55 protein-coding genes, 1 tRNA gene, 1 other RNA gene and 2 riboswitches (2 of these 59 only partly in view) are annotated in these 55,260 nt (G+C 73.7%); of the genes, 22 read left to right on the forward strand and 35 right to left on the reverse strand.

The features are described 5' to 3' along the window. Both PU704_RS01645 and PU704_RS01650 read right to left on the reverse strand, forming a co-directional pair. On the reverse strand, positions 1-433 hold the 5' portion of the coding sequence (locus PU704_RS01645; protein ID WP_277549859.1) for a CoA-binding protein. The gene continues 62 nt to the left of window position 1, outside the view; 433 of the gene's 495 nt are visible here — the first part of the coding sequence; the start codon lies at positions 431-433; its stop codon lies off the left edge, out of view. Then, positions 430-1,773, reverse strand: coding sequence for an O-acetylhomoserine aminocarboxypropyltransferase/cysteine synthase family protein (locus tag PU704_RS01650; RefSeq protein WP_277549860.1), 1,344 nt, complete (start codon positions 1,771-1,773; stop codon positions 430-432). Before PU704_RS01650 ends, PU704_RS01645 begins: the two co-directional genes overlap by 4 nt. 310 nt (positions 1,774-2,083) lie before the next feature. Here PU704_RS01650 and PU704_RS01655 point away from each other — a divergent pair, with 310 nt between their 5' ends. After that, the gene (locus PU704_RS01655) at positions 2,084-3,151 is read left to right on the forward strand and encodes a tartrate dehydrogenase (RefSeq protein ID WP_277549861.1); all 1,068 of its coding nucleotides are present in this window, start codon (positions 2,084-2,086) and stop codon (positions 3,149-3,151) included. Between the two features lie 109 nt (positions 3,152-3,260). Here PU704_RS01655 and PU704_RS01660 read toward each other — a convergent pair whose 3' ends face one another. From PU704_RS01660 to PU704_RS01690, 7 genes are all read right to left on the reverse strand, one after another. Continuing rightward, positions 3,261-4,880, reverse strand: a complete 1,620-nt coding sequence (locus PU704_RS01660; RefSeq protein WP_277549862.1) for an SLC13 family permease — start codon at positions 4,878-4,880, stop codon at positions 3,261-3,263. An 81-nt stretch (positions 4,881-4,961) separates the two neighbouring features. Further along, on the reverse strand, positions 4,962-5,675 hold the full coding sequence (locus PU704_RS01665) for a 2Fe-2S iron-sulfur cluster-binding protein (protein ID WP_047802816.1): 714 nt from the start codon (positions 5,673-5,675) through the stop codon (positions 4,962-4,964). A gap of 41 nt (positions 5,676-5,716) precedes the next feature. Next, positions 5,717-6,502: a succinate dehydrogenase cytochrome b subunit gene (locus PU704_RS01670; RefSeq protein WP_380112850.1), complete on the reverse strand. Its 786-nt coding sequence runs from the start codon at positions 6,500-6,502 to the stop codon at positions 5,717-5,719. Positions 6,503-6,586: 84 nt separating this feature from the next. Then, on the reverse strand, positions 6,587-8,713 hold the full coding sequence (locus PU704_RS01675) for an AMP-binding protein (RefSeq protein WP_277549865.1): 2,127 nt from the start codon (positions 8,711-8,713) through the stop codon (positions 6,587-6,589). Positions 8,714-8,780: 67 nt separating this feature from the next. Further along, positions 8,781-9,668 (reverse strand): ABC transporter permease, encoded by an 888-nt coding sequence (locus PU704_RS01680; protein WP_277549866.1) that lies wholly within the window; start codon positions 9,666-9,668, stop codon positions 8,781-8,783. Continuing rightward, positions 9,665-10,705 carry an aliphatic sulfonate ABC transporter substrate-binding protein gene (locus PU704_RS01685; RefSeq protein ID WP_277549867.1) on the reverse strand — a complete coding sequence of 347 codons (1,041 nt, stop codon included), beginning with the start codon at positions 10,703-10,705 and terminating at the stop codon, positions 9,665-9,667. Before PU704_RS01685 ends, PU704_RS01680 begins: the two co-directional genes overlap by 4 nt. 86 nt (positions 10,706-10,791) lie before the next feature. Beyond that, a complete protein-coding gene (locus tag PU704_RS01690) occupies positions 10,792-11,634 on the reverse strand; it encodes an ABC transporter ATP-binding protein (RefSeq protein WP_277549868.1) in 843 nt (280 codons plus the stop codon). A 5-nt stretch (positions 11,635-11,639) separates the two neighbouring features. Beyond that, positions 11,640-11,743, reverse strand: a riboswitch (SAM riboswitch). A 104-nt stretch (positions 11,744-11,847) separates the two neighbouring features. Here PU704_RS01690 and PU704_RS01695 point away from each other — a divergent pair. The 4 genes from PU704_RS01695 (at position 11,848) to PU704_RS01710 (ending at position 15,483) form a co-directional block, all read left to right on the forward strand. Beyond that, the gene (locus PU704_RS01695) at positions 11,848-12,528 is read left to right on the forward strand and encodes a maleylpyruvate isomerase N-terminal domain-containing protein (protein ID WP_277549869.1); all 681 of its coding nucleotides are present in this window, start codon (positions 11,848-11,850) and stop codon (positions 12,526-12,528) included. A 159-nt stretch (positions 12,529-12,687) separates the two neighbouring features. Further along, entirely contained in the window at positions 12,688-13,152 is a 465-nt protein-coding gene (locus tag PU704_RS01700) for a CoA-binding protein (RefSeq protein ID WP_277549871.1), read from the forward strand. Positions 13,153-13,236: 84 nt separating this feature from the next. Beyond that, positions 13,237-13,351, forward strand: a riboswitch (SAM riboswitch). A 76-nt stretch (positions 13,352-13,427) separates the two neighbouring features. Next, entirely contained in the window at positions 13,428-14,846 is a 1,419-nt protein-coding gene (locus tag PU704_RS01705; protein ID WP_277549872.1) for an LLM class flavin-dependent oxidoreductase, read from the forward strand. Between the two features lie 151 nt (positions 14,847-14,997). Continuing rightward, positions 14,998-15,483 (forward strand): DUF4383 domain-containing protein, encoded by a 486-nt coding sequence (locus PU704_RS01710; protein WP_277549873.1) that lies wholly within the window; start codon positions 14,998-15,000, stop codon positions 15,481-15,483. 103 nt (positions 15,484-15,586) lie between these two features. Here the strand turns inward: PU704_RS01710 and PU704_RS01715 are convergent, their stop codons facing one another. Further along, positions 15,587-16,717 carry a baeRF2 domain-containing protein gene (locus PU704_RS01715; RefSeq protein ID WP_277549874.1) on the reverse strand — a complete coding sequence of 377 codons (1,131 nt, stop codon included), beginning with the start codon at positions 16,715-16,717 and terminating at the stop codon, positions 15,587-15,589. Between the two features lie 160 nt (positions 16,718-16,877). Here PU704_RS01715 and PU704_RS01720 point away from each other — a divergent pair, with 160 nt between their 5' ends. Further along, on the forward strand, positions 16,878-17,108 hold the full coding sequence (locus PU704_RS01720; protein WP_277549875.1) for a hypothetical protein: 231 nt from the start codon (positions 16,878-16,880) through the stop codon (positions 17,106-17,108). Positions 17,109-17,184: 76 nt separating this feature from the next. Here the strand turns inward: PU704_RS01720 and PU704_RS01725 are convergent, their stop codons facing one another. Beyond that, positions 17,185-17,931, reverse strand: coding sequence for an SDR family NAD(P)-dependent oxidoreductase (locus tag PU704_RS01725; RefSeq protein ID WP_047802807.1), 747 nt, complete (start codon positions 17,929-17,931; stop codon positions 17,185-17,187). Between the two features lie 204 nt (positions 17,932-18,135). On the opposite strand from PU704_RS01725, the gene PU704_RS01730 reads away from it, so the two are divergent. From PU704_RS01730 to PU704_RS01745, 4 genes are all read left to right on the forward strand, one after another. Continuing rightward, positions 18,136-18,954 (forward strand): DUF4397 domain-containing protein, encoded by an 819-nt coding sequence (locus tag PU704_RS01730; RefSeq protein WP_277549876.1) that lies wholly within the window; start codon positions 18,136-18,138, stop codon positions 18,952-18,954. Further along, on the forward strand, positions 18,954-19,817 hold the full coding sequence (locus PU704_RS01735) for a class F sortase (protein ID WP_277549877.1): 864 nt from the start codon (positions 18,954-18,956) through the stop codon (positions 19,815-19,817). Before PU704_RS01730 ends, PU704_RS01735 begins: the two co-directional genes overlap by 1 nt. Positions 19,818-19,944: 127 nt before the next feature. Continuing rightward, positions 19,945-20,508 carry an RNA polymerase sigma factor gene (locus tag PU704_RS01740; RefSeq protein WP_047801733.1) on the forward strand — a complete coding sequence of 188 codons (564 nt, stop codon included), beginning with the start codon at positions 19,945-19,947 and terminating at the stop codon, positions 20,506-20,508. Further along, positions 20,492-21,292, forward strand: a complete 801-nt coding sequence (locus PU704_RS01745) for an anti-sigma factor (protein ID WP_277549878.1) — start codon at positions 20,492-20,494, stop codon at positions 21,290-21,292. The genes PU704_RS01740 and PU704_RS01745 overlap by 17 nt, the downstream gene beginning before the upstream one ends. 19 nt (positions 21,293-21,311) lie before the next feature. On the opposite strand, the gene cls is transcribed toward PU704_RS01745, so the two are convergent. The 5 genes from cls to purS form a co-directional block, all read right to left on the reverse strand. Further along, positions 21,312-22,805 (reverse strand): cardiolipin synthase, encoded by a 1,494-nt coding sequence (gene cls / locus PU704_RS01750; protein WP_277549879.1) that lies wholly within the window; start codon positions 22,803-22,805, stop codon positions 21,312-21,314. Between the two features lie 37 nt (positions 22,806-22,842). Next, positions 22,843-23,361 (reverse strand): GNAT family N-acetyltransferase, encoded by a 519-nt coding sequence (locus PU704_RS01755; RefSeq protein WP_277549880.1) that lies wholly within the window; start codon positions 23,359-23,361, stop codon positions 22,843-22,845. A gap of 92 nt (positions 23,362-23,453) precedes the next feature. Beyond that, on the reverse strand, positions 23,454-25,751 hold the full coding sequence (gene purL / locus PU704_RS01760) for a phosphoribosylformylglycinamidine synthase subunit PurL (protein WP_277549881.1): 2,298 nt from the start codon (positions 25,749-25,751) through the stop codon (positions 23,454-23,456). A gap of 17 nt (positions 25,752-25,768) precedes the next feature. After that, positions 25,769-26,557, reverse strand: coding sequence for a phosphoribosylformylglycinamidine synthase subunit PurQ (gene purQ, locus PU704_RS01765; protein WP_277549882.1), 789 nt, complete (start codon positions 26,555-26,557; stop codon positions 25,769-25,771). Positions 26,558-26,559: 2 nt separating this feature from the next. Then, entirely contained in the window at positions 26,560-26,817 is a 258-nt protein-coding gene (gene purS / locus PU704_RS01770; protein ID WP_047801729.1) for a phosphoribosylformylglycinamidine synthase subunit PurS, read from the reverse strand. Between the two features lie 185 nt (positions 26,818-27,002). Here purS and PU704_RS01775 point away from each other — a divergent pair, with 185 nt between their 5' ends. The 3 genes from PU704_RS01775 to PU704_RS01785 all read left to right on the forward strand — a co-directional run bounded on the left by PU704_RS01775 (position 27,003) and on the right by PU704_RS01785 (position 30,256). Continuing rightward, entirely contained in the window at positions 27,003-27,521 is a 519-nt protein-coding gene (locus PU704_RS01775) for a hypothetical protein (RefSeq protein ID WP_277549884.1), read from the forward strand. 81 nt (positions 27,522-27,602) lie between these two features. Beyond that, positions 27,603-28,442 (forward strand): SDR family oxidoreductase, encoded by an 840-nt coding sequence (locus PU704_RS01780; protein WP_047801730.1) that lies wholly within the window; start codon positions 27,603-27,605, stop codon positions 28,440-28,442. Positions 28,443-28,462: 20 nt separating this feature from the next. Further along, positions 28,463-30,256 carry a glycoside hydrolase family 15 protein gene (locus PU704_RS01785; protein ID WP_277549885.1) on the forward strand — a complete coding sequence of 598 codons (1,794 nt, stop codon included), beginning with the start codon at positions 28,463-28,465 and terminating at the stop codon, positions 30,254-30,256. 60 nt (positions 30,257-30,316) lie between these two features. Here PU704_RS01785 and PU704_RS01790 read toward each other — a convergent pair whose 3' ends face one another. Continuing rightward, a complete protein-coding gene (locus tag PU704_RS01790) occupies positions 30,317-30,739 on the reverse strand; it encodes a CBS domain-containing protein (RefSeq protein ID WP_277549886.1) in 423 nt (140 codons plus the stop codon). Positions 30,740-30,887: 148 nt separating this feature from the next. Here PU704_RS01790 and PU704_RS20030 point away from each other — a divergent pair, with 148 nt between their 5' ends. Then, positions 30,888-31,481, forward strand: a complete 594-nt coding sequence (locus PU704_RS20030) for a helix-turn-helix domain-containing protein (RefSeq protein ID WP_380112858.1) — start codon at positions 30,888-30,890, stop codon at positions 31,479-31,481. A 7-nt stretch (positions 31,482-31,488) separates the two neighbouring features. On the opposite strand, the gene PU704_RS01805 is transcribed toward PU704_RS20030, so the two are convergent. The 6 genes from PU704_RS01805 to ffs form a co-directional block, all read right to left on the reverse strand. Further along, positions 31,489-31,851, reverse strand: a complete 363-nt coding sequence (locus PU704_RS01805; RefSeq protein ID WP_277549887.1) for a Rieske 2Fe-2S domain-containing protein — start codon at positions 31,849-31,851, stop codon at positions 31,489-31,491. Next, on the reverse strand, positions 31,848-32,816 hold the full coding sequence (locus tag PU704_RS01810) for a 3-methyladenine DNA glycosylase (RefSeq protein WP_380112860.1): 969 nt from the start codon (positions 32,814-32,816) through the stop codon (positions 31,848-31,850). The genes PU704_RS01805 and PU704_RS01810 overlap by 4 nt, the downstream gene beginning before the upstream one ends. A gap of 5 nt (positions 32,817-32,821) precedes the next feature. Beyond that, positions 32,822-34,108 carry an aspartate kinase gene (locus PU704_RS01815; RefSeq protein WP_047803725.1) on the reverse strand — a complete coding sequence of 429 codons (1,287 nt, stop codon included), beginning with the start codon at positions 34,106-34,108 and terminating at the stop codon, positions 32,822-32,824. A 96-nt stretch (positions 34,109-34,204) separates the two neighbouring features. Next, positions 34,205-34,801 (reverse strand): recombination mediator RecR, encoded by a 597-nt coding sequence (gene recR / locus PU704_RS01820; RefSeq protein ID WP_047803726.1) that lies wholly within the window; start codon positions 34,799-34,801, stop codon positions 34,205-34,207. A 103-nt stretch (positions 34,802-34,904) separates the two neighbouring features. After that, complete coding sequence (locus PU704_RS01825) at positions 34,905-38,186, reverse strand: DNA polymerase III subunit gamma and tau (protein ID WP_277549889.1); 3,282 nt, start codon at positions 38,184-38,186, stop codon at positions 34,905-34,907. A 76-nt stretch (positions 38,187-38,262) separates the two neighbouring features. After that, positions 38,263-38,359, reverse strand: an RNA gene (gene ffs / locus PU704_RS01830) — signal recognition particle sRNA small type. 132 nt (positions 38,360-38,491) lie between these two features. On the opposite strand from ffs, the gene PU704_RS01835 reads away from it, so the two are divergent. After that, positions 38,492-38,576: transfer RNA gene (locus PU704_RS01835), tRNA-Ser, on the forward strand. Positions 38,577-38,775: 199 nt separating this feature from the next. On the opposite strand, the gene PU704_RS01840 is transcribed toward PU704_RS01835, so the two are convergent. After that, positions 38,776-39,471 (reverse strand): hypothetical protein, encoded by a 696-nt coding sequence (locus tag PU704_RS01840; RefSeq protein WP_277549890.1) that lies wholly within the window; start codon positions 39,469-39,471, stop codon positions 38,776-38,778. A gap of 256 nt (positions 39,472-39,727) precedes the next feature. Between PU704_RS01840 and PU704_RS01845 the strand changes: the two genes are divergently transcribed. Continuing rightward, the gene (locus PU704_RS01845; RefSeq protein ID WP_277549891.1) at positions 39,728-40,078 is read left to right on the forward strand and encodes a type II toxin-antitoxin system VapB family antitoxin; all 351 of its coding nucleotides are present in this window, start codon (positions 39,728-39,730) and stop codon (positions 40,076-40,078) included. Here PU704_RS01845 and PU704_RS01850 read toward each other — a convergent pair. Together PU704_RS01850 and PU704_RS01855 are read right to left on the reverse strand one after the other, a co-directional pair. Continuing rightward, a complete protein-coding gene (locus tag PU704_RS01850) occupies positions 40,062-40,730 on the reverse strand; it encodes a TetR/AcrR family transcriptional regulator (protein ID WP_075872542.1) in 669 nt (222 codons plus the stop codon). The two genes, PU704_RS01845 and PU704_RS01850, sit on opposite strands and share 17 nt — an antisense overlap. Positions 40,731-40,998: 268 nt before the next feature. Next, positions 40,999-41,853, reverse strand: coding sequence for a hydroxymethylpyrimidine/phosphomethylpyrimidine kinase (locus PU704_RS01855; protein WP_075872543.1), 855 nt, complete (start codon positions 41,851-41,853; stop codon positions 40,999-41,001). 240 nt (positions 41,854-42,093) lie between these two features. Between PU704_RS01855 and PU704_RS01860 the strand changes: the two genes are divergently transcribed. Further along, on the forward strand, positions 42,094-42,807 hold the full coding sequence (locus PU704_RS01860; protein WP_277549892.1) for a queuosine precursor transporter: 714 nt from the start codon (positions 42,094-42,096) through the stop codon (positions 42,805-42,807). 49 nt (positions 42,808-42,856) lie between these two features. On the opposite strand, the gene PU704_RS01865 is transcribed toward PU704_RS01860, so the two are convergent. Then, positions 42,857-43,675, reverse strand: a complete 819-nt coding sequence (locus PU704_RS01865; protein WP_277549893.1) for an MBL fold metallo-hydrolase — start codon at positions 43,673-43,675, stop codon at positions 42,857-42,859. Between the two features lie 175 nt (positions 43,676-43,850). After that, positions 43,851-44,324 (reverse strand): SRPBCC family protein, encoded by a 474-nt coding sequence (locus PU704_RS01870; protein ID WP_053004988.1) that lies wholly within the window; start codon positions 44,322-44,324, stop codon positions 43,851-43,853. Positions 44,325-44,384: 60 nt separating this feature from the next. On the opposite strand from PU704_RS01870, the gene PU704_RS01875 reads away from it, so the two are divergent. Continuing rightward, entirely contained in the window at positions 44,385-45,170 is a 786-nt protein-coding gene (locus tag PU704_RS01875) for a TVP38/TMEM64 family protein (protein WP_277549894.1), read from the forward strand. Positions 45,171-45,277: 107 nt separating this feature from the next. Here PU704_RS01875 and PU704_RS01880 read toward each other — a convergent pair whose 3' ends face one another. Together PU704_RS01880 and PU704_RS01885 are read right to left on the reverse strand one after the other, a co-directional pair. Continuing rightward, a complete protein-coding gene (locus PU704_RS01880) occupies positions 45,278-46,852 on the reverse strand; it encodes an alanine/glycine:cation symporter family protein (RefSeq protein WP_277549895.1) in 1,575 nt (524 codons plus the stop codon). Positions 46,853-47,008: 156 nt separating this feature from the next. Next, positions 47,009-47,197 (reverse strand): hypothetical protein, encoded by a 189-nt coding sequence (locus tag PU704_RS01885; RefSeq protein ID WP_277549896.1) that lies wholly within the window; start codon positions 47,195-47,197, stop codon positions 47,009-47,011. Between the two features lie 128 nt (positions 47,198-47,325). Here PU704_RS01885 and PU704_RS01890 point away from each other — a divergent pair, with 128 nt between their 5' ends. The 3 genes from PU704_RS01890 (at position 47,326) to PU704_RS01900 (ending at position 48,890) form a co-directional block, all read left to right on the forward strand. Further along, on the forward strand, positions 47,326-47,751 hold the full coding sequence (locus tag PU704_RS01890; protein ID WP_075872546.1) for an Lrp/AsnC family transcriptional regulator: 426 nt from the start codon (positions 47,326-47,328) through the stop codon (positions 47,749-47,751). 83 nt (positions 47,752-47,834) lie between these two features. Beyond that, the gene (locus PU704_RS01895) at positions 47,835-48,326 is read left to right on the forward strand and encodes a universal stress protein (protein ID WP_277549897.1); all 492 of its coding nucleotides are present in this window, start codon (positions 47,835-47,837) and stop codon (positions 48,324-48,326) included. Positions 48,327-48,443: 117 nt separating this feature from the next. Then, a complete protein-coding gene (locus PU704_RS01900) occupies positions 48,444-48,890 on the forward strand; it encodes a universal stress protein (RefSeq protein ID WP_277549898.1) in 447 nt (148 codons plus the stop codon). 89 nt (positions 48,891-48,979) lie between these two features. Here the strand turns inward: PU704_RS01900 and tgt are convergent, their stop codons facing one another. The 5 genes from tgt to PU704_RS01925 all read right to left on the reverse strand — a co-directional run bounded on the left by tgt (position 48,980) and on the right by PU704_RS01925 (position 54,601). Further along, the gene (gene tgt / locus PU704_RS01905) at positions 48,980-50,281 is read right to left on the reverse strand and encodes a tRNA guanosine(34) transglycosylase Tgt (RefSeq protein ID WP_277549899.1); all 1,302 of its coding nucleotides are present in this window, start codon (positions 50,279-50,281) and stop codon (positions 48,980-48,982) included. Between the two features lie 203 nt (positions 50,282-50,484). After that, the gene (locus PU704_RS01910; RefSeq protein WP_047804138.1) at positions 50,485-51,027 is read right to left on the reverse strand and encodes an NUDIX hydrolase family protein; all 543 of its coding nucleotides are present in this window, start codon (positions 51,025-51,027) and stop codon (positions 50,485-50,487) included. Positions 51,028-51,089: 62 nt separating this feature from the next. Beyond that, positions 51,090-52,382 (reverse strand): glycoside hydrolase family 76 protein, encoded by a 1,293-nt coding sequence (locus PU704_RS01915; RefSeq protein ID WP_277549900.1) that lies wholly within the window; start codon positions 52,380-52,382, stop codon positions 51,090-51,092. A gap of 42 nt (positions 52,383-52,424) precedes the next feature. Then, positions 52,425-53,669 carry a DUF418 domain-containing protein gene (locus PU704_RS01920; protein WP_277549901.1) on the reverse strand — a complete coding sequence of 415 codons (1,245 nt, stop codon included), beginning with the start codon at positions 53,667-53,669 and terminating at the stop codon, positions 52,425-52,427. Further along, the gene (locus PU704_RS01925) at positions 53,666-54,601 is read right to left on the reverse strand and encodes a pseudouridine synthase (RefSeq protein WP_277549902.1); all 936 of its coding nucleotides are present in this window, start codon (positions 54,599-54,601) and stop codon (positions 53,666-53,668) included. The genes PU704_RS01920 and PU704_RS01925 overlap by 4 nt, the downstream gene beginning before the upstream one ends. 119 nt (positions 54,602-54,720) lie before the next feature. Here PU704_RS01925 and idi point away from each other — a divergent pair, with 119 nt between their 5' ends. After that, on the forward strand, positions 54,721-55,260 hold the 5' portion of the coding sequence (gene idi, locus PU704_RS01930) for an isopentenyl-diphosphate Delta-isomerase (protein ID WP_277549903.1). The gene runs 60 nt beyond the window's last position; 540 of the gene's 600 nt are visible here — the first part of the coding sequence; its start codon is at positions 54,721-54,723; the stop codon falls past the right edge of the window.

Genomic DNA, 55,260 nt, shown 5'->3' on the forward strand with positions numbered 1-55,260 from the left:
CGCCGTGGAAGCGGGCGTGCTCGATCTTCAGGCAGCGGTCCATCACCACGTCGAGCCCTCCCTCCTCGGCGATCCGGGCGGCCTCCTCGTGCCAGGAGCCCAGCTGCAGCCACAGGGTCTTCGCCCCGACGGCCACGGCGTCGCGCGCCACGTCGGGGAGGTCGTCGTGGCGCCGGAAGGCGTCGACGAGGTCCGGGGTCTCCGGCAGGTCCGCCAGGGACGGGTAGACGGGCCGGCCCATGATCTCCCGCAGCACCGGGTTGACGAAGTACACCCGGTACGGCGAGGAGGACAGCAGGTAGGTGGAGACGAAGTAGGAGGCGCGGGAGGGCTTGTCGGACGCCCCCACGATCGCGATCGACTCCGTGCCGCGCAGCAGCTTCAGCCGCTCGGGGGCGCTCGGCCCCTGCCAGGTGCGGGTCTCGGCGGTCATCGGAGTGCTCCATCGACGGTCGGGGCGGACGCCCGGGCGAGCCCGGTGGCCGCGGAGAGGGCCTGGTCGAGGTCCCAGAGGATGTCCTCGGCGTCCTCGATGCCCACGGAGATGCGGATGAGGTCCTCGGACACCCCGCCCACCTCCAGCTGCTCGGGGCTGAGCTGCTGGTGCGTGGTGGAGGCCGGGTGCAGCACGAGGGTGCGGGCGTCGCCGATGTTGGCGAGGTGGCTGGCCAGCTGCAGGTTCTCGATGAACCGCTCGCCGACCTGCCGCCCGGTGAGCTCACCGGTGGCCGTCACGCCGAACGAGAAGACGGATCCCACGCCCAGCGGCAGGTACTTCCGGGCCCGCTCGTGGTGGGGGTGGTCCGGCAGCCCCGCGTAGTTGACGTAGGAGACTCGCGGGTCCTCCGCGAGCCACTGCGCCACGGCCGCGGCGTTGGCCAGGTGGGCGTCCATGCGCTGCGGCAGCGTCTCGACGCCCTGCAGCAGGTTCCACGCCGACTGCGGGGACAGCGCCGGGCCGATGTCCCGCAGCTGCTCCGAGCGCAGCTTGGTCAGGAAGCCGTACTCGCCGAAGTTCTCCCACCAGGAGACGTTGTTGTAGGAGGCCACGGGCTCGGTCATGGACGGGAAGTTGCCGTTGCCCCAGTCGAAGCGCCCGGACTCCACGACGACGCCGCCCAGCGTGGTGCCGTGGCCGCCCAGGAACTTGGTGGCCGAGTGGATGACGATGTCCGCGCCGTGCTCCATCGGGCGGACCAGGTACGGCGGGGTCATCGTGGCGTCGACCACGAGCGGGACGCCGGCCGCGTGGGCCACGGCTGCCAGGCCCTCGAGATCGGCGACCTCCCCGGAGGGGTTCGCGACGACCTCGGTGTAGACGGCCTTGGTGCTCGGCCGCAGCGCCGCCCGGTAGTCCTCCGGGTCCGTGCCGTGCACGAACGTGGTGTCCACGCCGAAGCGGCGCAGCGTGACGTCGAGCTGGGTGACGGTCCCGCCGTAGAGCTGACCGGCCGCCACGATGTGGTCGCCCGCCTGGGCGAGCGCCGCGAAGGTCAGGAACTCGGCGGCCATCCCCGAGGCGGTGGCCACGGCGCCGATGCCGCCCTCCAGGGACGCGATGCGCTCCTCGAACGCGGCGACGGTGGGGTTGCCGATCCGGGAGTAGATGTTGCCGTACTTCTGCAGGGCGAACAGGTTGGCGGCGTCGTCGGCGTCCTTGAAGACGAACGAGCTGGTCTGGTAGATCGGGACCGCGCGGGCGCCGTGCTCGGCGTCGGGGGTGCCCCCGGCGTGCAGGGCGCGGGTGCGGAACCCGAACTGGTGGTCGGCCATGGGAAGGACTCCTCGTGCGAGTGGTGCCGCTGGTCGGTCCCGGGCGGAGAGGTGTCCCGGCAGGGGTGCCGGGAGTGCGCTGCTCCATCGGTCCTGGCGGTAGCACCGTGCGGTCTGCGACGTCGACCACGGTTGCTGCGGCGTCGACGATCCAGGTCTCTCGGCCGCTCGGGATGGCTGCCCTCCATTCTGCGGCTCCGGGTGCCGGAGCGCCAGCCGGGACCCCGGGGAGACCCCGGCGGACTATGCTCGGCACCAGTCGTGGAGCGCAGCCGCCTCCGCGGTCCCGACGACGCTGCGGAGGAATCCTGTGACCGGCACACGGCAGTACACCATCGACGTCATCGCCGGCGACGGCATCGGCCAGGAGGTCATGCCGGCCGCGCTGCGCTGCGTCGACGCCCTGGCGGACGCGCACGGCTTCACGGTGCGCTGGCGCGAGCGGGACTGGGGCTCGGACCACTACCGGGCGCACGGGAGGATGATGCCGGCCGACGGCATCGAGCAGCTGGCCTCCGGGGACGGCGTCCTGCTCGGCGCGGTCGGCGCCCCGGACATCCCCGACGACGTGACTCTGTGGGGGCTGCTGATCCCGATCCGCCGGGAGTTCCACCAGTACGTCAACCTCCGGCCGATCCGGATCCTGCCCGGCGTCACCTCGCCGCTGCGCGGACTGGACGAGCTGGACCTGGTCGTCGTCCGGGAGAACATCGAGGGGGAGTACTCGGAGGTCGGCGGCCGGCTCTACCGGGGCCGGCCCGAGGAGATGGCCGTCCAGGAGTCCGTGTTCACCCGGGCGGGGGTGACCCGGATCGCCCGCTACGCGGCCGAGCTGGCCCAGCAGCGCTCCGGGCGGCTCGTCTCGGCCACGAAGTCCAACGGGATCATCCACACGATGCCCTTCTGGGACGAGGTCGTGGAGGCGACGGCCGCCGAGTACCAGGGGGTGACGGTCGAGAGGGTGCTCATCGACGCGCTGGCCGCCCGGATGGTGCTCAAGCCGCGCAGCGTCGACGTGGTCGTGGCCTCCAACCTCTTCGGCGACATCCTCTCCGACCTCGCGGCCGGGGCCGCCGGGTCCATCGGGGTGGCGCCCAGCGCCAACCTGAACCCGGAGAAGACCCATCCGTCCATGTTCGAGCCGGTGCACGGCTCCGCGCCCGACATCGCCGGGCAGGGCATCGCGAACCCCGTGGGCACGATGTGGGCCGCCGCCATGATGCTGGACCACCTGGGCGAGGGCGGGGCCGCCCGGCACCTCGAGTCCGCCTTCGAGCAGGCCATGGCCGGCGGCACCCTGACCGGGGACCTGGGCGGCACAGCGAGCACCGAGGAGTTCACGCAGGCCGTGCTGGCCCGCTGCGCCACGGCCCCGTAGCCGCGGGCCCCGGCAGCCCAGGCCGTCCGGCGCAGGGCCGCGCGCCTTGCGGGCCGGGAGTCAGTCCGGCGGATCCCCGGAGCCCGGCGGCGCCGGGCTCCGGGGCGGCTCAGATCACCAGGCCCAGGGCGAAGGGGCCGATGAGCACCGTGAAGAGCGTGATCAGGATGACGCCCACGATGTTGAGCACGATGCCGCCGCGGACCATCTCGGCGATCTTGACCTGGCCGGTGGCGAAGACGATGGCGTTGGGCGGGGTGCCCACCGGGAGCATGAAGGCGCAGGTGGCCGCCAGCGCCGCCGGGATCAGCAGCGTCATGGGGTCCACCCCGATGCCCACCGCGACCCCGCCCAGGATCGGGATGAACGTGGCCGCGGTGGCGGTGTTGGAGGTGATCTCGGTCAGCAGCAGCACGATCGTGACCACCGCCGCGAGCAGCAGGACGATCGGCAGCGCGCCGAGCCCGCTGACCTGCGCGCCGAACCAGGCGTCGAGCCCGGTGCCGGCCACCGCCGCGGCCAGGGACAGGCCGCCGCCGAAGAGCAGCAGCACCCCCCAGGGCAGGCCCTCCTCGGCGTCGTTCCACTCCAGGGTCATGTTGCCCTGCTTGTCCCCGGGCAACAGGAAGAGCAGCACGCCGGCGCCGATGGCCACCACCGTGTCGTCGAAGATCTCCAGCCAGGGCAGCTGCTCGCCGAGGTCGCCGATCCCGGAGAGCAGGCCGGGCACGATCCAGAAGAACGCCGCGGTGACGAACACGGCGAGCACGGTCTTCTCGCCCTTGCTCATGGGACCCAGGGCGGCGATCTCCTCGTCGATGAGCTCCCGGCCCCCGGGCACCTCGGCCAGGTGGAAGCGGAAGATCACCCGGGTGATGAGCAGCCACGCCAGGCCGATGAAGACCACCACGATGGGCACGCCGAGCATCATCCACTGGGCGAAGCCCACGGTGCGGCCAAGCTCGTCGCTGATGTAGCCGGCCACGATCGCGTTGGGCGGGGAGCCCAGCAGGGTGCCGAGGCCGCCGATGGTGGCCGCCCAGGCGATCGCCAGCACCAGGGCCACGCCGAACAGCCGCACGTCGCGGTCGTCGATGACGTCGCTGATGGCCTGGCCGGACCGGATGTCCTCGCCCATCGCCGCCGCCTCGGCGCGGGTGGCGCCCTTGCGGCTGTTCTCGACCACCAGCGTGAGCACGGACAGCCCGATGGGCAGCATCATCAGGGTGGTCGCGGTGTTGGAGACCCACATGGACAGGAAGGCCGTGGAGATCATCAGCCCGAGGATGATCTGCCGCGGGTGGGTGCCGACCCGGCGCAGGGTCAGCAGCGCGATCCGGCGGTGCAGGTTCCACTTCTGCATGGCGATCGCGATCAGGAACCCGCCCAGGAACAGGAACACGATGGGGTTGGCGTAGGGGGCGGTGACCTCGGAGACCTCCAGCGCGGTGAGCACCGGGAACAGCACGATCGGCAGCAGCGAGGTCACCGACAGGGGCATGGACTCGGTCATCCACCACACCGCCATCAGCGTGGCCACCGCGCCCACCACCCGGGCGTCGGCGGAGACGTCCGCTCCGCCCAGCAGGAACCACACCACCAGGGCCAGCAGCAGCCCCAGCCCGCGCAGCAGCCACGTGCGGACCGGCGCCCGGGCGGGCTCGCGGTCCTCCGGCTCGTAGTCGAACTCGCCTTGTTCGGGTATGACGCCCCGGGACTGGTCGCTCACGTGAACCACCTCACACTCCGTCGTGTCGTGCTCGTGAACGTAGCAGTCGAGCCCCGGGGGAACAAGGCGGTCGCGAACGTGTCAGTCGCCGTCCGCGGCCCGCCGCGGGAAGCGGTTGCGCAGGTTCTCCCGCGCCACCGCCGAGAGGTTCTCGACCGGCAGCCCGGCCGGGCAGACCTCCACGCAGTCGCCCAGCAGGGAGCACGGGCCGAACTCGTCCTCGGCCGCGGCGAGCACCTTCGCGGAGCGCTCCCGGCGCTCGGCGTCGTTCGTGGCCAGCGGCGGCAGCTCCCGCAGCATGGTGCCCACGAAGAGCTGCCCCGAGCCGTTGGGGCAGGAGGAGATGCACGCCCCGCAGCTGATGCAGCCGCCGTTGGCCAGCGCCTTCATCGCCACGGGGAACTTGGCCGCCTTGGCCACGCGGCGCAGCGCCTTCTTGTCCACCGAGAGGTCCTGCTTCACGGGCAGGGAGGCCGCCTGCAGCGGCTCGATGCGCACCCGGTCCCCGTCCCGGTAGGCGCCCAGGTGCTGCATGCAGCTGGCGGCGTTGCGCTCGGGGCCGTGCGCCACGCCGTCGACCGTCACCCCGCACTTGCCGCACACGCCCTCCCGGCAGCCGTCGTCGAAGGCGATGGGCTCCTCGCCGGCGGCCTCCCGCTGGGCGTTGATCCGGTCCAGCAGCTCCAGCACGGTCATGTCCGGGTCGGCGTCCGGGACGACGTGGGTCGCGAACCGCCCGGGCTCGTCCGGGGAGGCCTGGCGCCACACGTCCACGGTCAGGGAGAAGGTGCTCACTCGCTCGGGTCCTTGTCGTCGGGGGGTCGTCCGGAAGGGGGTCAGCGGACCGCGCGCGTCAGCACGGCCACCGGGATCGTGGTGTTGCCGACGGCCACCGCGGCGCCGAAGGCGTTGGCGCCGATCCGCAGCCGCCGCTGGGTGCGCCGGTCGGCGCCGGCCCCGATGTCGTTGGCGATCTCCGGGATGCCGTGCACCAGGTGCGCGGCCAGCGCGGCCATCGACACGGCGTACGCGACCGCCACGGGCGGCCGGGACAGGCTCGCGACGAGGTTGGCGTAGGCGCTGCCGTGCGCGAAGTCCCGGGACGCGGCGGGCCGGGTCCCCGTGGTCAGGTCCAGGACGTGGAAGGCGGTGAACAGGCCCAGCACGCCGCCGGTGCTGCGCATCGAGCGCCGGGCCACCTCCCACGGGGAGCGGCGCCGTCCCCGCGGCCGCCGGGGCCGCCGCGGCAGGAGCGTGCCGTTGGCCCGCCAGGCGCGGGCGGTGAGCATCGCGGCGGCCCCCACGTGCACGGCCAGGCTCGCGGTGAGGACCGCGCGCGCCCCCCAGAGCACGGTGCCGCGCGGCAGCACGGGAGCCCCGGCGGTGCGGAGGAACTCGGCGTAGGCGTTGAACTTCTCCTCGCCCTGGTAGACCTTCAGGTTGCCGAGCATGTGCACCAGCACGTAGCCGGAGAACACGGCGCCGGACCCGGCCATCCCCAGCTTGAGATCGGTGCTGGACAGCTCGGGCAGGGCGGCCGGGACGGGGATCCGGGGCAGCTCCGCCAGGGGGCGGCGCCGGTCCGGGGCGGGGGTGGTGGGGGAGGAGCTCACGATGTTCATCCTAGGAGTCCGGCGCGGGGCTGGTCACACGGCTCAACCTGGGGTCATCCGGCTTGACGGCGCGGGGCCGGGCACCCCGGCGGTTCAGCCGCGCGCCGCCAGCACCTCGGCGATGCGCTCGAGCGACTCCTCGTTCTGCAGGGAGGAGCGGTCGCCGAGCGGCTCGCCCTCCCACAGCTGCGCGAGGAGCCGGCGGGTGATCTTCCCGGAGCGGGTCTTCGGCAGCTCCGGGACCGCCACGACGGCCCGCGGCTTGGCGATCGGGCCGATCTCGCGGGCCACGTGCTCCCGCAGGGCCCCGGTCAGCTCGTCCGCCGGGACCTGCTCGGCCTCCGACGTCAGCACGACGTACGCGAGCACCGCGTGCCCGGTCAGCTCGTCGCGCACGGGCGCGGCCCCGGCCTCCACGACCCACGGGTGGGTGACGAGGGCCGACTCGATCTCGATGGTCGACAGCCGGTGCCCGGAGACGTTGATGACGTCGTCGACCCGGCCCAGGATGTAGATGTCGCCCTCCTCGTCGTAGCGGGCGCCGTCCCCGGCGAGGAACCAGCCCTGCTCGGCGTAGGCCTGCCAGTAGGAGGTCAGGTAGCGCTGCGGGTCGCCCCAGACGGTGCGCGCCATCGACGGCCCGGTCCGGTCGACGACGACGAAGCCCTGCACCCCGGGCGGGACCGTCGCCCCGGCCTCGTCGACCACGCGGGTGGAGAGCCCCGGGACCGCGCGGGTGGCGCAGCCGGGCTTGAGGGCGGTGTGCGGGGCGCCGTCGTCGAACGTCCCCGGGGGCGCGAACTGCGGGTCGTGCGGGCGCGGGGACATCACGGTCGCGCCGGTCTCGGACTGCCACCAGGTGTCCACGAAGGGCACCTCGTCCCGGCCCAGCTGGGCGCGCAGCCAGCGCCAGGCCTCCGGGTTGACCGACTCGCCCACGGAGCCGAGCAGCCGGACGGAGTTGAGGTTGTAGAGCGGCGGGACGCCCTTCGGGAACGCGCCCATGAGCGAGCGGATCAGGGTGGGCGCCGTGTAGTAGGTGGTGACCCCGTAGCGCTCGATCACCTCGAAGTGCCGGCCCCAGTGCGGGGTGTTCGGGGTGCCCTCGTAGATCACCTCGGACACGCCGTTGACCAGCGGGCCGTAGATCTCGTAGGTGTGCGCGGTGACCCAGGCCAGGTCGGCGGTGCACCAGTGCACGGTCGAGTCGACCTTGGCGGGGTCGTTGACGGTGGACAGCTCGTCGGGCCGCAGCCGTCCCCCGTCGTCGCGCACGTCCGGCAGCAGGTCGAAGAGCAGGGCGTGGGTGTAGGCGGCCTGCACCAGGTAGCCGCCCATGGTGTGCACCAGTCCCTTGGGGCGGCCGGTGGTGCCGGAGGTGTAGATGATGAACAGCGGGCTCTCCGCGTCGAACGCCTCGGCCTCGTGCACGTCGGACTGCTCGGCCACCAGCTCGTGCCACCACACGTCGCGCCCGCGCGTCCACGGGACCGCGTCCTCCTCCTTGGAGTGCGTCCCCCGGGTGCCGCGCGGCAGGTCGCTGCGGCCTGGGCGGGAGGTGCGGCGCACCACGACGACGTGCTCGATCGCGTTGTCCCCGCCGCACGCCTCGTCGGCGACGGCCTTGACGGGCACCACGGCCCCGCGCCGGTGCTGTCCGTCGGTGGTCACGAGCACCTTCGCCCCGGTGTCCTCGACGCGGAACCGCAGGGCCTCTGCGGAGAACCCGCCGAAGACCAGCGAGTGCACGGCGCCGATCCGGGCGCAGGCCAGCGTGATGATGACGGTCTCCGGGATCACCGGCAGGTAGATCACCACCCGGTCGCCCTGCGTCACGCCCAGGGCGAGCAGGGCGTTGGCCGCCCGGGAGACCTCGCGCTGCAGGTCCGCGTAGGTGTAGACGAGCCGGTCGCCGGGCTCGCCCTCGAAGTACAGGGCCACGTGGGCGCCGCGGCCCGCCTCGACGTGGCGGTCCACGCAGTTGTGCGCCACGTTGAGCTTCCCGCCCTCGAACCACGCGAGCTCCGGGACCGACCAGGTGGGCCGGCCCTCCGCGTCCTGCCCGATCCGCCGGGGGGCGTCGAACCGGTGCGCCGTGGTCCACGGCTCGGCCCAGTCGAGCCGGGAGGCCTGGCCCTCCCAGAAGGCGACGCGGGCCGCGTCGGAGACCAGGGCCGGGTTCGGGGTGGGGGAGAGCGGGTCGCTCCAGCTGGCGTTCACGGTGCTGCGGTCCTTTCCTGGCGGCACGGGCGTGCCCGGTGTGTGCCCACTGTGCCAGACGTGGATGTCAGGCCCATTTCTTCACGGCCCACTTCTCGAACACGCCGAGCAGCGCGTCGGAGAGCTTGCCGAGCACGGCCAGCAGGACGATCGCCAGCAGCAGCCGGTCGGTGCGGCCGTTGTTCTGCGAGTCGGTGAGCAGGAAGCCCAGGCCCATGGACGCGCCGAGCAGCTCGGCGGCCACCAGGAACAGCCAGGCCTGGGCCAGCGCCAGGCGCAGCCCCGAGATGACCGAGGGCATGACCGCCGGCAGCTGCACCGTGGTGAGCAGCCGCAGCCCGTGCACCCCGAAGGCCCGGGCCGCCTCGAGCAGGTTGCGGTCCACGTGCTGCAGGGCCGCCGAGACGGTGGTGTACACGGGGAAGAACGCCCCGATCGCCACCAGCGTCACCTTGGAGTCCTCGCCGAGGCCGATCCACAGCAGCAGCAGCGGCACCCAGGCCAGCGAGGGTACCGCGCGGAAGGCGCCGATCGTGGGGCCCACCAGCGCGGAGCCCCGACGGGAGAGCCCGATGAAGGAGCCCGCCGCCAGGCCCAGCCCGGCGCCGATCAGGAAGCCGATGAGCACCCGCTGGGCGGAGATGCCCACGTGCGTCCACAGCTCGCCCCGGGACAGGAGATCGGCCCCCGCGGCCAGGACCGTCAGCGGGGCGGGCAGCTGGACGGCGCTGAAGACGCCCGCGGTGGACAGCACGTGCCACAGCACCAGCAGCGCCGCGGGCAGGAGCAGGCCGAGCCCCGCGCGCAGCAGGGGACGGCGGCGGGGCTCCGCGACGGCGGCGGGTGCGTCGCCCGGGTCGTCGGCGTGGACGGCCGGCTCGGCGCCGACGACCTGATCGGCGCCGGCGCGGTCGGTGCGGACGGCCTCCCCGGACGGGCTCAGCGGCGACGTCACTGCCCGGCCTCCGCGCCCTCGGCGGCCTCGGCCACGCGGGCGGCGTCGGCGTCCTCGGCGTAGGAGCTCTCCACGAGGCCGGCCAGGGCCTCGTCGATCTGCTCCTGGCCGGACACGTCACCGGAGTCCACGAAGATCGGGCCGACCTTCTCGAGCACGGCCAGCTGCTGCTCGCCGGGCACGTGGTCGATGTCCAGGTGGGTGCGCTCGAGCACCTGCTCGGCCACGGACAGCTCGATCCCGGCCGCGTCGGCGAGCAGCTGCGCGGTCTCCTCCGGGTGGGCCAGCGCCCAGTCCCGGGCGTAGGCGTAGACGTCCACCACGGTCTGCGCCGCCTCGGGCTGCTCCTCGAGGAAGTTCTCGTGCGCGTTGAGGAAGCCGTAGGTGTTGAAGTCCACGTTGCGGTAGAACAGCTCGGCGCCGTTCTGCTCCGCGGCGGCCATGATCGGGTCCAGCCCGGACCAGGCGTCCACCTGGCCGTTCTCCAGCGCCGAGCGCCCGTCGGCGTGCTGCAGGTTCTGGATCGTGACGTCGGCCGGGTCCACCCCGCCTTCCTCGAGGGCCTGGAGCAGGAAGAAGTAGGGGTCGGTGCCCTTGGTGGCGGCCACGGTGCGGCCCTCGAGGTCGGCCACGGACTCCACCCCGGTGCCCGGGGCGGTGACGAGCGCGGACCACTCCGGCTGCGAGTACAGGTCGATCACCTTGATCGGAGTGCCGTTGCTGCGGGCCAGCAGCGCCGCGGAACCGGCGGTGGAGCCGACGTCGACCGCCTCGGCGCGCAGCGCCTCGTTGGCCTTGTTCGAGCCCGCGGACTGCACCCACTCGACCTCGGTGCCCTCCTCGGCGAAGGCGGCCTCGAGCCAGCCCTTCTCCTTGATCACCACGGAGAGCGGGTTGTAGGTGGCCCAGTCGACCGTGATCTTCTCGGCGGCCTGGGCCCCGCCGGAGCCCTCCCCGGCCATGCACCCGGTCAGGGACAGGGCCAGGACGGCGGCCAGGGCAGGGATCGTGCGGGCGGGGCGCGGGGACAGCGGCATGGTGGGGCCTTTCGTGGTGGGGTGGGCGTGCCGGGCGGACCCGGCGCGGCGCAGGGCCGCGCCGCACCCGGGGGAGCGGGGCGGGATCAGCGGGTCGCGGGGTGGTGGGCGTCGACGCCCAGGTGGCCGAGCAGCTGCACCCGCAGCTCGGCGAGGACCTCGGAGGCCCGGTCCCGGGGACGGTCGCCGGGCACGGAGAGCACCGTGCTGATCGACGCGGGGGCGGTCGGGCCGGTGCGGCCCAGGACCACGATCCGGTCGGCCAGCTGCAGCGCCTCGTCGACGTCGTGGGTCACCAGCAGCACGGTGGTCGGCTGCGCGGCGTGGACGGTGAGCAGCAGGTCCTGCATCCGCAGCCGGGTCAGGGCGTCGAGGGCGCCGAAGGGCTCGTCGAGCAGAAGCACACCGGGGTTGCGGGCCAGCGCCCGGGCCAGCGACGCGCGCTGGGCCATGCCGCCCGAGATCGCTCGGGGACGGTGGCGGGCGTGGGCGGTCAGCCCGACCAGGCGCAGCAGGTCGTCGATCACGGCGTCGGCCTCGGCCCGGCCCAGCCCGGAGGGCAGGCCCAGGCGGACGTTCTCGCGCACGGAGCGCCACGGCAGCAGCCGCGGCTCCTGGAAGGCCACGGCACAGCGCGGGTCGATCCCGGAGACCGGGGTGCCGTCGATGAGCACCCGCCCCGCCGAGGCGGTGTCCAGGCCGGCGGCGGCCCGCAGCAGCGTGGACTTGCCGCAGCCGGAGGGCCCCAGGATCGCCAGGACCTCCCCGGGGCGGACCGTGACGTCGACGTCGTGCAGGACGTGGTGGCTGTGCCCGCCGGACGGAAAGGCCTTGCCGACGTGCTCGAAGGCCACCGAGTAGGCGCGCTTCGTGGTGGCCGGTGCGGTGGCGGCGGTGGACGGTGCAGAGCCCAGCAGAGACGTGCCCATGATCAACTCCATCGGTCCTGGCATTAGCACCTCGCACGGGGATCGGACGGATCCGTGCCGGTTGCTGCGACGTCGACGAGCCAGGTCTCTCAGCCGCTCCGGATGGTTACGGCCCCATTGAACGTGCTCCGCGGGTCGCGTGGCAAATCGCTCCGCGGGCCGTCATGGTCGAAAACGGTGGCACGCCGCGCCCTCGTGCCGCACCATGGACCCATGACGAGCCGGCACACCTCGACCCGGGCGGACCTGGTCCGCGACGCCTGCACGGCGTTCGCGGCGGTCCTCGACGGGCTCGGTGACGACGACTCCTGGGCGCCCACCGGCTGCCGCGGGTGGTCGGTGCGCGACCTCGCCCACCACTGCGCCGCGGACGCGGTGCGCGGTCTGGTCGCCCTGCACACGCCCACCACGGCCCGCCCGGACCGGGACGCCGCGACCTACTGGGCGGCCCGGGGCGCGGATGCCGTGGCCGCGGCCGAGGTCCGGCGCCGCACCCGGGCGGCGGCGAGCCTCTACCCGGAGTGGGATGAGCTGCGGGGGCACTACCGGGAGTCGGCGCGGGCGCTCGTGCACGCGGCGGAGCGCTGCCGGCCCGGCGGGACGGTCCGCACCCAGGGCCACGTGCTCCGGGTCGACGACCTCCTGAGCACCCTGGCGGTGGAGTCCACGGTGCACCACCTGGACCTCATCGAGCACCTGGAGGGCTGTCCGGGACCGGCGGTGGACGGGCTCGCCGAGGTCCGCCGGGTCCTCATCGACCTGTGGGAGCGGGAGCCGCCCGAGCACTGGAGCGATGAACACTTCGCCCGGGTGGGCACCGGCCGGGCGGCCCTGCCCGCCCAGGACCGGGCCCAGCTGGGCCCGGAAGCAGACCTCCTCCCCCTCTTCTCCTGACCCTCCGCCCCCCCGCCGAGGTTGCACGTGTCGGCGTCCCGTGCGCGGTGGATTCATAGGGTCGTTGCAACGCTTCGGTCGGTGGCCGGGACCTGCAATCTCGGGACACGGTGGGGCGCGATCGGGGCGAGCGGGGCGGGTCCGTGCCAGGGTGGGGGCATGAGCCGCAACGATCCCGCCGTGATCGACCGCCTGATGACACAGCCCGGACGCTGGGCCGTGGTGGGGCTGACCGGGAACACGGCCCGGCCCGCGCACTCGGTCGCGAAGCGCATCCGGGACGACCTCGGCATGACGATCGTCCCGGTCAACCCGAAGGGCGAGGTGGTGCACGGGGAGCCCGGCTTCCGCACGCTCGCCGAGGTCCCGGGGCCGATCGACGTGGTGGACTGCTTCGTCAACTCCCGCCGCGTCGGAGCGGTCGTGGACCAGGCCGTCGCCGCCGGCGCGAGGACCGTGTGGCTGCAGCTGGGCGTCGTGGACCACGCGGCCGCGGCCCGCGCCGCCGCCGCCGGGCTGGACGTGGTGATGGACACGTGCCCGCTGATCGAGCTCGGGGCGCGGCTGCGGCAGGGCTGGACGCTGGACCCGCGGCGCACCCCGCCGCTCGCGCCGCCGGTCTGACTCCTGCCGCGGTCCTGCCGCGCACCGGGAGGACGAGGGGTTGCCCCGCGTCCGGGGGGACCCGCTAAGCTGGTCCGCGACGACGATGACGAGTCCCGACGCGAAGCTCTGGCTGGTCGGGCGGCAACCCTCTCCCGTAGCGGGGTGCCCCAGATGAACATCGGGCCGCGGCGCACCCGCCCCGCGGCAAGTACGGCGCCCCTGAGTGCGTCGGACCCGCGAGCAGGTCTTCACGACGCACGGGCGCGGGTCGGTGATCGACCGTGGAGGTCCCTGTGAGCAAGCGCATCGCCCTGAACGCCTTCGACATGACCTGCGTGGGGCACCAGGCCCCGGGCCTGTGGAAGCACCCGCGCTCCCGTGCCGACGAGTACAACACCCTCGAGTACTGGACGGATGTCGCCCAGGTCCTGGAGAAGGGCCTGTTCGACGCGATGTTCCTCGCCGACGTGGTCGGCTACTACGACGTCTACCAGAACTCCGCGGCGCCGGTGATCAAGGACGCCACCCAGATCCCGGTCAACGACCCGTTCATGCAGATCTCCGCGATGGCGGCCGTGACCAAGCACCTCGGCTTCGGGGTGACCAGCGCCATCACCTACGAGCAGCCGTACCCGCTGGCGCGGAAGTTCGCGACCCTCGACCATCTGACCAGGGGTCGGATCGGCTTCAACGTGGTGACGTCCTACCTGAAGTCCGCGGCCGAGAACCACGGACTGACGGAGCAGATCTCCCACGACGAGCGGTACGAGATCGCCGAGGAGTTCATGGAGGTCTGCTACAAGCTGTGGGAGGGGTCCTGGGAGGACGGCGCGGTCAAGCGCGACCGCAGGAACGGGGTCTTCGCCGACCCGTCCCTCGTGCACCCCATCCAGCACCACGGCAAGTACTTCGACGTGCCGGGCATCGGGCTGACCGAGCCGTCCCCGCAGCGCACCCCGCTGATCTTCCAGGCCGGTGCCTCCTCGCGCGGGCGCGCGTTCGCCGGGCGGCACGCGGAGGCCGTGTTCGTGGGCGGCATCCGCCCGGACCTCACCCGCGTGGTCACCGACAAGCTGCGCGACGAGGCCGAGGCCCAGGGCCGGGGGCGGGACGACCTCAAGATCTTCGCCATGCTGCACGTGATCGTCGACGAGACCGACGCGAAGGCCGAGCAGAAGCGCCGCGACTACGAGCAGTACGCGGACGCCGACGGCGCCCTGGGCCTGGTGGGCGGCTGGTCCGGGGTGGACCTGGGCCGCTACGACGAGAACGACGTGCTGGAGTACATCAAGACCGACTCCATCCAGTCCTTCCTCACCCCGTTCACCACCGCGGACCCGAAGAAGAAGTGGACGGTCAGGGAGGTCGCCAAGCACATCTCGATGGGTGGGATGGGCGTGCCGATCGTCGGGTCCCCGCAGACGGTGGCCGACGAGCTGGAGCGGTGGATCGACGACGGTGGCCTGGACGGCATCAACCTCGCCTACCACGTCTCCCCGGGCTCGTTCGAGGACTTCGTGGAGTGGGTCGTGCCGGAGCTGCAGAAGCGCGGCCGCTACCGCACCGCCTACGAGGGCACCACGCTGCGCGAGAACGTCTACGGTGCCGGACAGACCAAGGTGCTCGACACCCACCCGGCCGCCCGGTACCGGGGCGCCTACGCCGGCAAGCCGTCCGCCGCCGACACGCCCGCCCGCGATCTCGTGTCCTGACCCGTCCGTGACCGGGGAGGTCCGCCACAACGTTTGATCTCGGACGCCGACGCAGTACGCTGGTGGTACCAAGCATGCTTTCCATGAACGTCCGCCCCTCCGGGATCCGCACCCCGGATCACCGCAGACACACAGGAAGCGAGGCACCACCATGACCACCCCCGCCGCCCGGCCGGACCGCCGGACCACCCACCGCTCGCCCGTCCAGACCGCTGCTCTTCTGTACGGCGCGGTCTTCCTGCTCGTGGGCATCGCAGGATTCATCCCCGGCATCACCACGAACTACGACCAGCTCATGGTCGCCGGCCACCAGTCCGAGGCCATGCTCCTGGGCATCTTCCAGGTGTCCTGGCTGCACAACATCGTCCACCTGCTCTACGGCGTGGCCGGCCTCGCCCTGGCCCGCTCCGCCTCCGGGGCCCGCAACTACCTGCTGTGGGGCGGCCTGGTCTACCTGGTCCTGTGGATCTACGGCCTGCTCGTGGGCCAGGAGTCGCAGGCGAACTTCGTTCCCCTGAACACCGCCGACGACTGGCTGCACCTGTTCCTGGGCGTGACCATGGTGGGCCTGTCCTTCCTGCGCCGCGACACCCACGACCGCAGCGCCACGCGCAACACCACCGGCCCGGCCTACTGACCGCTCCGCCGGTGCGGTGCGCAGAGCGGGCGCACCCAGCAGGCCGGCACCGCAACGGCTCCCCCGCCTCGGCGGGGGAGCCGTTGCCGTGCCGCGGGGCCGGTCAGCCGGCCGGGGCGGCGCTCCAGCGCAGCAGGGCCGCAACGTCCGTGCTGTCCGGCAGGGCACCGGGCGGCACGAACACAGGCCGGCCGTCGGTCAGCACCGCGGCGCGGACCAGCGCGGCGTCGGCGGGGACCCGGCCGAGCACGCGGGCGCCCACGGCCTCCGACTCCGTCACGGCGATCCACGGCTCGGCGTCCAGTGCGAGCAGCTCCTGCTCCGCGTCCAGGTGGGTGTCGTCGATCAGCAGGGTCTCGGCCTGCGCCTGCTGGAGCGCCGCGACCACCGGTTCGATCCCGGACACCGCCGTGGGGTCCGGGCGTCCCCGCTGCTCGGCCAGCCGCTCGAGCAGCTCGTGCTGCCGGTGGGCGATGACCTCCGCGACGCGCCCCTCGACCTGGTGGGCGAAATCGGCGGACTGGCTGCCCTCGGCCCGGGTGTTCGCGTCCACGACGCTCACCAGGGCGCGGGCGGCCTTCGACAGCTGCTCCTCGACGAGGCCCCGGGCCCGCAGGTCCCCGGCCAGGACCACCAGCTGCGCCCCGCTCCCGGCCACGACCTTGTCGATCTGCTCGGCGACCTGCTCCGTGTTGCGCCGCCACACGTCCTCGGTGTGCCGCTGCCAGCGTCCCTGCGACCAGCCGCCGCCGGGGAACTTCTTCAGGTGCTCGGTCTCGCCCTCGATCTGCTGCTCGTCCAGGGCGCGGGCCCGGCTGGCGTACTCCAGGCAGATCTCGCCGCCGTCCCGCCCCACCTCGGCCACCACGTAGGGGAAGTCGTCCGGACGGTGCCGGAACAGGGGGGTGAGGTCGGGCACCTCGCCCACCTCGAGCACGCCGCGCCCGGCCAGGGGGCCGGGGAGGACCTCGTCGATCTCCACGGTGCCGTCGCGCACCAGCAGATAGCGGCACACCGGGTCCGGCACGCCCTCCGCCGGGCGCACGGCGGCCTCCACCGCGGCGAGATCGGCCTTGGACGCCCCCTGCTGCTCCAGCTCCCGGCAGATGTTCTCCGGCAGGACGTCGATCGCGTGCAGCGAGTCGACCGTGCCCGTGCTGATGTCCGTGTACACGGTGCACCAGGGGCCTGTGCTCTTGAACAGTTCGGCGTAGCGATGGAATCGACTCGTCATGGTGGACAACTCCTGCTGTTGAGCGGTGCTTCCTGTGGTGCAGACCACGTTATCGGACGCCCAGGGGGCTGGGAACAGCGGCCGGGCCGAGTAGGGTCGGACGCACGCGACCGGTCGCCCGACCGGTGGCTCCATCGGTCCCACGACGCAGGAGGAAGCCATGAGCGACGCACCCGCATCGAGCAGCGAGTACGACGAGGCCGACCGGCTCGAGCAGTCGATCGACGCCGAGCCGCCCGAGATGGACGACCAGGACGTCGAGGCGTCGGCGCACACCCCCGACCGTTCGGAGGCGTCCTCCCTCGAGGCGAATCCCGCCGACCTCGAGGAGCAGGACCGCGAGGTGGCGCTCGACGAGCCGGCCGAGGGCTCGACGCTCGAGGAGATCTGAGCCCGGCGCCGCGCGGGCCCGCCCGGCCGTTCCCGCGGACGGCCCGCGGCGGGCGCCGCCGCGCAGGGCGCGCGGCTCAGACCGCCGACCAGCCGCCGTCCGAGGGCAGGACGACACCGTTGACGTTGGACGCGTCGTCGCTGGCGAGGAAGACGATGACGGCGGCCACCTGCTCGGCCGTGGCGGTGTAGGGGACGTTCTGCAGGAACGCCCCCATCCGCCCGGGGAAGAGCTCCGAGTCGATGGGGGCCTCGATGCCGGTCGCGGTCGCGCCGGGAGCCACGGCGTTGGTGCGGATGCCGTCGGCCGCGTGCATGAGGGCGGTGTTGCGGGTCAGCCCCGCCACCGCGTGCTTCGAGGCCGTGTAGGCGGCGCCGGCCGCGGAGCCGCGCAGGGAGGCCTCGGAGGCCACGTTGACGATCGCCCCGCGGCCGGAGGCCCGCAGCAGCGGGATCGCGGCGCGGGTCAGCCGCATGACCGCGACGACGTTGACGGCGAAGACCCGGTCCCACGTCTCGTCGTCGACCTCGGCGACGGACTCGAACCGGTCCATGATCCCGGCGTTGTTGACGAGCACGTCCAGCCGGCCGTCCGCGGCCGCGAGCACCCGGGCCACCGCACCCTCCTCGGTGAGGTCGGTCACCACGGGGAACAGCGGCAGGAGCGGTTCGTCCGCCACCAGGTCCTCCAGCCGGCGCGCCGAGGAGTCCACCACCACGACCGTGGCTCCCTCCCGGGCGAGCCGGAGCGCGGTGGCGCGCCCGATCCCGGAGCCCGCCCCGGTGACGACGGCGGTGCGGGCGCTGAAACGCTGGTCGTCCACGGTGGCTCCTGCTGCTCGGCGGGCGGACGGGAAGCGCCTCCGGGCGGGCCGCGGTGACGCCCTCCCATTCTGGGGCGGCCGGGGCGGGGAAGAACGTCTCGGAAAAAATGTGACCTGCTGCATCCGGGAGGGGGTCCCCGCCGGTAGTACGGGTGCAAGGTCGATCCCGCTTCCGCCAGGGAGCCCGTTCAAGGAGCACACACCATGCGCAAGACCCTTTCCGCCGCCGCAGTCCTCGGCCTCGGTGCCGGCGCCCTCAGCATGACCCCGGCGTTCGCCGCCGAGCACGCGGAGCTGTCCGTGCTGCACGGCGTCCCGGACACCGTCGTGGACGTGTACGTCAACGGCGAGCTGACCCTGGACGACTTCCAGCCCGGGACCCTGGCCGGCCCGCTGGAGCTGCCCGCCGGCAGCTACGACCTGGCGATCACCGCCCCGGACGCCGCGGACGCCTCGGCGCCGATCATCGGCCCCGTCACCGCGGACCTGCAGACCGGGATGAGCTACACGGCCGCGGCCCACCTGGACCCGGAGGGCAACCCCACGGCCGCCCTGTTCACCAACGACATGTCCGAGATCGAGGCCGGCAAGTCGCAGCTGACGGTCCGGCACGTGGCCGCGGCCCCGGCCGTGGACGTGCTGGCCGGCGGCCAGCCGGTCATCACCGGACTCGAGAACCCGAACGAGGAGTCCCTGACGGTCGACGCGGGCACGGTCTCCGCGTCCGTGGCCGCCGCCGGCACCACCGAGCCGGTCATCGGCCCGGCCGACCTCCAGCTGGCCGAGGGCACCCACAACATCGTGTACGCGTGGGGATCCCTCGAGGCCGGGAACCTGGACCTCGCCGTCCAGACCCTCGAGGGCATGGAGCAGGCGCCCGGGGCCGTGCCGGGCGGCCAGTCCGGCCTGGCGGCCCAGGAGCAGGGCACCATGCTCACCGCCGGTCTCGCGGCCGCCGGTGCGCTGGGGCTCATCGGCGCGGCCTACGGCGCCCGCCGGGTGCTCGCGGGGAACCGCCGGTAGTGAACCGCCCCGGCAGCCACGGCCCGGGCGCGCGGCAGGCTGCGGCCCACCGCGCGCCCGGGCCCGCCACTCCCGGCGCCCGTCGTCGTCGCCTGGCGGCGGCGGGCGCCGGGGCCCTCGCGTCCGCGTCGCTGCTGGTCGCGGCCGCCGTCACGGCCCTCCCCGCGGAGGGCGGGCCCCCGGCGGCGGCGCCCCCGGCGGCGGGTCCCTGGACGTCCCCGGCACCCGTCCCGGTGCCCGCCGCCCCGGCGGAGGGCACCGGGAACGGCGCCGCGGGCAGCACCGCGGAGGGCACGGCGGAGGCGCAGGACGCGGCGGCGGGCCGGGCGCAGGACCCGGCGCAGGCGGGCGCGGCTCCCGACCGGATCCCCGACCGGGTACCCGTCGCCCCCGCCACCCAGGCGCCCGGCCCGGAGGTCCCCGCCCCCGTGCGCGTGGTGGTGGCCGGCTCGCCGATCGACATGCCCGTGGTCCCGGTGGGGATCGAGGACAACGGCGCCATGACCATCCCGGACAACCACGTGGAGCTGGGCTGGTACCGGTACGGGCCGGCCCCCGGCTCGGAGGCGGGCGCCGCGGTCGTCGCCGGGCACGTCGACACCCTCACCGAGGTCACGCCGATGGCGCGGCTGAAGGACGTGCCGGTCGGGGCGGAGATCAGGGTGGAGCGCGCGGACGGCAGCGTCCAGCGCTACCGCACCGAGTCCGTCCGGCACATCCACAAGCAGTCCCTCGCGGACGCGGACCTGTTCCGCCGCACCGGCGAGCCCGTGCTCCACCTCGTGACCTGCGGCGGGGAGTGGCTCGAGGACATCGGGGACTACGAGGACAACGTGGTGCTGAGAGCGGTCCCGGTGCCCTGAGGGGCGGGAGGATGCGGTGTCCATGACCGGATGGCCGGTGTCCACTAGGCTGGGCAGGACGCAGACGCCCGGGGCGCACCCGGTCGCCCGCCACCACGACCTCCGGCCCACGAGGAGCCCTTCGACGATGCCGCCGCCGCCCCCGGACTGGGGACCCGAGCTCGACGCCGCGTTCGCCGCGGGGGACGAGCAGGCGCTCAGCGCGGCCTACCGGCACTGCGCGGGCGTCATCCGGGGCCTCGCCGTCCGGGCCCTGCGGGACGACACGGCGGCGGACGACGTCGTTCAGGAGGTCTTCATCCGGGCGTGGAAGTATCGGTCCGGCTACCGCCCCGAGCAGTCCTCGACCCCCGCGTGGCTGATCGGCATTGCGCGCAACTGCATCGCCGACGCCGCCCGGACCGCCGGCCGGGAGGCCGAGCGCCGGCAGGCGGACGCCGTCCGGTCGGACCGGGAGCCGCGGCACGAGGAGTCGGATCTGCTCGTGGACCGGCTCGTGGTGCGGGCGGAGGTCGAGCGGCTGGGCCCGCCCCGGTCGACGATCATGGCGCTGGCGTTCTACGAGGAGCTGACGCACCAGCAGATCGCGCAGCACCTGGACCTGCCGCTCGGCACGGTCAAGAGTCATCTGAGGCGCGGCCTCATCAACCTGCGGACACGATTGGGAGACGGTCATGGCACACCTGAGTGAGGAGTCGCTGGTGCTCCTGGCTCTGGGTGAGGCCGGGGACCTGCAGGTCCAGGAGCACCTCGCCGGGTGCAGGGAGTGCGCCACGGAGCTCGAGAGCCTCGGACACGTGGTGCGGGTCGCACGCGCCGACCCGCCCGCCCCGGCGGCGCCGGGGCCGGAGGTCTGGGCCGCCGTCCATGCCGAGCTGGGCCTCTCCGACGCGGTCGCGGCGGATCCGCTCGCCGGGTCCGCGGACCGCGGCCGGGTGCGCGACGGGGACGACGCCGCAGGCGGCGGGGACACCCCGTCCGCCTCCGACGACGGGGCTCGCGGCGGGGCGACCGTCGTGGACCTCGCGGACCGCCGCCGGCGCGGGGTGCCCTATCCGCTGGCCGCCGCCGCGGCCGCGGCGGCGCTGCTCGTGGGCGGTCTCTCGGTCTGGGGGGCGCAGCGGCTGGGCCTGGACCCGGAGCCCACGGTGCTGGCCACCGCCGAGCTCGAGCCCCTGGCCGGCTACACCGCCCGCGGCTCGGCCGAGGTGGACGAGCTGCCGGACGGGACCCGCCAGCTGGTGGTGCGCACCGACCCGGCCGACGTGGACGGCTTCAAGGAGGTCTGGCTGCTCGCGCCCGACGCCCAGCGGATGGTGAGCCTGGGCGTGATGGCCGGGGACGAGGCCGTGTTCGTGCTGCCCGCGAACCTGGACGTGGGGGAGTTCCCCGTCGTGGACGTCTCGAACGAGCCGATCGACGGGGACCCGACGCACTCGGGGGACTCGATCGTGCGGGGCGCCCTGCAGGTCTGAGCCGGATCACGCCCTCCGGTCACAGCAGCGCCGAGGTCAGCCGGGCCACGTTGTCCGCGTACTTGTGCCACAGCGGCCGCCGCTTCCACTCCTCGAAGTCCAGCAGCGTGCTGGCCTCGTGGAACTCGGCGACCACCGCGTCCATCCGCCGCCGGAACTCGCGGTCCACGATGTACACGGACACCTCCAGGTCCAGGGCGAACGAGCGTTCGTCCATATTGGAGGAGCCGATCACCGACACGTAGTCGTCCACGAGCACGAACTTGGCGTGCAGGACCGTGGGGGAGCGGTAGCGGTAGATCTTCACCCCCGCCTCGACCAGCTCCTGGTAGTAGGAGTTCTGGGCGTGGTAGGCGAGGAAGTGGTCGGAGGTCTCGCCCACGAACAGCTGCACGTCCACCCCGGACTGGGCCTCGGTGGTCAGCGCGTGCATCAGCGACTCGTCCGGGACGAAGTAGGGGCTCGCGATGACGATCCGCTCGTTGGCGTTGTAGATCAGGTGGTTGAACAGGCGCAGGTTGTTCTCCGTCTCGAACCCCGGCCCGGAGGGCAGCACCTGGGCGAAGACGGGCCCCTCGACGTCGGGCACCTCGCCGGTGACCTCGTCGAGCAGGAGGTCGCCGGTCTCGGAGTACCAGTCGCTCGTGAACAGCGCGTTGAGCTCGGCCACCACCGGGCCCGCGCACCGGATCATGAGGTCCTTCCACTCCAGGCCCTTCCGCAGGTTCTTCCGCTTGTTGTAGGAGCGGTGGATGACGTTCTGCGACCCGGTGAAGGCCAGGCTCCCGTCGACCACCAGGATCTTGCGGTGGTTGCGCAGGTCGGGCCGCTGCCACTCGCCCTTCCACGGGCGCACGGGGAGCATGCGCCGCCAGGGGAGACCGGAGCGGTCGAAGTGCCGGACGAGCTCCCGGTAGCCCGGATAGCCCACCGAGCCGAGGTGGTCGACGAGCACACGGACCCGCACCCCGCGCTCGTGCGCGCGGACCAGGGCGTCCAGGAGCACCCGGGACGTGTCGTCGACGGCCACGATGTAGAACTCGAAGTGGACGTAGTCCTCGGCCCGGTCCACCGCCTCCGCCATGACCCGCAGGCACTCGTGGTTGTCCGTGAGGATCTCGAAGGAGTTGCCGCCGACCATGGGCAGCGCCCCGAGGCTGTAGTTCAGCGCCGCGGTGGACTCGATCCAGTCCGGCAGCTCCTCGTGGGCGTTGCCGAGGATGTGCGCGTCCGGGGTGTTCTCCCGGATGACGTCGTTCATCTTCGCCTGCATCGCCATCCGCTTCCGGGGCAGCCGCGCCGAGCCGATCACGAGGAAGAGGAGCACCCCCACGATGGGCTGCAGGAAGATCGCCAGCAGCCAGGCCAGCGCCACCGAGGGACGGCGGTTGTGCGGGATCCAGCCCAGCGCCACGAGCCGCAGGATCCAGTCGAGCACCACCACGACCACGAGGATCGACTCGGGCACGCCCTCCAGGGGCAGCAGGTCGTACGGGAGCAGGCGGAGGTCCACCGTGCCAGCCTATCGGCGCGGTGCGGGCGGCCGCCGCTCAGGCCGGGCGCGACAGGACGTAGTCGATCTCCGGCCCCGGGCTCTCCCGCCGGAGGAAGCCCGCCGCCAGCAGCACCTGTGCGGCCGGGGTGCTGTCCTCGGGCACGCTCGCCCGCACCGCGGTCACGGAGGGGTCCGCGAACGCGACTCCCAGCAGCGCGGCCATCGCCTCCTGCGCGTAGCCCTGGTTCCGGCGGTCGGCCGTCAGGGAGCCCACGACCTCCAGCTCCGCGTCGATCGGCGGGCCCACGAAGCCGGCGGCGCCCACGACCTGCCCGCTCGCCTTCTCGAGGACGGCCAGCGGGGCGTAGACGGACTCCGTGGAGAAGTAGCCGCCGGCGAGCAGGGACTCGCGGGCGACGTCCCTGTCCTCGGGCGCGGGGAACCCCGCGGCGAAGTGCTCCACCGCCTCGCCCGCGGCCACGGCCTCGAGCTCCTCGGGGGTGAACGGGCGGAGCAGGAGCCGGTCCGTCTCCAGGAAGGGTGCGGGACGCAGGGCCTCGAGGTCCTCAGTCATGCTGGTGCTGCTTTCTGCGTGCGCGGGTCGCGCGGGAACGGTGCCGAGGATCCGAGGATACCCGCGCCGGGCGGCGCGGGTATCCCCGCGGATCAGGCGAAGTACCTCGGCAGGGTGCCCTCGTGGGCCGCGCGGAGCTCCTCCAGGTCGATCCCGAACTCGCCCTGCACGTCCAGGGCGCGGTTCTCCGCGTCCACCACGCCGATCCGCTCGTGCGGGTAGGCGCGCATGGTGCACATGTCCTTGAACCGGACCTCCTCGCTGCGGGGCACGGCCACCACGGCGCGGCCCTGCGTCTCGGAGAAGAGCATCGTGAACAGGTCCACGCCGTCGCGCTCGCACACCTCGCCCAGGCCGATGCGCGCGCCGACGCCGAAGCGCAGCGCCATCTCGGCCAGGGTCGCGGCCAGACCGCCCTCGGCGACGTCGTGGGCGGCGTCGACCATGCCGTCCCGGGACATGTTGATCAGCAGGTCGCCGAGCAGCTTCTCCCGGGCCAGGTCCACGGCCGGGGGGAGCCCGCCGAGGTGGCCGCGCAGGTTTGCCCACTCGGAGCCGTCCAGCTCGTCGCGGGTGGTGCCGAGCAGGTAAATCGCCTGGCCGTCCTCGCGCCAGCCCGAGGGGGTGCGGCGGCGGACGTCGTCGAGCACGCCCAGCATCGCGACCACCGGGGTCGGGTGGATGGCCACGCCGCCGGTCTGGTTGTAGAGGGACACGTTGCCCCCGGTGACCGGCACGCCGAGCTCCCGGCAGCCGTCCGCCAGCCCGCGCACGGCCTCCGCGAACTGCCACATGGTCTCCGGGTCCTCGGGGGAGCCGAAGTTCAGGCAGTCGGAGACGGCCGCCGGGCGGGCGCCGGAGGTGGCCACGTTGCGGTAGGCTTCGGCCAGGGCCAGCTGCGCGCCCGCGTACGGGTCCAGGTAGGCGTAGCGGCCGTTGCAGTCCGTGGACAGGGCCACCCCGAGGCCCGTCTCCTCGTCGACGCGGACCACTCCGGCGTCGTCGGGCATGGCCATGGCGGTGTTGCCCTGCACGTAGCGGTCGTACTGGTCCGTCACCCAGTCCTTGGCGCACAGGTTGGGCGAGGCCATGAGCTCCAGGACGGCGTGCTTCAGCTCCGCGCCCGAGGGCCGGGAGGCGTCGGCGGGGGAGCCGCTGAAGTGCTCGGCCTGGAGCCGGTCCTGGTCCGCGGGGCGGTGGTAGGGGCGCTCGTAGACGGGGCCCTCGTGGGCGACGGTGCGCGGGTCGACGTCGACGATGACCTCGCCGTCCCACTCGATCACGAGCCGGCCGGTGTCGGTGACCTCGCCGATCCACGAGTGCTCGACGTCCCACTTGGCCATGACGGCCTCGAAGTCGGCGACCCGCTCCGGGGTCACGACCGCCATCATGCGCTCCTGCGACTCGGACATCAGGATCTCGCCCGGGGTCAGCGTCGGGTCGCGCAGCAGCACCGCGGTGAGGTCCACGTGCATGCCGCCCTCGCCGTTGGAGGCCAGCTCCGAGGTGGCGCAGGAGATGCCCGCCGCGCCGAGGTCCTGGATGCCCTCCACCAGGGAGCCCTTGAACAGCTCGAGGCAGCACTCGATGAGCACCTTCTCCGCGAAGGGATCGCCCACCTGCACGGCCGGCCGCTTGGACGGCTTGGCGTCGTCGAAGGACTCCGAGGCGAGCACGGAGGCCCCGCCGATGCCGTCGCCGCCGGTGCGGGCCCCGAAGAGGACCACCTTGTTGCCCACGCCGGAGGCGTTCGCCAGACGGATGTCCTCGTGGCGCATCACGCCCACGGCCAGCGCGTTGACCAGCGGGTTGCCCTGGTAGACGGAGTCGAAGACGACCTCGCCGCCGATGTTGGGCAGGCCCAGGGAGTTGCCGTAGCCGCCGACGCCGGCGACGACGCCGTGCACCACGCGGGCGGTGTCCGGGTGGTCGATCGCCCCGAAGCGCAGCGGGTCCATCACGGCCACCGGGCGGGCGCCCATCGAGATGATGTCGCGCACGATCCCGCCCACGCCCGTGGCGGCGCCCTGGTAGGGCTCCACGTAGGACGGGTGGTTGTGGGACTCGATCTTGAAGGTCACGGCCCAGCCGTCCCCGAGGTCGGTGACACCGGCGTTCTCGCCGATGCCGACCATCAGGTCCTTCGTCATCTCCTCGGTGACCTTCTCGCCGAACTGGCGCAGGTGGACCTTGGAGGACTTGTAGGAGCAGTGCTCGGACCACATGACCGAGTACATGGCCAGCTCCGCGGCGGTGGGGCGGCGGCCGAGGATCTTCTTGATCTCCTCGAACTCGTTGTCCTTGAGGCCCAGCTCGGCCCAGGGCAGCCCGGTGTCGGGGGTGCCCGCCGCGTGCTCGACGGTGTCCAGGTTGAAGTGCTTCTCGCTCATGGAGTGCTCGGTGTCCCTTACTTGACCAGTGCCTTGAGGGCGGAGACGAACAGGCCCAGCCCGTCCGTGCCGTCGCGCATGCCGACCTCGCCGGCGGCGGAGGAGTCCGCGCCGAAGCCGGGCTCCACCGCGTGCTCGGGGTGCGGCATGAGGCCCACCACGTTGCCGCGGTCGTTGCAGATCCCGGCGATGTCCCGGCGGGAGCCGTTGGGGTTGACGCCGACGTAGCGGAAGACCACGCGGCCCTCGGCCTCGAGGGCGTCGAGGGTGCGCTCGTCCGCCACGTACTGCCCGTCCTGGTTCTTCAGCGGGACCACGATCTCCTGGCCCTGCTCGAACTCGGTGGTCCACACGGTGGCGCTGTTCTCCACGCGCAGGCGCTGGTCCCGGCACAGGAACTTGAGGTGGTCGTTCTTGACCATGGAGCCCGGCAGCAGGTGGGACTCGGTGAGGACCTGGAAGCCGTTGCAGATGCCCAGGACCGGCAGCGGGGCGGAGCCCGAGGTGCCCGCGGCGGTCGCGCCGTCGATGATCCGGCCCATCAGCGGGGCGAACCGGGCGATCGCCCCGGCCCGCAGGTAGTCCCCGTAGGAGAAGCCGCCGGGCAGGACGACGGCGTCGACGCCCTGCAGGTCCTCGTCGGCGTACCACAGGGGAACGGGGGTGCCGCCGGCGAGCATCACGGCCCGCGCGGCGTCGCGGTCGTCGAGGGTGCCCGGGAAGGTGACGACCCCGATCCGGGCGTCCGCGAGCGCGGCGTCCGGTACGGGGCTGGAGAGGTCCGCGATCAGCGGGGTCTCGGCCATGCTCAGCGCTCCTCGTCCAGGACGGCCACCCGCACGACGTCCTCGATCACGGGATTGGACAGCAGCTTCTCGGCCGCCTCGCGCGCCTGGGCCAGCACGTCCTCGGTGGCCTCGCCGTCGACGGTCAGCTCGAAACGCTTGCCCTGGCGCACGCCGGCGAACCGGTCCAGCCCGATCCGCGGCAGCTCGTTGGCGATCGCCTTCCCCTGCGGGTCGAGGATCTCGGGCTTGGGCATGACGTCGACAACAATGCGGGCCATCGGGGAACTCCTGAGGGTCGTGCAGCGGGCCGGGATCCGGCGAACGGTGACCATCCTATCGTTCCGCCGCCCGCCGGGGTGTCCCGGAGCGGCCGGTGCCGCCGGGTGTGCTAGGCGCCACGCCGGACGGGCCCCGGTGCGGTCTCCAGGGCGGTTCCAAGCTGCGTGCGGTAGACCGTGGTCCCATGAGGAGCACGAGCCGCACGCCCCGCACCGCGGGCGCCGGTCCCGACGACGTCCGGCTGGTCCCGTTCTACCGCCGGGTCCTGACGCTGCTGGGGATTGGCACCGTCCTCGGCGCGCTGACCGAGCTGGCCATGCTGCGGCACTGGCAGGGGCCCGCCCAGCTGGTCCCGTGGGCGGTCCTGACGGTGCTGCTGCTCGCCGCCGCGGCGTGGCTGGTGCGGCGCAGCGCCAGGACGGCCCGCACCGTGCAGGTCGCCGCCGCGGTCTCCGTGCTGGGCGCCGCCTACGGCGTCTACGAGCACGTCCTGGCGAACCTGCGGGCCGGGCCGCTGGACCCGCGGTACGCCGAGCTCTGGGAGTCGATGTCCGGCGCGGCCCGGCTGTGGCTGGCGTCCAGCGGGGCGGTCGGGCCGTCTCCCGTGCTCGTGCCCGGGACGATGGGCCTGGCCGGGGTGCTGCTCTGGCTCGCCGTCCTCCGCTGGCGCCCCGCGGTCGACGGCCCGCAGCTGAGCGCCTAAAGTGGTCAGGGTGCTGAGCATCGGGGTGCCCCGGTGGCCGGCACCCGCACCGTCCGGACCCCATCTCGGAAGGACCACGTCATGAGCCAGCCAGAACAGCAGCAGGACGTCCCCGGCGACCAGTCGGAGATGACCCCCGTCCCGGACTGCGGTGAGCACAGCTACCGCGGCTCCGGCAAGCTCACGGGCAAGGCCGCGATCATCACCGGCGGCGACAGCGGCATCGGCCGCGCCGCGGCGATCGCCTACGCCCGGGAGGGCGCGGACGTCCTCGTCGCCTACCTCGAGGAGGACGACGACGCCCGGGACACCGCCCGCTGGATCGAGGAGGCCGGGCGCAGGGCCGTGCTGGTCCGCGGGGACCTCTCCGACCCGGCGCACTGCCGCAGCGTCGTGGACCGGGCCGTCCAGGAGTTCGGCAAGGTCGACGTTCTCGTCTCCAACGCCGCCTACCAGATGAGCCGCGAGAGCCTCGACGAGATCAGCGACGAGGAGTGGGACTACACCTTCCGGCTCAACGTCGGGGCGATGTTCCACCTGACCAAGGCCGCGGTGCCGCACATGGCCCCCGGCTCGGCGATCATCGGCAGCTCCTCGGTGCAGTCCGACCAGCCGTCCCCGCAGCTGGCGCCCTACGCCGCGACGAAGGCCGCGATCGCGAACTTCTCCGCCGGGCTGGCCCAGATGCTGGGCGAGAAGGGCATCCGCGTCAACAGCGTGGCCCCCGGGCCGATCTGGACGCCGCTCATCCCGGCGACCATGCCCCCGGAGAAGGTCGGCGCCTTCGGCGACGACGTCCCCCTGGGCCGGGCCGGGCAGCCCGCCGAGCTGGCGCCCGTCTACGTGCTGCTGGCCTCCGACGACGGCAGCTACATCTCCGGGTCCCGGGTCGCCGTGACCGGCGGCAAGCCGATCCTGTGACGGCCCGTCCACGGCCCGTCGTGGCACCGGGCGACCTGTCCCCCCGCCGGGACGGCTATGTGGAGCTGCGCTCCTACGCGGCCATCGGGGACGGCCGCACGGTCGCGATGGTGGCCCACGACGGGTCCGTGGACTGGTACCCGGTGCCCGATCTCGACTCCGCCCCCGCGTTCGCGCGCCTGCTCGACGCCGAGCACGGCGGGTGCGTGGAGCTGTCCCCGGCCGGTCCCTGCGAGATCGCGCGCAGCTACGTCCCCGGCACGAACGTGCTGCAGACCACCTACACGACCGGCACCGGGACGGTGCGGGTGACGGACTCCCTCAACGTCGGCTCCACCGGGCAGCTGCCGTGGAACGAACTGGCCCGCACGGTGGAGGGGGTCTCCGGGGAGGTGCCCATGACGTGGCGCGTGACTCCCGGGACCATGTTCAACACGGTCTCCCCGTGGATCCAGGACACCGAGCAGGGACCTGTCCTGCGGGTCGACGCGGTCTCGTTAGGGGTGCGCTCGGAGGCGCTGGGCGAGTGCGTGGTGGGCGGGCAGGAGATCTCCGGGCGCTTCGGCACGACCCCGGGCTCCCGGCACCTGCTCGCGGTCGTCTCGACGCACAGCGAGCCCCTGCGACTGCCCACCCCGGAGAGCATCCGCAAGAACGTGGACCTCACCCTGGACATGTGGCGGCGCTGGACCGACCTGCTGGAGTACGACGGACCCTACCGGGCCGACGTGGAGCGCAGCGCCCTCACGCTGAAGATGCTCAGCCACGGGCCGTCCGGCTCGATCGCCGCCGCCGCCACCACCTCGCTGCCGGAGAACCGGGCGGGCACCAAGAACTACGACTACCGCTTCGCCTGGGTGCGAGACGCCGCCTACACCCTGCACGCGCTCCTGCGCCTGGGCGAGCAGGAGGACGTGCACGCCGCGGTGTCCTGGCTGCTGCGCCTGGCCCGGGCCCAGTCCCCGGAGCTGCACGTGCTCAACCGGCTCAACGGGGCGGTGCCCGGTGACGGGATGACCGTGTACGAAGCTCCGGGATGGCAGGGGGTGGGCCCCGTGGTGTCGGGCAACGCCGCCGCCGAGCAGCTGCAGCTGGGCGTCTACGGGGACCTCTTCGACATGGTGGACCTCTACGTGGGCGGCGGCAACGTGCTCGACGCGGCCACCGGGCGGATGCTCGCCGACGTGGCCGACCGGATCTGCGACCTGTGGCGCCGTCCCGACGCCGGGATGTGGGAGCTGCCCGAGCACCGCCACTACACGAGCTCGAAGATGGGCTGCTGGCACGGCCTGGACCGTGCGGTGCATCTGGCCGACGTCGGCCAGATCCCCGGCAGCGCCGACCGCTGGCGCGCGGAGCGGGACCGGATCGCCACGTGGATCGACGAGAACTGCTGGAACGACGCGCGCGGGGCCTACGTCTGGTACCCGGGCACGGACGAGCTCGACACCTCGGTGCTGCTGCACGCGATCAGCGGCCTGGACCGGGGGCCGCGGATGAGCTCCACCGTCGACGCGCTGCGGGAGGAGCTGGGCACCGGCCCCCTGCTGCACCGCTACAGCGGGATGCAGCACGAGGAGGGCGCCTTCGTCGCCTGCTCGTTCTGGGCCGTGGCGGCGCTCGCGCACGTGGGACGGCAGGACGAGGCCGTCGAGCTCATGGACGAGATGCTCGGCCGGGGCAACGACCTGGGGCTGTACACCGAGATGATCGACCCCGCGGACGACGCCTTCCTCGGCAACTTCCCGCAGGCCCTGAGCCACCTCGCGCTGCTGACGGCGGCCCTGACCCTGGAGGACACGGGCCGGTCCTGAGCGGCGCCGCTCCCGCGACGCGGCCGGCGCCGGTCGGGACCCGGCCGTCAGCACCGGCCGTCAGTACCGGTCGGCGGAGACGAGCCGGACGAGTTCTCCGACCCGGTCCTCGGGCAGGGAACGGGCGATGTCCGCCTGGCTGAGCATCCCGACGAGCTCCTGCCCGTCGATCACCGGCAGGCGACGGACCTGGTGCTCCTGCATGGTCCGCGCTGCCTCCTCGACGCTGTCGTCGGCGCCGATGGTCACGGGCTTGCCCTCGGCGAGCTCCCGGGCCCGGGCCGTCCGGGCGTCCCCACCGTCCGCGATGCATCGCACGACGATGTCCCGGTCGGTCAGCACGCCGACCAGCCGGCCGTGCTCCCCGCAGACGGGCAGGGCACCGACGCCCAGGTCCTTCATCTTCCGCGCGGCCGCCTCGAGGGTCTCCCGCTCGCCGATGCACTCCGCACCGGGGGTCATGATCTCGCGTGCCTTCGTCATGGCTGCTCCTCCTGCTCGGTGGACGAGGACCGCCGTCGCGCCGGCGGTCCGTGGCACCAGGGTAGGAGCCGCGCCCGGGCCTGTCTGCCCCCGGGGGCGGATCCGGACCGGCGTCGTGGCGGGGCCGGCGGGCTGGAAGAATGGGGCCATGACCCAGCACCCTCCGACGACCACCCCCGGACTCGACGGCCGGGACGCCGAACGACTGGCGCAGGCCCTCGCGTCCCGGGACGTGACGGTCTTCGTGGACGGCACCTCCCTGCGCCTGCCGGAGGGAGCCCGCGACGCCGTCGTCGACCTCCTGTCCCGGCTCACCCGCGGGGAGTCCGTCACCGTGAGCTCCGCCCGGCAGCCGCCGACCGGCTCCGAGGAGCTGCTGACCACGTCCCAAGCGGCGGCGCTGGCCGGGATCTCCCACACCTACCTGCGCAACCTCACCAGCGAGGGGGTGATCCCGGTGCAGTACCGCGGCAGCCACCGCCGGATCCGCCGCTCGGACATCCAGACCTGGCTCGCCCGCCACGGCGACGACTCCGCCGACGCCGCGGCCGAGCTGCTGACCACGTCCCAGGCGGCGGCGCTGGCCGGGATCTCCCACACCTACCTGCGCAACCTCACCAGCGAGGGGGTGATCCCGGTGCAGTACCGCGGCAGCCACCGCCGGATCCGCCGCTCCGACGTCCAGACCTGGCTCGCGGGGCGGCAGCGCGACGACGCCGGGGGTGCGCCCGCGGCGGGCTGATCCCGGGTCAGCCGAAGCGGGCCACGACCCACCCGTCGACCACGTCGACCGCGGCGGCGGTCAGGTCCTTGGCCGGGTCCGCCGGCGCGCGCCGGCCGGCCGCGAGCGCCAGGCGCGAGCCCAGGAACCGGCCGTCGGAGGCGAACACCCAGTAGTGGTTGGGGCACTCGAAGCTCTCGGCGCGCCCGGCGGCCTCGCGGCACACGACGGCCTGCTGGTGGGTGCAGGCGTTGCGCAGCACGTGCAGGGCGCCCTCCGCGTCACGGGCGACGATCACCGGCCCGCCGCGGGCGGCGGCGGTCACGAAGTCGAGCGGGCCCGGCACGGCGGAGGCCTCCACGATCCGCTCCCACGGTCCGTCGGAGTTCACGCGGCGGCCCCGCCGGTGGCGTGCTCCGGGTCGAGCAGGTCGACGGCCTCGGCCAGCCGGCGGCGCAGCGGCTCGGCCCGCCGGGCGAAGTCCCGCTGCCGGCGCACGTACTCGGCCTTGCCCTCAGGCGTCTCGATCCGCACGGGTGCGTAGCCCCAGCCGGAGAGGTCGTAGGGGGCGGCCCGCATGTCGGTCTCCCGCACGTCGCGGGCCAGCTCGAAGCAGTCCATGAGCAGCTCGGAGGGGATCGCGGGCACGAGCTTGTACGCCCATTTGTAGAGGTCCATGGTGGCGTGCAGGCAGCCCGGCTGCTCCAGCCGGCGCTGGGACTCCCGGGTCGGCTGCAGCTCGTTGAGCGGGACCGCCTGCGGCTGGAAGAACCGGAACGCGTCGAAGTGGGTGCAGCGGATGCGGGAGGACTCGACGACGGCGTCCGTGCCCTCGGCGCCCAGGCGCAGCTCGAGGTACTCGTGCCGGAGCGCGTTGTCCTCCGAGCGGTAGGCCATCGCCCACTCGTGCAGCCCGAAGCAGCCGAAGAAGCCGGGGTTGCGCGCGTGCGCGCCCAGGACCGCGCGGGCGAAGTCGACCGCGGCGCCCCGCCGCTCCCGGAAGGCGGCGGCATCGACCGTCACGGCCCCGCTGGAGGCGTCGAGCCCGAGCGCCGACAGCTCGGCGTCGGTGAGCGGGCGGTAGAACTTCTCCGCCGAGCGCCCGGCCGCGTCCAGCAGGACCGTGCCCGTCCCGGGGTGCCAGCGCTTGAGCTGCGCCGGCTTGAGCGTGTAGTAGGTGAACAGGAAGTCCTCGACCGGGTGCTTGGCCCCGCGGTGCCGGCGGGCCACGAACGGGTCCGCGTGGGCGGCCGCGCGCCGCTCGTGGGCGTCCGCGCGCGGCTCCCAGTCCGCCCGGGACAGGACGGCGAGGGGGCGGGTCGCAGGACCCGCCCCGTCGCCGGTGGTGTGCAGCAACCCGGTCAGCGGCCCGTCCCGGCGTACACCGTGGCCTCGTCCTCGGAGTCGAGGTCGAAGGCGCTGTGCACCACGCGCACGGCCTCGTCGAGGCGGTCGGCGGACGTGACCACCGAGATCCGCACCTCGGAGGTGGAGATCATGTCGATGTTGATGTTCGCGGCGGCGAGCGCCTCGAAGAACGTGAACGTCACGCCCGGGTTGGACTTCATGCCGGCGCCCACCAGGGAGAGCTTGCCGACCTCGTCGTCGTACTCCAGGCCCGCGTAGCCGATCTTCTCCTCGGCGGCGCGCAGCAGGCTCATGGCCAGCTCGCCCTGGGACTCGTCGACCGTGAAGGAGAGGTCCGTCAGGGGGTCGTCACCGGTGGAGATGTTCTGGACGATCATGTCCACGTTGACCTTCGCCTCGGCGAGGAGCCGGAAGATGCGGGCGGCGATGCCGGGCCGGTCCGGGACGCCGACGACGGTGACCTTCGCCTGGGTCCGGTCGTGGGCGATGCCGGAGATGAGCGGCTGTTCCAAGGGGATCTCCTTCGGGGAGGTGGCGGCGTCTTCGGGGTCCGGGATCACCCAGGTGCCCTCGTTGTGGCTGAAGGACGAACGGACGTGCAGCTTCACGCCGAAGCGGCGGGCGTACTCGACGCAGCGCAGGTGCAGGATCTTCGCGCCGTTGGCGGCGAGCTCGAGCATCTCCTCGCTGCTGACCACGTCCAGCTTGCGCGCCTTGGGCGCGATGCGGGGGTCGGCGGTGAAGACGCCGTCGACGTCGGAGTAGATCTCGCACACGTCGGCGTCCAGGGCGGCGGCCAGTGCCACGGCCGTGGTGTCCGAGCCGCCGCGGCCGAGCGTGGTGATGTCCTTGGTCTTGCGGTGCACGCCCTGGAACCCGGCGATGATCGCGATGTTGCCCTCGTCCAGGGACTCGCGCACGCGCTGGGGGCTGACCTCCACGAGCAGGGCGGCCCCGTGCGCGCCGTCGGTGACCATGCCCGCCTGCGACCCGGTGAAGGACTGGGCGGGAGCGCCCATCCCGGACACCGCCATGGCCAGCAGCGCCATGGAGATGCGCTCCCCGGCGGTGAGCAGCATGTCGAGCTCACGGGCCGGGGGCTTGCGGGTGACCTCCCGGGCGAGGTCCAGGAGGTCGTCCGTGGTGTCGCCCATCGCGGAGACCACCACGACGACGTCGTGGCCCCGGTTGCGCGTCTCGACGATCCGCCGTGCAACGCGGCGGATGCCGTCGGCGTCCGCGACGGAGGATCCACCGAACTTCTGCACGATCAGGCTCATGGGTACAACTCCTGTGGTCGAGGTCGGCCTGCGGTCAGCACCGGGCCGTGCGCCCGCTCCCCACGGCAGGCCACCAGGACATCCTACGCGAGTCGCTCAGGCCACGACCGTGCGGCCCTCGAAGGCCCGCCCCAGGGTGACCTCGTCGGCGTACTCGAGGTCACCGCCCACGGGCAGCCCCGAGGCGAGACGGGTCACGCGCACCCCGAGGGTCTTGAGCATCCGGGAGAGGTACGTGGCGGTGGCCTCGCCCTCCAGGTTCGGGTCGGTGGCGAGCACGACCTCCTGCACGGTGTCGTCGGAGAGCCGGGTCATGAGCTCCCGGATCCGCAGCTGGTCCGGGCCGATGCCCTGGATGGGGCTGATGGCCCCGCCGAGCACGTGGTACCGGCCGCGGAAGCTGCGCGTGCGCTCGATGGCCATGACGTCCTTGGACTCCTCGACCACGCAGATGACGCTGCCGTCCCGGCGGGCGTCGCGGCAGATGGCGCACTCGTCCAGCTCGGAGACGTTGCCGCAGATCCGGCAGAACTTCACCTTGTCCTTGACCGCCGTCATGGCGTCGGCCAGCCGGCGCACATCGTCCTTGTCTGCGTCGAGGAGGTGGAACGCGATCCGCTGCGCGGACTTCGGCCCGACGCCGGGCAGCCGGCCCAGCTCGTCGATCAGATCCTGAACAGCGCCTTCGTACACGTTCTCCTCGATTTCCGGGCCGGTCCGCGGCCCTCCTGCTCGTTCCGGGCCACGGCGTTCCCCGGCGCCCGTGCGGGGCGGTCAGCGGTCCGGCCGCCGGGCCTCACTCCCCGGTGTGGAGGTCCCGCTCCTCGATCAGCATGCCGCCGAGAATGCGCTCGATCGCCGCACGGCCGTAGAGGGTGGAGTCCTCGAGCGCCTCGTCGTCCGAACTGGGGACGAAGGAATCGTCCCATTCTACGCCGCCGTCCCGCTCCGCCGTCGCCGCGCTCGGGTCCGGGGCCCGGCGCCCGGCGGCGATCGCCGCGGCGTGGCGCTCCCGGAAGCTCAGCCGTTCCCGCCCGCCGGCCTCCGCGGCGCCGTCGTGCGGAGCGGCGGGTGGGGCGGCGTCCGCGAGTGTGCTGCGCAGAGCGGTCTGCCGGGCCCGGGGCGCGGCACCGGCCGCGGCGGGGCTGTCCCGCACCGCGGCGTCCTGGGACGGAGCCGGTCGTTCGGTGCGGTGCTGCTGCGCGGGCCGCCACTGCTCCGGGGGCGCCTCGTCGAGGTCCTCCGGGTACGGGGGCTCGTCCGGGTACGGGGGCTCGTCGAGGTGGGGCGGTTCCTCCGGCGGCGGGACGTCGTCGAACGGCGCGTGGTCCCGGCCCCGAGGCGCGCCGCCACCGGCCGGGCGCCCGCCGGACCCACCGGCCGGACGGCTGCGGCCGGCTCTGTCGCCGGGGCCGCCCTGGGCGGGGCCGGCGGTGGGTGCGGCGCCGCCGGGTCCGGCAGGCCGAGCCGGCTCCCGGGCCGGACCGGCGGTGGCCGGGGAACTCCCGGGCGCCCCGGATGTCCGGGAGCTGCCAGGCTGCTCGGCGGGGGACTCGGCACGTCGCTCCGCCGGGGGAGCGGCCGGTGTCCCGGTCGCACTCCCGGTCCCGGTCCCTGTCTCTGCTGTGGTCCTTGTCTCCGTCGAGGACTCGGTCCCTGTGGAGGACTCGGTCCCTGTCGAGGACTCGGTCCCTGTGGAGGACTCGGTCCCGGTCTGTGTCGAGGTCCCTGGCCCTGCCGGCGGCGCGGCCGGGGTCGTGGCCGCGGGTGAGGTGCCGGGCGCGCCGCTCTGCGGGATGGCGGCCACGGACCAGCTGTGCACGGGCTCGTCGGCCCACGCGGGATCCGTCCACTCCGCGGGTGCGTCCGTGGCGGGCCGGCCGTGTGCCTGCCAAGCGTCCTGCCCGCCCCGGGGTCCGTCCGGGGACGACGGTTCCTCGGCGGAGCCGGTGCCGGAGCCGGTGCCGGACGCGGTGCCGGGTCCTGCGGTGCTGCTCCGCGGGGCCTCCGCGTCCCGGGACATGGGCGGTCGCTGCTCCCCCGCCCGACCCGCGGATCCGGCGGGGCGCCGGTCGGCGCCGCCGCGGGCGGTCGGGCCGGTCGGCGACGCGGGCGAGGCGGGGCGCTGCGTCTCGGTGCGGGACTCGCCCCGCTGCCCGGACGGGCGGGGCGTCGGCTCCGGGCCGCGCGGGGCGCTTCCCCCGCCGCCCCGGCCGTGCCCGCCGCCCGGGGGGACGGCCTCGGCCCGGCAGTCGATTCCGAGGACCTGCTGCACGGCCTGGCGCAGGTCGTCCTCGAAGCGCGGGAAGTTCATGAGGTCGCCCTCGGCGTCGAACATGATGCGCAGCACCTTGCCGTCGAAGGACTGCGGAGTGCCGCGCTGGACGGTGAACCACGCGACCCGGCGGATGTCCGCGAGGGCGTTGACGATCTCCGGCCAGGAGGCGCGCAAGAGCTCGATCTCGCTGCCGCCCGGCGCGAGCGGGGTCCCCGCGCCGGCCCCGGGCTCCGCCGGCGCGGCGGCACGGGCGTCCTCCTGGGGCGGTGCCGCCGCAGGCTGCCGGTCCTCGGGCCGCCGACCGCTCTCCGGGCCCCGGGGCGCGGACGGGCCGGTGTGCTCGCCTGCGTCCGGCTCCGCCTGTCTCGGTGCGGCCGTGCCCGGTTCGGCAGCGCTGGGTGCGGCCGCGCTCGGTCCGGCCGCGCTCGGTCCGGCCGCGGCGGCCGTCCGCGCCGGGGCGGGCCGCGCCGGCGCGGACGGCTCGGCGCCGGCCGGGGCCGCCGTGCTTTCGGCGTCTGCCCGCGCGGCCACGGGCTCCGCGGCCACGGGCTCTGCGCCAACGGGCGCCGCGGCCGCGGAGGGCCGCGAGGTGGCGGCCGCGGGCTCCTCGTGCCCGGCGGCGGGGACGGTGCCGCGGCCGATGCTCAACCGCCGTTCCAGCCGGTCCACCCGCGCCGTCACGCCGCGGGTGGTGTCCTCCGAGGAGGGCAGCAGGATGCGCGCGCAGAGCAGCTCGAGGTGCAGCTGGGGCGAGGTGGCCCCCGTCATCTCCGTGAGGGCGGTGTTGGTGATGTCCGCCGCGCGGGAGAGCTCCGAGGCCCCGAGCTGGGACGCCTGGTTGCGCAGCCGCGCGATCTGGTCCTGGGGCATCCCGTGCAAAATGTTGCCCGCCGACTCCGGGACCGCGTTGACGATGATGAGGTCGCGGAAGCGCTCGAGGAGGTCCTCCACGAACCGGCGCGGGTCCTGACCGGTCTGGATCACCCGGTCCACCGCGCGGAACACCGTGGCGGCGTCCCCGGACGCGAAGGCGTCGACCACGTCGTCGAGCAGGGCGCCGTGGGTGTAGCCCAGCAGGGCCACGGCGAGGTCGTAGCCGATGCCCCGCTCGTCGGAGCCCGCCATGAGCTGGTCCAGCACGGAGAGGGTGTCGCGGACCGAACCGCCGCCGGCCCGGACCACCAGGGAGAGCACCCCCGGGGCCACCTCCACGTGCTCCTCGGCGCACAGCTGCTCGAGGTAGTGCATCAGCGGCTCGGTGGGGACCAGGCGGAAGGGATAGTGGTGGGTCCGGGACCGGATGGTCGTGAGCACCTTGCTGGGCTCGGTGGTCGCGAAGATGAACTTGATGTGCTCCGGGGGCTCCTCGACGATCTTGAGCAGGGCGTTGAAGCCCTCGCGCGTGACCATGTGCGCCTCGTCGATGATGAAGATCTTGAACCGGTCCCGCACGGGCGCGAACGTGGCGCGCTCGCGCAGGTCGCGGGCGTGGTCCACGCCGCCGTGGCTGGCGGCGTCCATCTCGATCACGTCGAGCGAGCCGGCCCCGTCCCGGGCCAGGTCCCGGCAGCTCTCGCAGCGGCCGCAGGGCGTGGGCGTGGGACCCTCGGCGCAGTTCAGGCAGCGGGCCAGGATACGCGCGGAGGTGGTCTTGCCGCATCCGCGGGGCCCGGAGAAGAGGTAGGCGTGGCTGACCCTGTCCTTGCGCAGCGCCGTCATCAGCGGCTCGGTCACGTGCTCCTGGCCGATGACGTCCTCGAAGGTCTCCGGGCGGTAGCGGCGGTACAGGGCGGTAGTCACAGGAGCCACCTTAGCGACGGATTCCGACAGGCGGGGCGGGGCCCCGGGGCTGGGGAGCCGGGCCGCCCCGAGGGGACGAAAAGACCCCTCGCGCACCCGCCAGAGCCCGTTTACCCTTGCTGCCTTCCGGCCCTGGGGGAGTTCAACAGGATGACGCCACGCGAGGGGCTGGCACAGAGTCTAGCCGATGCCGCGGGCAGGTCGAAACCGGGCGGCGCCGCCGACGATTCGGCAATGCCCGGGGGTTGGGCTATGCTGGATTCCGCATGTTCCGGCACCGCGAGGCCGCCGGGATGTGCGTGCCTGGAGGATTCGCCTAGCGGCCTATGGCGCACGCCTGGAACGCGTGTTGGGTTCACGCCCTCGGGGGTTCAAATCCCCCATCCTCCGCACTGCAGAGCCCCTGACCGGGACACCCTTCCGGTCAGGGGCTCTTCCGTATGTCCGGCACGGAAGGCCGCGGCCGCGCGGGTGAGCCCCCAGGGCGCCGAGCGCGGCAGGGGCCGGGCCCCGTCAGGAACGGCACGCTCAGGGACTGGGCGCTGAGGGAGCGGCTGCTCGAGGGCCGGGCGTTGCCGGGTCCGTGCGCTCAGGCCCTGCGGCGGGCCCGCGAGCGGCGGACGGCCACGGCCGCGGCGCCGGCGGCCGCGACTCCCAGACCGCCCAGCGCCACCGGGAGCCCGGGGGTGGTTTCCTCCTCCTGCGCCGGAACCCGGGTGAGACTGCCCAGGGGCACTCGGGTGACCGTGCCTGGGGCCACCTGCTGCGCTCCGGGCAGACCCTGGGCCTCGATCGAACGGGCGTCCGTGCCCTGCTCCGCGGGTCCCGGCGCCGCGGGCCCGGGGGAGCGGGAGACTTCCGGCAGGGCGGCGGCCGGTGCCGGGCGCGTCGTCCCGTCGTCGTGCTCGGTGCCGGCATCGGTGCCGGTCGCCCGGTCCGCGGCCCGGGCGGATGCCGCATCCGAGGGGACGGAGCCCGCGGCCCGGTCGGTGCCGGGCGCCTCGGACCGCTCCGGAACAGGCTGCTCGTCCGGGTCCGGTGCCGCCCCGGAGTCCGACGGAGCGCCCACCGCGGGGTCGGTGGCCGGGGTCTCCGCCGGGGCGGGCGGGGTCGGGTCGGCCGGCTCGACCGTCTCCGCCGGGGCCTCGGGGGAGCCGTCCTCGGCCGGTGCGCCGGTGGGCGACCCGACGGCCGGCGCGGGAGCCTGCACGGCATCGGGCGCGGCCACGGCGGGGGTGGGGGCGAGCAGGATCAGGGCGGCCAAAGCCAGGGTCCGAACGGGCATGAGGCGAACTTTCCGAGGGGATGCGGGCGCGGGACAGGCGCTCGTCATTCTACGTCGTTCCACCCGGACTCAGCAGAGGCAGTGCTCTGCGGGAGTGGCGGGAGGGGCTGTCCCGCGGCAGCAGCAGATGCCCCTCGGTGATTCACGTCCCACCCCTGTTCTCCCGGGGGTTCCCGTGACGCTGCCGTCGTTCCGCTCCGCTCTTCTGTGCCCTGCTGATCGGTGCCGGCCCGGGAGCGCCCCCTAGGATGAACGCATGATCTTCAAGGCCGTGGGCGACTCGCGCCCGTACCCGGATCACGGCCTCGTCTCGCCCTCGGACTGGTCCGGCATCGCCCCTCGTCAGGTGCGCCTGGACCAGTTGATCACCACGAAGACGACCCTGGACCTGGCGACGCTGCTCGACGCGGACTCCACGTTCTACGGCGATCTCTTCCCGCACGTGGTCCGCTGGGACGGGCTGCTCTACCTCGAGGACGGGCTGCATCGGGCGCTGCGCACCGCCCTGCACCACCGCACCGTGCTGCACGCCCGCGTGCTGGAGCTCGGGCCCGCGACCGGCCCGCGGGCGGTGCACAGGGCGCAGGAGGTCAGGATGCCGCGCTGAGCGGCGGCCTCTCGGGAGCCAGCCGCACGGGGCGGCCGTCGGCGTCGAACTGCGCGCCCAGGCCCTGCTGGATGAAGCGGACCGTCGAACGGATGTGCCGCTCCCGCGCCGCGCGGTCCTGGTCGGAGTTCTGGCCACGGTCCGCGGCGGTGGTCAGCGAGCCGTGGACGAGCGAGGCGAGCTCCGGGATGTCGCCCTCGGGCAGGTAGGCCTGGTCGATCGCGTCCCGCAGGATCGCGGCCAGCAGCCCCTGCAGCTCGCCCACGTGCTCGCCCAGCTTCTGGTAGTCCTCGGGGGACAGGACCGTGCGCATGGTCGGACCCGGGGGCAGGTGCCGGCGGGCGAGATCCTCGATCTGCGCCCGGATGTAGACGGCGAGCCGGTCGACCGGGTTGGCGACGCCCTCCAGGTCCCGGCGGAGGTCGGTCATGAAGCGCTCGGTCTCGTCCAGGGCGTAGGCCACGAGCAGCTCGCCCATGTCGGCGAAGTAGTTGTAGACGGCGGTGCGGCCCACCCCGGCGTTCTTGGCCACGTGGGTCATCGTCAGCCCGGTCAGGCCCTGCTGGTAGAGCAGCTGGCCGAAGGAGTCGAGGATCGCTCGCTTGGTGTTCTCGCGCTGCGCGGCATTGGTGGCCGCTGAAATACGAGGCATGATGACACCTTATCTCTGCATGTCATCAAAGTATGCACACTTCAATGATCCTTGGTGACGGTATGTCTGACTATGACACCACCGTTCGCACCGTTTCGGTTCCCTCCGCACGAACGTCAGGGGAAACGTCCAGGAAACCGCCGGACCGGACCCGACGGACGATCATCTCCGCACCCGCGGCCCGCGGGGCGATGCGCGGCCGTGGCCGGCGACGGAGGTTGTCGCCGGCCACGGCCGGGTGCGGGGGGACGCGCTCAGGCGGCCGGGGTCACTGCTCGGCGGCCGAACCGCCCTGCCAGAGGGAGTCGAAGGGCGCGCGCGAGCTCAGACGCTGCCGGATGCCGGCGGAGACGAAGGCCTTGGCGGTGCGGGCGGCCTCGAGCGGGGCGGCGCCCTTGGCGAGCTCGGCGGCGACGGCGGCCGCGAGGGTGCAGCCGGCGCCGGCCACGGGGACCTCGCCGACCTTGGGCTCGGACAGGATCTCGAGGGTCGTCCCGTCGTAGAAGACGTCCACGGCGTCGGGACCGGCCAGGCGCACGCCGCCCTTCGCGAGCACTACGGCCCCCGAGGTCTCGTGGATCCGCCGGGCGGCCTCCTCGAGGTGGTCGACGGTGCTGATCTCGTCCATCCCGGACAGGGAGAGCGCCTCGAAGTGGTTGGGGGTCACGAACGTGGCCAGCGGCAGGATCCTCGCCTTGAGCGCCTCGTCGGTGTCCAGGGCGGCCCCGGGCTCCTGGCCCTTGCAGATCAGCACCGGGTCGAGGACGAGGTGCTCCGGCCGCAGGGCGGCCAGCGCCTCGGCCGTCGTCGCGATGGTCTCCGGGCTGCCGAGCATGCCGATCTTCACGGCGTCCAGCGCGTGGGCCGCCGTGATCGCCTCCAGCTGCTCCCGCAGGACGTCCTGGGGGACGGGGAACAGGCGGTGGCCCCAGTCCGCGTTCGGGTCGAAGGAGACGATGCAGGTGAGGGCGAGCGAGCCGAAGACGCCGAGCTCCTGGAAGGTCTTGAGATCCGCCTGGGCGCCGGCGCCGCCCGTGGCCTCGGATCCGGCGATGGTCAGGGCCACGGGAGGCTGGGCGGGGCTCGCGGCGTCGGGGACGGGTGCGGTGGTGGTGTCGGTCATGGGAGCCATTGTGCGCCCCGCGCCGCGTCCCCGGCCAACCGCGCGGCCGGGTCCCGGCGCTAGACTGTCGGACGGTCTCCGGCCGCCACGACGTCCCCGCTCGGGGTTCCGCGGCGGCGGGAGGAGGGCTCCCGGGTGGCAGGCGGGCGTCCCGCACCCGTTCTGCAGACCGCACAGACCGCGGCGCGGCCCCGGCTCCTCCCGGGCCGGTGCCGCGGTCCAACAGATTGGTGACCCGCCGTGTCCTCCTCCGCAGGCCCTGCTCCCGCCGGCTTCGCCCACCGGCCGCGCACGTACTTCGACCTGATCGTGGCGGCCTACTGCGTGGTCCTCGTGCTCTCCAACGTGGCCGCGACCAAGGGCGTCGCCTTCGGCCCCGTCCTCACCGACGGGGGCTTCTTCCTGTTCCCGCTCGCGTACGTGCTGGGCGACGTCGTCGCGGAGGTCTACGGCTTCCGCGCCGCCCGGCGGGCCATCGTCACGTCCTTCGCGGCCGGCCTGTTCTCCTCGGTGGTGTTCTGGCTCGTCATCGCCCTGCCCCCGGCCGCGTTCTACGAGGGACAGGAGGCTCTCGAATCCGTCCTGGGACCCGTCCCGCTCATCGTGGCGGGCTCCCTCCTGGGCTACCTCGCGGGGCAGCTGCTCAACGCCTTCGTGATGGTGCGGATCAAGGCCCGCACGCGGGAGCGCCACCTGTGGGCCCGGCTCATCGGCTCGACCCTGGTCGGCGAGCTCGTGGACACGGTCGTCTTCTGCGCGGTGGCCGCCCCGATCATCGGGATCAGCACGGTCCCGGACTTCCTGAACTACGTGGTCGTCGGCTACGCCTACAAGGTGCTGGTCGAGATCCTCGTCATGCCCCTGACCTACGCGGCGATCGGCTGGCTCAAGCGGCGCGAGCCGACCTACGGGACGGCCGTGTCCCCGGCGGGGGACGCCGTGCCCGCTCGCTGAGCGCCGGCGGCCCGGGCGCTGCCGGTCCGGGCGCTGCCGCGCCGGCGGCTCAGAAGCCGAGGTAGGCCAGCTGCGCCCCCACCGAGCTCCGGGCGGCCGGCAGCACGTGCGCGGGGACGTCGGCGTAGATGCGTTCGGTGATCGCCTCGAGGCTGGCGCCGCGGCCGAGGTCCCGCAGGGCCTCCCGCACCTCGGCCAGGCGCTCCATCCGGTGCTCGAGCAGCTCCTCGCACACCGCCTCGACGTCCTCCCGCACGTCCCCGTGCGCGGGCAGCACGAGGGCGGCGCCCAGCACTGCCAGGCGCTGCAGGGAGCGCAGGTAGTCGCCGAGGCTCCCGTCCGGGTGGTCGAGCATCGTGGTCCCGCGCCCCAGGATCGTGTCCCCGGTGAGCACCGACCCCGGGCCCGCGGCCGGCCCGGCGGACAGGGCGGGCCCCGGCGAGCCGGCCGGGACGTCGTCGGGCAGGTGGAAGCTCACGGAGTCGGAGGTGTGCCCGGGGGTGTGCAGCACCCGGATCCGGCACCCGGCGGCCTCGATCGTCTCGTGGTCGGCCAGCGGGGGCGCGTCCCGGCAGAACTCGGGCCGGAACGCGCGCACGGGTGCTCCGGTGAGGGCGTGGAAGTCCGCCACGCCCTCCGTGTGGTCCGCGTGCCGGTGGGTGACGAGCGTGAGCACCGTGCGGCCGGCCGCGGCCAGCACGGCCAGGTGCCCGCGGTCGGCCGGTCCGGGGTCCACGACGACGACGTCCTCCTGTCCGGGTGCCCCGATCAGCCACGAGTTGGTGCCCTCCAGGGTCATCGGGCCCGGGTTGGGGGCGATCTGCCGCCGGGTGAGGGCGGTGGTGCGGATCCCGGTGTCCTCGGTCATGCGGTCCTCCTGTGTCGGGCGGCTGGTGGGGTCGGGCGGCTGGTGCTGAGCAGCTCGGGGAGAGCGACTGGGGGTGTGCTGCGGGTGCGGCGAGCGACGGAGCGCGGCGAGGAGTCGTGCGGCGATCGCCGGCGGGGCGGGCCCGTCCGGGCGCGAGGGGGTCCGGCGGTGCGGCTCAGCTCCGGTCGAGCAGCGCCTCGAGCTTGGTGAACGAGCTGCGCCACCCGGCCGCCGCGCCCGCGTGCACCACGGCGGGCAGCGGCCCCTGCGTGAGCACGAGGAGGGTGCCCCCGTCCCCGGTGGCGAGGAACTCCGTGCGCACCAGCACGTGCTGGTCCAGTGGCCGGCCGTCCGGGCCGGGCAGCGCCTCGCGGCCCTCGAGCAGCGCGTCCTGCTCGACCCGCAGGTAGGTGGCGTGCACCGGGGCGATCTGGGTGGGGTCGGCGTCGCTGACCATGCGGAAGCGCTGCCGCCCGCCGGGCCGGACCTCGAGCAGCACCGACTCCCGGGGCACGCTCCAGCCCTCCGGGCCGAACCACGCGGCGAGCCGGTCCGGGTCGGTGAACGCCGCGAAGACCGCCGCCGGCGGGTGGGGCAGGTCGTGGGAGACGGAGAGGACCTCTGCGGGGTCCAGGTCGGTGATGTCCATGCCGTCCATTGTCCCCGGGCGCTCTCGGTCCCGGGAACGGTGGTCGGTACAGTGGCGCTCGTGAGCACCGAACCTGCGCGGGACCCGGAGGCGGGGACGGGCGGTTCCCGCCCGGTCTGGGTGACCGTGCTCAAGGCGGGGGTCCTGCTGCTGCTGCTGGCCGCGGCGGTGTGGTACCTCATCAGCCACGAGCTGCCCACGGTGCAGGAGGTCCGCAGCTACGTCGAGGGCTTCGGGGCCTGGGGGCCGCTCGTGTTCGCGGTGGTGTTCGTGCTCGTGGCGGCCACGCCCGTGCCGGTGACGATCATGGCCGTGTCCGGAGGGTTCCTCTTCGGGATGGCCCAGGGCAGCGTGGTGGGCGTGGCGGCCACCACGACCGGGGCCTGGCTCGGGTACTGGCTCGCCCGCTTCCTGGGCCGCGACGCGCTGTACCGCCTCGCGGGTCCCCGGATGGGGGCCGTGGAGCGCAAGCTCGACGGCAAGGGCTTCCTCACGGTGCTCGTCCTGCGCCCGGTCCTGCCCAACTGGACCCTCAGCTACGGGTCGGGGCTGGTCCGCATCCCGCAGCGGGACTACCTGGCGGCGACCCTGCTCGGCGGGATGCCCGGGCAGATCAGCTTCGCCGCCCTGGGCGCCTTCACCTCGCGGCCGTCGTGGCCGGCGCTGGCCGCCGTCGCCGCCTCCTGGGCGCTCGTGGTGGTGGTCGGCGTGTTCTCCTGGCGCCGGTCCCGCCGCGAGGCGCTGTCCGGCGGCGCCGCGGGCGGCACCGAGCCCGCGGCCGGGCCCGGCAGCGCTGCCGAGCCCGACGACGCCGCGGACCAGGCGGGGGCCGGTGGTCCGGCCTGAATTCCTCGGCGGGTGCCGCAAACGACGTCGTCCGGCCCTCCTGAGGAGAGCCGGACGACGTCGTTCGGTGGAACCGCGCGGCAGCGCGGGCGGGGGCAGGGACGGGGTCAGACCTGGGGCCGGGCGGCGGTGGAGCCGCTCGGCTCCGCGCCGAGCAGGTGGAGCTTGCCGCTCTTGCGGTCGGCCAGGTACTCCTTCATCTCCCGCTTGATCACGGGCAGCAGCATGTAGACGCCCAGCAGGTTCACGAACCCGCAGACGAACAGGGCCGCGTCCGCGAAGGCGATGACCTCGCTGAAGGTCAGCACGCACCCGGCGATCGTGAAGAACAGGTAGATGCCGCGGAAGATGTTGTCGCTGAGCCGGCTGCGGCCGAAGAGGAACTCCCAGGCCTTGAGGCCGTAGTAGAACCAGGTGATCAGCGTCGAGAACGCGAACAGGACCACTGCGATGGCCAGGACCACCGGGAACCAGGGGATCACCGTGGCGAACGCGTCCGAGGTGAGGATGACGCCGTCGGGGGCGCCCTCCCCGGCCTGCACCTGGTCGATGCCGGCCTGCAGGCTCGGGGCGCCGGCGATGATGATCGCCAGTGCGGTCATGGTGCAGATGATCACGGTGTCCACGAAGGGCTCGAACATCGCCACGAAGCCCTCGCTCACCGGGCGGCGGGTCTTCACGGCCGAGTGCGCGATCGGGGCCGAGCCCAGGCCGGCCTCGTTGGAGAAGGCCGCGCGCTGGAAGCCCACGATCATGACGCCCAGGACGCCGCCGGCCACGCCCTCGGGGGAGAAGGCGCCGTCGATGATCGCGCCGAAGGCCGCGGGGACGTTGGGGAGATTGGCGAGGATGACCACGAGGCAGGCGGTGATGTAGACGGCGGCCATGGCCGGCACCAGCCGGCTGGTGGTCGCGCCGATGGACTTGATGCCGCCGATGATGACGAGGCCCACCAGGACCGCCAGGATGATGCCGAAGATCAGGGCCGCGCCGGCGCTGCCGAGGAAGCCGTCGGCGCCGCCGGTGACGTTCTGCACCTGGGCGAAGGTCTGGTTGGCCTGGAACATGTTGCCGCCGGCGGCACCGAAGAGGAGGATCGCGACGGCGAAGATGCCGGTGAAGATCTTGGCGACGACGCTGCCGAACCTGCCGTAGGCGACCAGCAGGTACCGGAAGGGCCCGCCGCTGACGGTGCCGTCCTCGTGGACCTCCCGGTACTTCACGCCCAGGGTGCACTCGGCGAACTTCGTGGCCATGCCGAGCAGGCCGGCGCAGATCATCCAGAAGGTGGCGCCGGGCCCGCCGAGGGCCATCGCCGCGCCGACGCCCGCGATGTTGCCCAGTCCCACGGTGCCGGACAGGGCGGAGGTCAGGGCCTGGAAGTGGGGGACCTCACCGGGGTCGTCCTTCGAGGAGAACTTGCCGCGCACCACGTCCCAGGAGACCTTGAGGCCGCGGAACTGGATGAAGCCGAAGTAGATGGTGAAGATGACGCCGGCCGCGATGAGCCACGCGACCACGAAGGGGAAGCTGATCTCCCCGATGGTGATGGGGTAGAAGACGATGGTCGAGAAGACGTCGGTGACGGGCGCGAACGCCGCGTTGATCGCACGATCTATTTCGGCCAGCCAGCCGACCTGCTCCGTCACCGGGGACATGGGTACCGCCTGAAGAATCTCCATCCACTAACTACACCCCCTGCACCGTCCGTTGGCAACAGAAACACGTGTCCCCCGATGTAAATACTTGACGCACCGGTAGAAACGGCTCCGCGCGGCGGAGTGCAGGGGGTGGGACACCGGTGACGACGCGGGCGCGCCGTCACCGGCGGAGGCGGCTCAGCGGGTGGCGGAGGCGCTCCGGAGGTGCTGCGGGGAGGCCATGGCGCACACCCGCAGGCCGCGACCCAGGTCGCTGCCGGCGTGGCGGAGCGTCTCGCCCAGCGAGGTGGAGCGGGACGGAGCGGCGGCGCGGCCGATCGCGGTGAAGAGGACGGCGGGGAGGCCGAAGACGAGCAGGAAAGCCACGGGAGCATCCACCTTTCTGTGTGCGGAGCGAAGTGATCTGCGACACGATCGCCGCAGTTGACTTCTAAAGTCTATCTGGCACATATTGATCCAACTAGCCCGAATACACGTAAAGAAGGGACACATCATTGCGTCTTGACGATATCGACCAGCAGATCATTGCGTCGCTGATCCAGGACAGCCGGCGCAGCTATGCCGCCATCGGCAAGCGGGTGGGCCTGTCCGCCCCGGCGGTGAAGCGGCGGGTCGACGCCCTGCAGCAGACGGGGGCCGTCAAGCGCTTCACCGCGGAGATCGACCAGTCGGTCCTGGGCTGGAACATCGAGGCCTTCGTGGAGCTGCACTGCGACGGAGGACTGTCCCCGTCGATGATGCGGACCATGGCGGCGGAGATCCCCGAGGTGACGGACGCCTACACGGTGACGGGGGAGGCCGACGGCATCTTCCTCATCCGGGCGCAGAACACCTCGCACCTGGAGGACGTCATGGTCCGGATCCGGGAGTGGAAGGGCATCAACCACACGCGCAGCTCCGTCATCCTCTCGCATCTCTGACCACGGCCGCCCGGGTCTGGGATACTGGGGGTCCAGCACCGCCGGCACGGCAGGGCGGCCGGCGCAGCAGCGGAGGGGGCAGCATGGCCGACGAACCGGACGCCGTGATCGTGGTGGGCGTCGACGGGTCCGAGCAGTCCGTGGAAGCGCTGCGCTGGGCGGCGCGTCTCGCGCCGGTGTACGGGGCGCGGATCCGGGCGGTGGGGGCCTGGGAGAATCCCCCCGAGTACGTCGGTTTCGTCCACTTCAAGGACGACCACTTCGACGAGCTCGCCCGGAAGCGCGTGGACGAGGCGCTGCAGAAGGCCTTCGGGGCGGACCGGCCGGCCGGGCTGAGCACGGTCGTGGAGTTCGGCCACCCGCCCAAGGTCCTGATCCGCCACAGCGAGGACGCCGCGGTGCTCGTGGTGGGCCGCCGGGGGCACGGCGGCTTCCGGGGTCTGCTCATGGGCTCGGTCAGCTCGGCCTGCGTGGCGCACGCCCGGTGCCCGGTCCTGGTGCTGCCCGGGCGCAGCGAGGAGAGCGCCGGGGAGAGCGTCGAGGAGCGCACCGAGGAGACCGCGCGCGCGGACTGAGCCCCGCGCCGGGACCCGGGCCGGTGGGACGGTCATGGTTGCGCATCTTCGCCCGTCCGCTCCTGCCCTCTGTGATACTGAGCGCACCATCGTGGTCGCGGGAGCAGAGGATTGGGCATGGAACAGGGAGCAGCAGCCGTCGTCGTCGGGGTCGACGGATCCGAGCAGTCCGTGGAGGCGCTGCGGTGGGCGGCCCGGATCGCCCCGGCTCTCGGTGCGTCCGTCCGGGTGGTCGGCGCCTGGGACTATCCGCCGGAGTACGCCGGCTACGTGCCCCTCGGCAGCGACAACTTCGACGAGGTCACCCGCAAGCGGGTGGAGAAGACGATCCAGCAGGCCTTCGGCGAGGACGTCCCGGAGGGGCTGACCACCACCGTGGAGTTCGGCCACCCGTCGAAGGTGCTGGTGCGCGAGAGCGAGGACGCCGCGATGCTCGTGGTGGGGCGGCGGGGCCACGGCGGGTTCCGGGGCCTGCTGCTGGGCTCGGTCAGCGCCGCGTGCGTCTCCCACGCCTCCTGCCCGGTGCTCGTGATCCACGAGGACGGTGCCGCGACGACGAGCTAGACGGCATGCGCTGACCGACCGGTGCGGCCGGGGGCGCGGCGGCAGGCCCGGCCGCGGCGCCCCGTGGGGGCCGTCCGGGAGCGGGGCGTTCAGCCGCGGTGCGCGTAGTACCGGCCCAGGACCTCGTCCCGGTACTCCACGTAGGTGCCGTCGGCCATCGCCTGCCGCGCGCCGTCGACCATGCGCACGACGAACCGCTCGTTGTGGATCGAGGTGAGCGTCGCGGAGAGCCGCTCCTTGGCCTTGAACAGGTGGTGCAGGTACGCCCGGGTGTAGTGCGTGCACGTGTAGCAGTCGCAGCCGTCCTGGACGGGGGAGAAGTCCGTGCGGAAGCGGGCGTTGCTCACGGTGAAGCGGCCGTCCGGGCCGTACACGGCCCCCGTGCGGGCCACCCGGGTGGGCGAGACGCAGTCGAAGGTGTCCACGCCGTTCTCCAGGGCGGTGAAGATGTCGTCCGGCTCGGAGATCCCCAGCAGGTGCCGCGGCCGGTCCTCGGGCAGCTCCTCGCTGCACCAGCGCACGATCGTGCCGAGGTTCTCCTTCTCCAGCGCCCCGCCGATCCCGAAGCCGTCGAAGTCCATCGCCCCGAGGTCCCGGCAGGCCTTCCGGCGCAGGTCCTCGTACTGGGCGCCCTGGATCACCCCGAACAGCGCCTGGTACGGCCGGTCGGCGCGCTCCTCCGTGAGCCGGGCGTGCTCGGCCACGCAGCGCCGGGCCCACCGCCGGGTCCGTTCGAGGGACGTCTCCTGGTAGCTCCGGGAGTTGTGCAGCGTGGTCAGCTCGTCGAACGCGAACATGATGTCCGCCCCCAGCCGGTGCTGGACCTGCATCGAGATCTCCGGGGTGAAGCGGTGCACGTCGCCGTTGATGTGGGAGGTGAACGTGACCCCGTCGTCGTCGACGCGGGCCATGCGCTCCTTGCCGGTCGCGACGTCGTCGTCGCCCGCCGCCGCGGACGCGACCGTGGACATGTCGATGACCTTCTTGAAGCCCGAGCCCAGGGACATGACCTGGAACCCCCCGGAGTCCGTGAAGGTGGGCCCGTCCCAGTTCATGAACGCGCCCAGCCCGCCCGCCGCGTCGAGCACCTCCGCCCCGGGCTGGAGGTAGAGGTGGTAGGCATTGGCGAGCAGGGCCTGGGCGCCGAGCTCCGCCATGGACTCCGGCAGCACCGCCTTGACCGTGGCGGCGGTGCCGACGGGCACGAACGCGGGGGTCCGGATCTGCCCGTGCGGGGTGCTGATCGTGCCGGTGCGTCCCAGGAGCGGGCCGTCTCCGGCGCCCAGGCGCGATCCGGTGGTCCGGGTCGTCTCGGCGAGCCGGTGCTCGACCTCGAAACCGAAGGCGGCGCGGGCGGCGGGGAACGGGGATGGCACGGCGGGCACGGTCATCCGACCATTGTGCGTCACCGCGGGGGTCGGGTCCGAGCGGGCCGGTAGGTCGCTGGGAGCGAGCTCATCCGCCGGACCCGGACGAGGAGCCGCCGCCGGGCCGCTGTGGGCGCACGGCGGCCGGTTCCTCGCGGAGCTGTTCGTGGGCCGCAGCTACGCCCTGGCGGTGGTCCTGCGCACCCGGAGCGCGGTGGAGCGGGGTCTCAGCGGCCCCAGCCCGCGTGCGCGACGGCCTGGCGCACGAGGTCTCCCCGGCCCCCGGCGAACTCCGCCTGCACCTCGGGGCTGAGCGCCTCCTCGGGGCTCATCCAGGACAGCTGCAGGGCGTCCTGGCGGGGGCTGCACTCACCGCGCACGGGCACGATGTAGCTCAGCGCCACGGCGTGCTGGCGGTCGTCGGTCAGCCCGGTCTCGGAGGGGGAGGGGAAGAACTCGGCCACCGCGAACGGGGTCGTGGACACCGGCAGCTGCGGAAAGGCCATGGTGCCCAGGTCCTTCTCGAGGTGGCGCAGCAGAGCCGCCCGGATGGTCTCCCGGTACAGCACCCGGCCGGAGACGAAGGTGTACATCATCTCCCCCTCGGGAGTGGCCTGCAGCAGCAGCCCGATCTCGGAGAGGTAGCCCAGCGGGTCGAGCCGGACCGGCAGCGCCTGCACGTACACCATCGGCAGACGGCGGCGTGCTTCCTGCAGGTCGTCCTCGTTGAGCCAACCGGGGTTCGGATCGGGGGTGCGGAGGAAGTTCATACTGCTGTTCTATCCCATGACCCCTGGCGCGGCCACGATTCCCCCCGGCCCGGGACGCCGGTTCAGCGCTCAGCGGAGCCGCCGGCCCCCGCCCCCGTCCACGGGCGCTCCAGGCGAGTGGCGGCCTCCAGCACCGTCCACGCCTGGACCTGGGTGGACAGCTCCACCGGGGCGCCGGGGCGCTGCGCCTGCCCGGCGGGCTGCGCCGGGTCGGGGGAGAAGACCGCCACCGCCCCGCCCGTCCGGGCCGAGGGTGCGCCTCCGCCCCCGGGGGCCGTGGCGGGCTCGGCCTCGCGCCGGCCGGCCCACAGGGCGTCGGCGGTGCCCGTCACCAGCTCGGCGGCCGTGCGCCGTGCGGTCTCGGCCAGATCCGGGTGCCGGGCCGCCTGGGCGAGGTAGCGGGCCAGGATCCCGCTGAACAGCCCGCCGTCCCCGCCGCCGTGCGTGGTGAGGACCCGCCGCCCCTGCGCCGGCCGGCCGTAGGCCTCCGCGGCGCCCGCCACCACGTCGGCCGCCGTGCCCAGCAGGCGCGCCCGGTCGTCCGTGCCCGTGCCGGGGGCGTCCGCGAGCTCGAGCAGCGCTCCGAGCACGGGTCCGGAGTTGTAGCTGAACAGCCGCTCGTCCCGCCGCGTGACCTCGCTGCCGGACCCCGCGGCGACCAGGATCAGCCCGTCGTGGAAGACCCTCCGCCCGGGATCCCACAGGTTCTCCTGCAGCCAGCCGAGCACCGCGCGGGCCTGCTCGGTGCGGTGCGTGCGCACGAAGGCCAGGGCCGCGGGAGCCGAGGACGCGGTGTTCTTCACGTCGTGGCGGGTGTTCCAGAACACCCCGCCGCCCAGGTCCGCCGTGTGCCCCCGCTCGATCCGGGCGAGCAGGGCCCGGCCCGCGTCCAGGCACGCCACGTCCGCCCGGCCGGTGAGCTCGCGGTCCAGCGCGGCGAGCCGGCCCACGGCCAGCAGCAGCCAGGCCATGTCGTCGTAGTAGGAGTTCTGGGTCACCCGCCCGCCGCTGCGCAGGGTGATCCCGCGCAGCAGCCGGTGCGCGTCGCGGCGGATCTCCTCGGCGCGGGCGGGCTCGTCCCGGCGCCGCAGCGCCGCGTCGACCAGGGCGTCGAGCAGGTGGGCCTGCCACCAGTAGTGCCACGGGGCCGTGCGGGAGCGGGGCCGCGGGTGGGCCGGCGCGCCCAGCAGGGTGCCCGGCACGCCCAGGGCGCGCCCGGCGAAGAGCTCCCGGACCGACCGGGCCGCGGTGTCGGCCCGCTCCGGGGCGCTCACGGTGCGGTCGGCGGTGCGGCCGGCGGCCGGGTCGGCGGAGAGCGGACGCGGTGCGGGACCGGCGCCGGTGGGGCTGGGCATGGCGGCTCCTGGTGCTGGCAGGGGAAGGGTGCTGCCCTGAGCCTATGCGCTCGCCGCGGGGTGCGGGCCGGAGCGGTCCCGGGCAGGACCGAGGAACAGCCGCCGGTGGACCGTCTCGACGGGTCCCCGCAGGCCGCGCCGCTCGAGCAGGACGGCGCCGAGCAGGGTGACCAGCCACACCGCGGTGCCCAGCAGCAGGGCGGCCGTGGGGGTCAGGGCGCGGCCGAGGCCCAGCGCGAACGGCGGCATCAGGACCGTGAAGAGCACGGACTGGGCGATGTAGCCGCTCATCGACCGGCGCCCCAGTGCCTGCAGCGCCCACAGCGCGGGATGCTCCCGCGCCCGGAGGGGAGCGCCCGGGGACCGCCGCTGGGCCCGCGCGCAGGCCAGGGCAACCACCAGGGCGTAGCCGATGCCCTGCGCGGCCCCGGTCAGGGCGTCCAGCCCGGTGAGCACGGACCCGGCGGTCGTGGAGGGCTCGAGCATGTCGGTGGTCAGCAGGCCCGTGCCCACGCCGGTGAGCAGCCCTGCGCCGATGCAGACCGCCGCGGTCACCAGCAGCCGCCCGCGGCGGGGCCCCGGGTCCTCCAGCACCCGGCAGCGGCTGAGCGCCAGGCCGAGCAGCAGCATGGGCAGCAGCCCCAGCAGCTGGAGCGGGGCGAAGGCCACCACTCCCGCGCCCTCGGCCAGCACGAGGGCGAGGTGCTCCTGCGCGGAGTCGGTGACGAGGCTGGGGAAGGGCGCGGTGCCGGGGGTCCGCACGGCCCAGCTCGCCGCACCGTAGAGGACCATCAGCACGGAGCCCAGGCCGGCCAGGACCAGCAGGGTGGCCGTGCCCTCCGCGATCAGCAGGGTCAGGAACAGGCCCCCGAAGGCGTAGGCCGTGATGATGTCCCCGGGGAAGAGCAGGCACGCGTGCAGGGCCCCGACGAGCAGCAGCCACCCGTAGCGCCGCAGCAGCAGCCGCCGGGCGAGCGGGAGCGGGGTGCCGCGGGCGGCCTCCCGGGCGGCGATCTGCCCCACGCCGTAGCCGACCAGGAAGGAGAACAGGGGGAAGCCGCGGCCGTCCACGAGCATGGACAGGGCCGTGTTGACCATGTCGTCCGCCGTCCACCCGGCCGTGCCGGCCCCGGCGCCCAGGGGCCGGTCGCGGGGTCCGTCCGTGGGCCCGGGCGCCCAGATCCACGCGGTGACGTTGGCGACGGCGATGACCCAGAGCATGAGTCCGCGGGCCACGTCCGGGGCAGGCACCCGGGCGGCCGCCGGCGCGGTGCGCGGCGCGCTCACGCGGGGGACCCGTTGCGCAGGGCGCGCCGGCTCTCGAGCACGAGCGGGCGGCCCGTCATCGGGTGGGTCAGGCCGATCCGCCGGGCCAGCAGCTGCAGCGGCCGGGCGGGGTCCTCGCTGCCGGCCGGCCGCACCCGGGGATAGAGGGGGTCGTTCCGGACCGGGGCGCCCAGCCCGGCCAGGTGGACCCGGATCTGGTGGGTGCGCCCGGTCTCGGGCCGCACCCGGTAGCGCGCCCACTCGCCCTCGGCGTCCGAGAACGGGGGACCCGCCCGGTCGACGACGGTGCGGGCGTTGGCCGGTCCCGGCACCTCCCGCGCCTGCAGGCACGTGCGGTCCTTGACGATGCGGGACTCCACGACGCGCGGCAGCCCGAGCCCGGGCCGGTGCACGGCGACCGCCTCGTACTCCTTGGCCACCGCCCGCTCCTGGAAGAGGGTCTGGAACCGGCCGCGGGTCGCGGGGTCCCGGGAGAGCAGCAGCACCCCGGCCGTGCCGCGGTCCAGCCGGTGCAGCGGGGACAGCCGGTCCTCGCCGCGGGCGCGGCGCAGCTTCACGAGCACGCTCTGGGCCACGAACCCGCCGCGCGGGGTGGTGGGCAGACCGTGCGGCTTGTCGACGGCCAGCAGCCACTCGTCCTCGAACAGCACCGGCAGGTCCCCGGGCAGCTCCGGTTCGGCCGGCAGGGACCGGTGGTACCAGACCGACCCGCCGGGCACGTACGGGGCGTCGTGGGCGAGGGGCCGCCCGGCGTCGTCGACGATCCCCCCGGACGCGAAGAGCTCCTCCAGCTCCGGGGCGGAGGCCGGGAACCGGTCCAGCAGCCAGCCCCGGACCGTGCTCCGCCCGTCCTCCGCCGGCAGCCGGACCCGGACGGGGTCCACGCCGTCCCGCAGGGGCAGAGGGGCGGGGGCGGGCCGACGTCGTCGCATGGTTCCCGATCGTGCTCCCCGGGCGCGTCCTTGTCCACTCCCCGCCCCGCGTGCCTCCCGCGCGCGGGCCTGAGAGAATGGGGGCGGACCCCCTCCCGCCACCGACCGGAACGAGACCCATGGCCAGCCACGAAGTCGTCCCCGACGCCGCTCCCGGAGCCGTCCCCGGAGCCGTCGAGGAGGTCGTCCTGCTCGACGACGCCCACCGTCCCGTGGGCACCGCACCCAAGGCGGAGGTGCACACCACGGACACCCCGCTGCACCTCGCGGTCTCGTGCTACGTCCTCGGCGACGACGGGCGCCTGCTGCTTACCCGCCGGGCCCTGGCCAAGAAGACCTGGCCGGGGGTGTGGACCAACAGCTTCTGCGGCCACCCGGCTCCCGGCGAGGACTTCGAGGAGGCCGTCGCCCGGCGGGCCGGTCAGGAGCTGGGCTTCGCGGTGACCGGGGTGACGGAGGTCCTGCCGGACTTCCGCTACCGGGCCGTGGACGCCTCCGGGGTCGTGGAGAACGAGTTCTGCCCCGTCTACGTGGCGCGCGCCGCCGGGCAGCCGCAGCCGCTTCCCGCGGAGGTCGCAGAGGTCGCCTGGATCACCCCGGAGGAGCTCTTCGCCGCGGCCGAGGCCGCGCCGTTCCTGCTCAGCCCGTGGCTGCTGGAG

It is taken from the genome of Kocuria oceani (assembly GCF_029524215.1).
GTDB classification, from domain to species: domain Bacteria; phylum Actinomycetota; class Actinomycetes; order Actinomycetales; family Micrococcaceae; genus Kocuria; species Kocuria oceani.

Coding starts and splice junctions, on each gene's coding strand:
- purS (WP_047801729.1), bottom strand. CDS start 26,817: ATGGCCCGCATTGTTGTCGACGTCATGCCCAAGCCCGAGATCCTCGAC.
- PU704_RS01895 (WP_277549897.1), top strand. CDS start 47,835: ATGGCCGACGAACCGGACGCCGTGATCGTGGTGGGCGTCGACGGGTCC.
- PU704_RS01695 (WP_277549869.1), top strand. CDS start 11,848: ATGACGAGCCGGCACACCTCGACCCGGGCGGACCTGGTCCGCGACGCC.
- PU704_RS01755 (WP_277549880.1), bottom strand. CDS start 23,361: ATGACTGAGGACCTCGAGGCCCTGCGTCCCGCACCCTTCCTGGAGACG.
- PU704_RS01815 (WP_047803725.1), bottom strand. CDS start 34,108: ATGAGCCTGATCGTGCAGAAGTTCGGTGGATCCTCCGTCGCGGACGCC.
- PU704_RS20030 (WP_380112858.1), top strand. CDS start 30,888: ATGACCCAGCACCCTCCGACGACCACCCCCGGACTCGACGGCCGGGAC.
- PU704_RS01915 (WP_277549900.1), bottom strand. CDS start 52,382: ATGCCCAGCCCCACCGGCGCCGGTCCCGCACCGCGTCCGCTCTCCGCC.
- PU704_RS01650 (WP_277549860.1), bottom strand. CDS start 1,773: ATGGCCGACCACCAGTTCGGGTTCCGCACCCGCGCCCTGCACGCCGGG.
- PU704_RS01780 (WP_047801730.1), top strand. CDS start 27,603: ATGAGCCAGCCAGAACAGCAGCAGGACGTCCCCGGCGACCAGTCGGAG.
- PU704_RS01700 (WP_277549871.1), top strand. CDS start 12,688: ATGAGCCGCAACGATCCCGCCGTGATCGACCGCCTGATGACACAGCCC.
- PU704_RS01715 (WP_277549874.1), bottom strand. CDS start 16,717: ATGACGAGTCGATTCCATCGCTACGCCGAACTGTTCAAGAGCACAGGC.
- PU704_RS01840 (WP_277549890.1), bottom strand. CDS start 39,471: ATGCCCGTTCGGACCCTGGCTTTGGCCGCCCTGATCCTGCTCGCCCCC.
- PU704_RS01910 (WP_047804138.1), bottom strand. CDS start 51,027: ATGAACTTCCTCCGCACCCCCGATCCGAACCCCGGTTGGCTCAACGAG.
- PU704_RS01690 (WP_277549868.1), bottom strand. CDS start 11,634: ATGGGCACGTCTCTGCTGGGCTCTGCACCGTCCACCGCCGCCACCGCA.
- tgt (WP_277549899.1), bottom strand. CDS start 50,281: ATGACCGTGCCCGCCGTGCCATCCCCGTTCCCCGCCGCCCGCGCCGCC.
- purQ (WP_277549882.1), bottom strand. CDS start 26,557: ATGGCCGAGACCCCGCTGATCGCGGACCTCTCCAGCCCCGTACCGGAC.
- PU704_RS01845 (WP_277549891.1), top strand. CDS start 39,728: ATGATCTTCAAGGCCGTGGGCGACTCGCGCCCGTACCCGGATCACGGC.
- PU704_RS01925 (WP_277549902.1), bottom strand. CDS start 54,601: ATGCGACGACGTCGGCCCGCCCCCGCCCCTCTGCCCCTGCGGGACGGC.
- PU704_RS01880 (WP_277549895.1), bottom strand. CDS start 46,852: ATGGAGATTCTTCAGGCGGTACCCATGTCCCCGGTGACGGAGCAGGTC.
- PU704_RS01685 (WP_277549867.1), bottom strand. CDS start 10,705: ATGCCGCTGTCCCCGCGCCCCGCCCGCACGATCCCTGCCCTGGCCGCC.
- PU704_RS01870 (WP_053004988.1), bottom strand. CDS start 44,324: ATGGACATCACCGACCTGGACCCCGCAGAGGTCCTCTCCGTCTCCCAC.
- PU704_RS01850 (WP_075872542.1), bottom strand. CDS start 40,730: ATGCCTCGTATTTCAGCGGCCACCAATGCCGCGCAGCGCGAGAACACC.
- purL (WP_277549881.1), bottom strand. CDS start 25,751: ATGAGCGAGAAGCACTTCAACCTGGACACCGTCGAGCACGCGGCGGGC.
- PU704_RS01740 (WP_047801733.1), top strand. CDS start 19,945: ATGCCGCCGCCGCCCCCGGACTGGGGACCCGAGCTCGACGCCGCGTTC.
- PU704_RS01900 (WP_277549898.1), top strand. CDS start 48,444: ATGGAACAGGGAGCAGCAGCCGTCGTCGTCGGGGTCGACGGATCCGAG.
- PU704_RS01855 (WP_075872543.1), bottom strand. CDS start 41,853: ATGACCGACACCACCACCGCACCCGTCCCCGACGCCGCGAGCCCCGCC.
- PU704_RS01710 (WP_277549873.1), top strand. CDS start 14,998: ATGACCACCCCCGCCGCCCGGCCGGACCGCCGGACCACCCACCGCTCG.
- PU704_RS01790 (WP_277549886.1), bottom strand. CDS start 30,739: ATGACGAAGGCACGCGAGATCATGACCCCCGGTGCGGAGTGCATCGGC.
- PU704_RS01730 (WP_277549876.1), top strand. CDS start 18,136: ATGCGCAAGACCCTTTCCGCCGCCGCAGTCCTCGGCCTCGGTGCCGGC.
- PU704_RS01745 (WP_277549878.1), top strand. CDS start 20,492: ATGGCACACCTGAGTGAGGAGTCGCTGGTGCTCCTGGCTCTGGGTGAG.
- PU704_RS01670 (WP_380112850.1), bottom strand. CDS start 6,502: ATGAACATCGTGAGCTCCTCCCCCACCACCCCCGCCCCGGACCGGCGC.
- PU704_RS01775 (WP_277549884.1), top strand. CDS start 27,003: ATGAGGAGCACGAGCCGCACGCCCCGCACCGCGGGCGCCGGTCCCGAC.
- PU704_RS01865 (WP_277549893.1), bottom strand. CDS start 43,675: ATGACCGAGGACACCGGGATCCGCACCACCGCCCTCACCCGGCGGCAG.
- PU704_RS01720 (WP_277549875.1), top strand. CDS start 16,878: ATGAGCGACGCACCCGCATCGAGCAGCGAGTACGACGAGGCCGACCGG.